Genomic DNA, 57,671 nt, shown 5'->3' with positions numbered 1-57,671 from the left:
TCCTTTATCTTTAAAAATAGTGATTTTAGCTTGAAACGGATCCGATTTTGACTCATTTCCAGTTTGCGGGCCTCTTCTTTCTGTTGACTGTGGACGATAGGATTGTATTAAATAGTATCCTAAAGTGTATCCGTCTTTATCCACCACCGAAAGATCAGCACCTTTGCTTAGTAGATAATTGAAAATTTCTGGTGAACCCGATTTTACGGCTAACGTTAGTGCAGATTCTTTTTTAGCGTTTTGAGCATTAATGTTGTTAGTAGTTATAGAAAATTGTTTTACCACTTCTATGTCATTGCCAGCCGATGCAAGGAGTAGAGGCGTGTTGCCATCATTATCTTTTGCATTCGGATCCACTCCTTTTGCTGTAAAATAATTGATAATTTCTAATTGATTGGATTTGTTAGCTACCAAATGCAACACGTTTTCGTTGGATTTGTTTGTAGCTTTAGGATTGATTTTTAGTTCCTCTACCAAAAATTGATAAGCTGCCAAAGGTGTTGTTTCTCTTCTAGAACCTTGTGCCGCTATTAAAAGGGCCGCTTCAGTAGGTTTTACTCTTTTGCTCAAAAGTGTTTTCAAAAAAGGAATATTTCCAGTTCTTGCAGCATAATCAAACGCTGTAATTCCGTTATTATCCGTGTCGTTTAGTGAAAGACCTTTGGTGCTTAAGTAATCAGCAAGTGTTAAATTTGTATCAGAAGCGATTGCCTTTAAAAGTAGGGTAACGCCATCTTTATATTTTTGTTTAGGATCGATTCCTGCTTTAAAGAAAGCGTCATAAATTTTAGGATTCGTTTGTCCATTTGAAGCAGCAAAAGTCAAAGGTGTTTCGCCTTTACTATCCTCTAAATTAATGTCGGATCCTTTTGAAAGTAGATAGTTTACAATATCAATATTACCTTTATTAGCTGCCCAATGAAGATAAATTCTGCTGTCGTGAGTGAGCTTGGTAACTGGGTTTCCTTTTTGTTCTAATAAAAATTTGACAGTTTCTGTCGGTGCATTTGAATTGATAGCGATAGTGGTCACATCAAAGGCGTTTGCATTACTTGCTACAGGATTATTGCCTTTTTCTATTTCGGCTTTTACCGCTGCAACATCTGGTGCGTTTTTCCAAAAGGACTGATCGAGTAAGCTATTTTTTTGTTGGGCACTGCATAATAAAGTAACAGCAAATGCTAATGGAGTTATAAAGTATTTTTTCATATTTGGAAAAGTAAAACGATAGGGTTAGAGTATTATTTAGAATAAATAAAAATAATAGCAAAAGTAAAAATAAAAAATTAGCTACCAATATTTATTTGTCTTTTATGCACCGTTTTTTATATGCTTGTTTAGATGCAAATAAAGGCAAAAGGTTTAATGGAGTTTCATAATTTAAAGCGAAATATTTGTTTTATTTAGCTTTTTTCTGCCATACCAAATCAGGCAACCTGTAATGGGCAATGTGGCGATTAATAAACTAATCAAAAAAGCAAAAACTTTACCTGCTAATCCCATTATAGCTCCTGTGTGAATATCATAATTCATTCTCAGTAATTGGTCTGATGTATCTGCTTTAGATAATTTTCCGTAGATGTGAGTTACTTCTTTTTCTTCTAATGTATTTTGGTCAAAATAGCGATAATCGGTTTTCCAGTAGGTTCCTTTTTCTAAGTTAGCATTAGTAGCTATAGCGCTTTTTCGGTTTTCAGGTGGATGTACTTCAATATAAGCGGCCTTCGGGTATTGTTCTTGCATGAGCAGAAATACTTTGTCCAAAGGGTTCTCTATTTTTTTTGCTAGTGTTACTTCTTTTGAGACGGGGTCTTCATAGAGTAATGACTTTTCTCCTCCTATTATTTTGTAATAGCCATAAGCAAACCAAGGAAATCCCCAAACGAGTCCTGTTATGGCAAAGATTAGACCGATTGCTGAAACATAAAATCCCGTAATATTATGTAAATCGTAGTTTTTTCGTTTCCATTTTAGACCTTCTTTCCATCGAAACCAAAAACGTTGTTTGGCTGCTTTCTTGTTTTTTGGAAACCATAAAATTAAACCAGATACAAGTAGTACAAGGAAGATAAGAGTAGCAGAAGCAACTACAACTTGTCCAATTTCATGAGGTAACCACAAGTAGAAATGACCATCTAATATAAATCTAAAAAAGCCATCTTCCATATTGGCTACTTTTAGTACTTTGCCCGAGTAGGGGTTCAAGTATACCACATAATGATAGGTAGGTTCATAATTATAAAAGATAGCTTCTATAGCTTGGTCAGGAGTATTGTATTTTAAGGCATGTAAGACTTTGTTAGGCAATTCTTTCTTAGCAATTGGTACTAATTGCGAAGGCAAAAGAAAAGGGACTTTTTGTTTTTCTACAAAGCGGTATTCTTGTGTAATGTTCTGAATTTCTTCCTGAAAAGCATACAAACAACCTGTTACAGCTATGATAAAGACAATAATTCCTGAACCCAAGCCCAGCCAAAGATGCAGTAGTCGAATGCTTTTTTTAAAATTAATTTTTTTCATTTTAAATGATTAAAACTCCTCACCGAAATGAGGAGTTTTGTTAAACAAAAACAATAGCAATTATGAAAACTAAAACTTATACGATAATCCAGCGGTAAGACTTCTTAATCGTTGAGGGGTTACCGTTGACCAACCAGAAAAATACTTCTCATTCAATACGTTATTTAATTTTAAAACAAAATTGAATTTATCGTGATTGTAAGACAAAGCAGTGTTCAACACGGTGTAATCTGGTAAAGCAAAAGTGCCTGTAGTACTTCTGTTTAATGTTTTGTATTCGCTAGCATAATTTCCGCCAAGACCAAAGCCAAAGCCTTCTAATGCGCCAGATGGAATGGTATAATTTGCCCAAAGATTGATTAATGTTTCTGGTCCCGCTTCTTCTGGTCTAAATCCTAAATAACCATCTCCAGGGTTGTCTTTGGTTATTTCACTTTTATTGTTGCTCACGCCAGCGATGATGTTAAGTCCTTTGGTTGGATTTGCTGTAAAACTAATTTCTACTCCTTTGCTATTCACTTCACCGCCCTGAAAAGAATCGTTGATGTTGTTTGGATTGGTCATTAGTTTGTTTTTTACATCAATATTGTAGTAACTAATCGATGCTGATATGATGTCTTTGTACAGATTGGTTTTTAATCCAAATTCATATTGATTGGCGTGTTCGGGGTCGAAAGATTTCATTCTTGGATTACTTCCGTCAACATTGCTAACTTCTTTTGGAGCCACGTTGGTAAATCCATTCATATAATTTCCAAAAACAGAGACTTTGTTTTCAATGATTTGATACACGGCGCCAAATTTTGGAGAAACAGTTGTTTGAGAATTACTTTCATTAGCTGTTGACGATTTGAAATTATCAATACGTAAACTTGCCATAACCGAAAGTTGATCTGTAATATTTAAAACATCAGAGGCATATGCACTCAAGACTTCGGTTTGTGCATCTGTGTTACCTTCGAAAGAACCCACGAGTAACTTATCAACGCCTGCTTGGGTAACATCTCCTGTATCGGTTTGATTCACAAGTGATACTTTACCATTGCCAACCCAACCAGTACTTCCGTTGATGGTATTGATTTTTAAATAATCAGCACCAACGACCAAACGATTTCTTAAGGAGCCAATTTTAAAGTCTCCGATGAAATTTTGTTGCAAGTCCGTGCCTAAGGTTTCACCATTTCTTTTTGAAATGAATCGGGTGAATTCATTTCCATTGGCTGAATCCCACAAATAGGAATAATAACCATTTGTTTTGCTATTATTTCTTGATAATACAGTTTGTGAAGTCCATTTTTCAGAAAGCTTATACAACATTTGTGCTTGTAAGTTGAAACTGTTGTTGTTGATCGTTAACTCATTCGAAGTATATGATTTTTTGTAATTGTCTTCAAAAATAGCTATCGAATTAAATGACAAAGGCGCAAATCGGCTTAAGAAAATCATTGGTGCATTGGCAGAAGTGCGATTGGTAAATTCGGTTGTAATTAAGAAAGACAATTTATCATTTATCTTATAGCTCAACGAAGGTGCTAAGAAAAAGGATTTCGCAAAACCTGCATCTTGAAACGAATTCTCTTTTTGATGAGCCGAAGTCACACGAATTGAAGCGTCTTGGTTTAATGGGATATTTACATCGGCAGTTACTCGATTGAGTCCGTAGGATCCTGAAGTATAGCTTACTTCTCCGCCAAAGTTTTGAAATGGTTTTTTGGTCACTACATTAATCAACCCTCCGTAAGAGATGAGGCTGCTTCCAAATAAAGTTCCAGAAGGTCCTTTTATCACTTCGATATTGTCGATGTTTATAGGGTCTATGGTTCCGTTATTAATCCCTGGCAGACCATTAATCATTGTGGGTTGCACAGCAAATCCTCTCATCGAAAAGTACTCAGCACCATCGCCTCCTCTTCCGGTTGATTCCCACAAACGAGAAATTCCTGTGGCATTTTTTAACGCATCATTAAAGTTGGTAACCAATTGCTCTTTCATCAACTCACCAGTAACGGTGTTGTACACTTGTGGGTTTTCGATATTATTCAGTGGCATTTTAGCAACAGTCGTACTTTTCTCCCTTTTGTATTTGTACTTGTTGCTAATTTCTACTGATTTTAATTTGTTAATGGTATCTTTTTCGGTGATTTGACCATAAAAAGCATTGCTTAATAACAATGCGGTTGTGGCTAGTAGTATTTTATTCATTTTATTTAGATTAATTAAAAATAATATTGCAAATATAAAAGCCTCTTTGATATAATCAAAGTTTATTTAGAATAAATAAAAATAAAAACAAATACAGTCTTCTATCCGTTTCAACAATAGTATTTTACGGATAAAAAAAACCTCGATTTTTTAGAATCGAGGTATGAAAAGAATAGGGATAGTGTTATTTTACCTTTTTCAGAGTATAGGTTTCAGCCGAAGGTTTCCCCGCTTGAATCCCTGATATCTTGGCGATCAAAGTCGAATCTTTTGCTAATTGATATGTTATTTTTTGAGGGTAATCGTGTTTAGGGTTTTCGAATACCAAGTTTTTATCTGTAGCTGAAGTTAACGGAAACGCAATGGTTTGGTCATTGTTTTGACCTTTGATGGTGGCTTTGTAAATAAAATGAGGGCCATTTTGTTGCAACACAATAATTTCGTTGTGCAATGTATCTTTCCCTTTTATAAAATACGAAGTGCCTTCAAAGGTGCTGTCGTTTACAGATTTCCATGTTTCTTCTAAAATTCCTTGTTCAGATTGCTGGGTCCATTTGCCCAACAACCATTGCGAAGCTTTGATTTTTTCATTTTTGTTCGCGTTGTTGTTACAGGACGCAAGTGCTACAAAGACCAATAAAAGTGTCGTTTTTTGAAACATGATGCAAATTTTTTGTTTGGATTGATGGCGCTAATTTATGAAAAAAGTTTGCGTTCTTAACCGCAAAGATCACAAAGTTAGCGCAAGGAACGCAACGCTTAGCGAACTTTGCGTAATTCTTTGTGAACTTTGCGGTTGAATAGAATTAAATGCTTTTCTCTAAAATAGAATATACCAGTTCTTTTGTCGGTTTTTGATCTTTTAGTTTTTCTCTAACCCTTTCAAAAGTAACTTTAAAATCACAACCCAATTTATAATCGCTACAACCGTAAGCCGTTTTTCCTTTTAGCACTGTTCCTTTTTTGCATTTTGGGCAAGTTAAAGTATCAAGTGTCTTTTTTAATTCGGTTTTCTTTGGTTCTAATTTGAGTTTGAAATTTTCTTCAAAACGGATTAAACCCTCAACTGATCCTGCATCGGTTTTAAAGTCTTTTAAATTTACAGTTGATCCTTTTTGAAGCAAGCGCAAATATTGACTTTCAGAAATCTTTTTACCTTCAAAAACATAGGGAAGTACAAAATCGCAACCCGATTTATATTCACTACAACCATAAGCCGATTTTCCTTTAATCAAATTTCCTTTTTGACATTTAGGACATAAGGCTGCCAAAATTCCTGCCGCTTTCTTTTTCACTACAACAGTTTCGATTTTTGGAACATTTGCGGCGTGCGAAATATTGGCACGTCTGGTTTCGCTTCTCACTTCATAGACTAAATTATCCACCATTTGCTTCATATTTTTTATGAAAGCCGAAGCCGTATAGGTGCCCTTTTCAATGTCGCGCAATTGCTTTTCCCAAGTTCCTGTGAGCTCTGCTGATTTTATCAATTCATTCTGAATGGTATCAATCAATTGCACTCCTGTTGGTGTGGGCAAAACTTGTTTTTTATTGCGGACTATGTATTTTCGTCTAAAGAGCGTTTCGATAATATTCGCGCGAGTAGAAGGACGACCAATACCATTTTCTTTCATTAATTCTCGTAAATCCTCGTCGTCTACTTGTTTGCCTGCGGTTTCCATAGCTCTCAACAGTGTAGCCTCGGTAAACTGATTGGGCGCTTTGGTTTCCTTTTCTAAAAAGGAGGGTTGGTGTGGTCCTTTTTCGCCAACCACAAAATTCGGAAGGAGGTCTGCTTCTTTTTCTTTGGCATTTGTACTGAGCGGAGTCGAAGTATCAAAAACAACACGAAATCCTTTCTTTAAGATTTCCTTCCCAGTAGTTTTGAAATGTACCTCGGCTGCTTTACCAATTACGGTAGTGTTAGCCACCAAACAATCGTCATAAAACACAGCGATAAAACGCTTTACAATGCTATCATATACTTGCTGCTGATTGAATTGTAAATGGCTCTGCACGCCAGTAGGAATGATGGCGTGGTGGTCGGTCACTTTTTTATCGTTAAATACCTTGGGCGATTTTTTTATCTTTTTTGCCAACAGCGGTTCAGTCAGTGCAGCATATTGCGTTAAGTTTTGCAAAATAGCGGGTACTTTTGGATAAATGTCGTTGGGCAAGAAAGTAGTATCAACTCTAGGGTAAGTAACTACTTTTTGTTCGTATAAAGTCTGAACAATTTTAAGAGTTTCCTCCGCCGAAAAGCCAAATTTGGTATTGCAATACACCTGTAATCCCGTTAAATCAAAAAGTTTTGGAGCATATTCATTGCCTTTCTTTTTATCGATACTAATAATTTCGAAATCACTTTCTTTAACTTTGTTGGCCAAAACCGCTCCCTCGTCTTTATTCAAAAACCGCCCTTCTTCATAACTAAAAAGCGTTTCTCTGTACAAGGTTTGCAATTCCCAATAGGGCTGAGGTTTAAAATTTTCAATCGCTTTGAAGCGTTCTACAACCATCGCCAGTGTAGGAGTTTGCACCCGTCCAATTGACAATACTTGTTGGTAACCACCGTGTTTTACGGTGTACAAACGCGTGGCATTCATCCCCAACAACCAGTCACCAATGGCTCTAGAGAAACCCGCATAAAACAAATTATCATATTGTGACGCTGGTTTTAGGTTTTGAAAACCTTCTTTAATAGCCTCTGCGGTTAGAGACGAAATCCATAAACGTTGTACTTCGCCTTTGTACTTCGCTTCGTTCATTACCCAACGCTGAATGAGTTCTCCTTCTTGTCCAGCATCACCACAATTAATCACAACTGTAGCTTTGTCAAACAAACTTTTGATGATGTTGAATTGCTTTTGAATTCCCGAATTCTGCACCAATTTAGTTTCAAATTTTTCTGGAAGCATCGGTAAGTTATTCAAATCCCAACTCTTCCAGTGAGGCCAATAATCGTTTGGTTCTTTTAAGGTACACAAATGCCCAAACGTATACGTTACCGCATAACCATTACCTTCAAAATACCCGTCGTGCTTGGTATTCGCGCCCAATATGGTGGCAATTTCTCGAGCAACACTGGGTTTTTCGGCAATACAAACCTTCATTTTTTCTTTATTAATTTTGAAGGCGCAAATTAGGAATTTAGAAATTGAGAAACCATCAAAACAGGCAGGAGTTATGAACGAATCTTTTGGTTGTACTTAGGAGCAGCAACAATAGTTTACCCTCACGAATCCTCCTGCTGTCCGTTATATCTTTCCTGCCGAACCCCGGCAGCAAAGGATGCCACTCCCATCAGGGCTGGACAAGAACGTCTCCTTTTCATAACATAAAAAACAGATTTTTTTTTGTAATAAAGCCTACATGATAGCGAACTGACGAAGTAAATCCCCGCTTTCGGGTTATGTTTATGTGTTGTTTAGTTGTTAAATACTTAAAAAAAACAAATAGTTTGCAAATTGAAAACTTTTGAATACATTTGTTAAATGAAAATCCTTGTAAAGAAAACCGTTTTATTTTACACCGAAAAATATCCCATTTCCAAAATGCCATTATTGATTTGGTACAATGAATTTTCCAAACAAGATTTTCAAAATTTCAATGAGCTCAAAAGAGTTTATGGAAATGCGAGTGTAGTCAATAACGAAAGGGTTGTTTTCAATATAAAAGGGAATGATTTTAGATTAGTGGTTTCGATTAATTTTCTTCAGACCGCTTGTTATGTAATTTGGTTTGGAACGCACAAAGAATACGATAAAATAAATGTTGCAACTGTTGCTTTTGACACAGCAATTTTGAACTATAAAAAGCAATAAAGATGAACTGGAAAGTACTAAAAACCGAGGAAGATTATACAAAAGCATCCATACGATTGATGGAGCTATTTCACGCGAAACCAAATACAGCAGAAGGTGACGAACTCGATTTGCTACTGGTTTTGGTCAAAGATTATGATGAAAAACACCATCAATTACCCGAATTGGATGCATTGGAAGTAATTAAATATAAAATGGAAGAAATGGGAATCAAAGCCAAAGATCTCGAGTCCATCATTGGAAGCAAAGGACACGTTTCAGCCATTCTTTCTGGAAAGCGTGAAATTACCTTGAAAATGGCGCAAAAGCTTAAAATTTTTTTTAGCCTTCCAGCCGAAGTTTTTTTGCATAAAGCTTGAAAATTGATAGGTTTCAATAGCGTTACGGCTATTGGTAACGAGTTTTTATAAATAAAAAAAAGCTGCAGGAATTGTCTCTGGTAGCTTTTTGCTTTTTATGCTTGAAGTTGTAGACAAGGATTGCTCCCAAGCGATAGCGAACTGACGAAGTAAATCCCCGCTATCGGGTGCAAAGTCAGAGACATTCGCGCAGCACACGCAAGAAATTTATTCATAAATTAAGAACAGTTCGGGTACTATTAGTCGTAATGATGTCTACATTTGACAATTTGAATTTCATCATCAATAAACCTGTAGATTAATCTATGTTCATCATCAATTCTTCTTGACCAAAATCCTGCATACTTGTGCTTCAATGCTTCGGGCTTTCCTATTCCTTCAAAAGGATTTCTAGAAATATCTTTGAGTAGGTCATTTATTTTTTTAACTTTCTTCTTGTCTATTTTTTGCCAGTATAAATAATCTTCCCAAGATTCATCAACAAAAACATATTTCATTTTAATCCTCAATTAAGTCTTTAGAAAATGACTTACCACTTTTAAATTTATCAATTGCAGCATCTAACCTACTTTCATTAGTTCTGTTTGATAATTCATGATTTGTTGCAATCAGTGAATTGTATTCTTCAAGTGAAATAACAACAATCCCTGAATCTTTTCCACGATTTATAATTAGAGTTTCAAAGTTTAATGCTACTCTATCAAAGTAAGATTTAATATCTTTTCTGAAATCTGAAATATTTGCTACCAACATAATTATTGTAATTTGTACAAATGTATGTACAATATTTGATTTTACACAATATTTGTCAAATTATTGCCGCCAACGTAAGTCTGTGAAAAAACTTCGTTTATTGATTTAGAAAAAACGTAGTCAAAAATGTTTAGGGGTTTGGCACGTAAATCATTCTAAAGCTATTCCCTTAAAAAGTCAGGAGACTTTTATCATATTTACGGTTTACAACACGATGTAAAACGGCCCGAAGTCAGAGACGTTCGCGCAGCACACGCAAGAAATTTATTTATACACAAGAACACTTGGGACAGCGGATGGTAGGCATGGATTGCAAATCCGCGCTATCGGGTTTGTCTTGTTTTGTTTCAAACTACAAGAGATAAATATAAGCAACAATAAATAAAATGTTTTTTTCATAATTATTAAGGTTTACTTTTTCTAATCATTTTTATTTTATAAGGATTTAAGGCATTATCAATTGCATAATTCGTCATTGAATAGCTTTGGCAAGTCTCCAAATACAAAACCAATTTTAAATTAAGCCTAAAAACCAAATTGCTTGTAGCGTGTGTTAGGAGCAGTTTATATTGTGAACTCAAAATCGTGAGGAATTGTCTTTTCATTAAATTCAATTTCTTTGTCGATGCTTGTTAGGGATTTATTTATTTTTAGTTTACAAATAAATCTTTTGTCATCTTCGATTTCCAATGATTCTACTTGGATTATCTGACTAAATAATTTGTAATCAATTTTGGCATTTGTTTTTAGTCCTTCTATTTCTGTTATATCTCCTTTTGAAATTGCTCTTTGTACGGTTTGAATCCATTCAACAACTTGATATTTTAGATGCTTACTTAAATTAACTTTTATTTGAGGAACAGAAGCTTTCAATATAGGAATAAGCTCGTGATAATTTTCTTCAAGTTCAATATTGTCATTACTTGTTAGAATATATTCTCTTTCTGTGTGGAAAGATGAATTTTTATCTTTGTCTGAGAAATTTAAATAATCAAGAGAAGTTTGGGTATAATAATTTTCTATTTCTCCTTTTGGGAAAATAAAAATGTTAGCTGACTTTAATGCCTCTAATAATTGATAAAAACGAGGTATTATAAAATTAATTTTTGCTTTTTGTTGTTCAGAAACAACAAAAATAATTTTCTCTTTAAATTTTAGTAATCCGATTAGCAGTGCAGTAATAACTGTGTGTCTTTTATCCGATATTTGAGATATAGGTTTTAGAAAATCAATCAAGTGGATTATGTCATTATCTGTCGAATTTTTAGCTATTAAATCATCTGCAATTTCTTTTAATTTTCGTTCTAAGTCTCCAATAAGATTTGCTAAATCTGTACCTAATCCTTCATTTTGAACATAAGTTTTGCATTCTAAGCTTTCTTGTGCAATCTCCCTTAATTTTCCTTTGAATAAAGCATCTAAGTCAGCAATTATTCTCGCTTTTATTTGAAGTTTATTACAAAGCCTAAAAAATACTGCTAATTCATCTTTTCCACCTACATCAATTATGCTAGAACCAGAAGCACTAATGTTGTAATTTAATTTGTCAAACAATAAAGTTATTATTTGTTGGTCTGTATATCCTTCAACAAATACGGGGTTTGTAGAAAAGAAAAATTGCTTGTGATGCGTATTAAATCTTGGCAAAAACTTTTTTAAGATATATTCATCTTGTTCTTCTAGTGCTTCCACAAAATTCGGTGGTTGATTGTAGTGGCATACAAGTATACTTTTTAGATCATCAATAGTTCGTAAATCTAGAAAATATGGAGAATGAGTTATAATAAAGAAAAGTTTTTTACTTGGGTCACTTTTGGGGTCGCCAGCAAACTTTCTAATCTCGCTTAAAAAAAATGATTGAAACTGTGGATGAAGATGTAACTCGGGTTCATCAAGAACTAGACAATTTTTACTTTCATCATATAAGAAAGTTAAAAGAGTCACTAACTCTTTTAGTCCGTGGCATTCACTTTCTTTTAATCCGTATTCAGCTCCTCCAATATTATTCTGAATTTTAGGCTTTAGAAAACCGCCTTCTTCAACTAAACGTATTGTTTTATTGAAAATATCAGATAATAAAGCTTCAATTTTTATTCTAACATCTAAACGTTCCTTTAAAATTACAAATGCGGAAGCGGATAGCCCATAATTTTCTCCTTGTTTTTTTAAGTCATCAGTTTTGGATAAATCAAATCCTTTTGTTAATGGTAAGCCTAATCCATTTGAAGTAAAACTAGAATAAGCTTGCTTTTCTAATCCACTTAGTCTTTCAGCATTTAAAAGTCTTGTTTTGTAGCCATTAGTATCTAATTGTTTTTTTAGTTGATCAGCAAATAAGGATTTTCCTGTACCATTTGGTCCGACAATTAAATTGATTTCTCCCCATTCATTTTTTGAAAAAGTTTTTGTTGTCCATAGTTCAGTAAGGTTAATCGTAATTGGAATGCTTATCATTTAGTTTTATGTTAAATTGCTGTTAAATTGCCTACAGGTCTGACAAAATCATTCTAAGCAATCCAATTTTGCGTAGATAGGTATGATAAGTCTCATAGCGCATTAGCTTTTCAAATATATACAATTTTCATTACAAAATTTATTGTCTTTGTTTTGTTTTTGAAGTTTGGGATAAAAAACACACACCCCCAGCCCCTCTCAAGAGGGGAGTTATGACTGCAAGGATTTGGGTTTTCCATATTAATAGTACTTTGGGTTTCGTTATGGATAGTTTTCCATCAACATAACTTCTAATCTCTAACTTCTTATTTCTAATTTCTAACGTTTCTAGCCCTGATGGGAGCGGCATCCTGTGGCTCTGGGGTTCAGAGCCACAGATATAGCGGAGAGCAGGATTAAGCTCCTAAAAAAATCTGAAAAGGGGTTTCTGTAAATTGCTTTCTTTTTTGTATTTTTGCCGTCCAAAATATAAGGACAAGAATATGTTAGATAGACTTCAATATGTAAAACAGCGTTTCGACGAGATTTCGGATTTGATTATTCAGCCCGATGTTATCGCGGATCAAAAACGTTATGTACTGCTTAATCAGGAATACAAGAGCATTAAAGCCTTGGTTGAAAAAAGAGAAGAATACATTATTGTCTTAGCCAATATTGATGAGGCTAACGAAATTATTGCTGATGGTAGTGATGCCGATATGGTGGAAATGGCCAAAATGCAATTGGATGAAGCAAAAGAGCGTTTACCACAATTGGAAGACGAAATCAAATTTATGTTGATTCCGAAAGACCCTGAAGACGCGAAAAACGTGATGGTGGAGATTCGTGCGGGTACGGGTGGTGATGAAGCGAGTATTTTTGCAGGAGATTTGTTCCGTATGTACACTAAATATTGTGAAAGTCAAGGTTGGAGAACCTCAGTGGTGGATATGAACGAGGGAACTTCGGGTGGTTTCAAAGAGGTGATTTTTGAGGTTACAGGAGAGGATGTGTACGGAACTTTGAAGTTTGAAGCGGGTGTTCACCGTGTGCAACGTGTACCACAAACAGAAACACAAGGACGTGTGCATACTTCGGCAGCCACAGTTATGGTGCTTCCAGAAGCAGAGGAATTTGATGTACAAATTGATATGAACGATGTTCGTGTGGACTTTTTCTGTTCGTCAGGACCTGGTGGACAGTCGGTAAATACGACCAAATCTGCCGTTCGTTTGACGCACATTCCAACTGGTTTGGTGGCGCAATGTCAGGATCAAAAATCACAACATAAGAATAAAGACAAAGCGTTGAACGTATTGCGTTCTCGTTTGTACGAAATGGAATTGGCCAAAAAACAAGCCGAAGATGCTTCAAAACGTACGTCGCAAGTGAGTTCAGGTGACCGTTCTGCTAAAATTCGTACTTATAATTACGCTCAAGGTCGTGTAACCGATCACCGAATTGGTTTGACCTTATATGATTTGGGTAACATTATGAACGGTGATATTCAGAAAATTGTAGCCGAATTACAATTGGTGAACAATATGGAAAAACTCAAAGAAGCTAGCGAGGTTTTTTAATAAAGAGCTGCTCAAAAAAAAGATTAACATTTACTTAATTTCATTTAAGTAAATGTTTTTTTTGTGCCTATTATATTTAGATAATCTAAATCTTATTAAATATTACATAATTTAAATTTTAATCAATTCAAAACCAATTCAATGAAAAAAAAATTACTTTTTTTTATCTTATTGTTAGCTGTATCGTCTGCTAATGCGCAATCTTATGTAGGATATTCTTCGGATAATTATACTGGAATTCATGGAGTGCTTTTTAACCCAGCTTCCATAGTGGATTCACGTTTCAAAACGGATATTAATTTGTTTTCCATTAGTACTGCTGTAGGAAATGATTTGTATGGGGTGAAAATCACCGATATCTACAAAGAAAATTATGATTTTGACCGTCAATCAAAATTTACTCCTTCATTCAAAAACAATGCGGTTATCAATGTTGACTTTTTAGGGCCTTCGTTTATGTTTAACATTGCGCCAAAGCATGCTATTGCTGTTTTTACTAGAGTTAGATCCTTTACCAATGTAGTCAATGCAAATGGTAATTTGATTAATGAAGTTAAGGAAGGGCTTGACTCTTCGAATGATTTTGCTTATTCTGTTGGGAGTTTAAACACTGTTTCAAATACTTGGGGAGAAGTTGGTTTGTCTTACGCAGGTGTCATTTTGAATAAAAGACAAAACTTCTTGAAAGGTGGTTTTACGATTAAATATTTACAAGGTGGTGTAAACGGTTACGCCAATACTAAAGATTTATCAGCTGCTTTTGTTAAAAATTCGACCAATCCAGATTTAAGTGTTTTGGCCACAAACGGTTTAGTAACTATTGGGGGTAGTCAGGATTTTGAAAACAATTCGGAGGTAGAATTCGATACCAACTCAAGTGGTTTAGGATTTGATTTAGGATTTCAATATGAATGGAGACCTAATTATGATCAATATGACGTAAGTAAAGCTAAAGCTGTAGATAATAAATTCAAGACGTTGAACAAATATAAATTACGTTTTGGTTTTTCTATTACAGATATTGGATCCATAAATTATTCGAAAGCGAAACAAGATACGTACAATGTTACGGGGGCAGTTACTCAAAAGATGATCGATGATATTGGGGATGTGTATGAGTTTTTAAATGCTAATTATACTAAAGTTTCTTCTACAACGGGAATCAAAACCAATTTGCCAACTGCTTTACATGCAAATGTTGATTGGCATATTCATAACAAATTCTATTTGAACTTGAATAGTGATATTAGTTTGGTGAATAAAACGGCTGTGAATACAAACAGTATTGCAAATGCGGTGGTTTTAACGCCTCGTTTCGAGACTAGATGGTTTACCTATGCTATTCCAGTTAGTTATATGCAATACACAGGGACACAAGTAGGATCTTCTTTGAGATTTGGACCTCTTTTTGTAGGTTCTAGTTCTGTTTTGACCAATTTAGTTTCTAGTAATTCAAAAGGGTTGGATTTTTATTTAGGTTTTAAATATCCTGTATTTCAAAAGAAATTTAAAGATAGAGACGGAGATGATGTTTTAGATAAATTGGATAAGTGTCCAAAAGTTGCGGGACCAATTGAAAACAAAGGCTGTCCATGGCCTGATACCGACGGAGATTTAGTAGTAGATAAAGATGATAAATGTCCAACCGAAGTGGGTCCTGTAGAAAACAACGGTTGTCCATGGGGTGATGCGGATAAGGATACGCTTTTGGATAATGTTGATGCTTGTCCAACAGTAGCAGGACCAGTTGAAAATAAAGGATGTCCTTGGCCTGATACCGATGGTGATTCAGTTCTTGATAAAGACGACAAATGTCCAAACGAAGCAGGATTAGTCGAAAATGCAGGATGCCCAATTTACGATGCGGATAAAGATGGAATAAATGACAAAGAGGATGAATGCCCTACTGTGGCTGGACCAGCAAGTAATAAAGGTTGTCCAGAAGTTACCAAAGAGGTATTGAAAGAACTAAAAGTTCAGGCAAGAGCAGTGTTTTTTGTGACCGGAAAAGCGGTGTTACAAAATACAGATAATGGCGCTACCGACGGACGTTTGGATGCTATCAAAGAAATCATTAAAAATTATCCAAATGCAAAATTCTCTATTGAAGGGCATACGGATAATGTAGGTAATCCAAAATCCAATCAGAAACTTTCTGAGGCAAGAGCCAAAGTGGTGATGGATGCTTTGGTAGCCAAAGGAGTAAATCCAGCAAATTTAACTTATGTAGGTTATGGTGCGACTAAACCTGTTGCCAGTAACAAAACAGCAAAAGGTAGAGCCGAAAATAGAAGAACCGAAGTGATTCACGTAGGAACTATCTACGAAGGAAAATTATAATTTTTGTAATTCTAAATAAAAAGCCATTCTTAATTGAATGGCTTTTTTTATTTTTGCACCACTTCTCAAAAAGTACCATTGTTCTTCAATTAACGCGCTTAAAATAAAATAGAAATGACAACATCACAACTACTAGAACAAATCAAAATCAAAAAATCATTTCTATGCGTAGGCTTAGATGTTGACTTGAATAAAATTCCACCACATTTATTAGCAACAGAAGATCCAATCTTCGAATTCAATAAAGCCATTATTGATGCGACTCACGATTTATGTGTGGCCTACAAACCCAATACGGCTTTTTTTGAAGCGTATGGCATAAAAGGTTGGCAGTCGTTGCAAAGAACCATTGAATACATCAATGCGAATTATCCTGAACTCTTTACGATTGCGGATGCAAAACGTGGCGATATTGGGAATACGTCTTCAATGTATGCCAAAGCCTTTTTTGAGGATTTGAATTTTGATAGTGTCACGGTGGCACCGTATATGGGAAAAGATTCGGTAGAGCCATTTTTAGCTTTCGAAAACAAACACACCATAATGTTGGCCTTGACGTCTAACGAAGGCGCTTTTGATTTTCAAACCTTATCGGTAAATGGTATAGAATTGTACAAACAGGTTTTAGAAACCTCAAAATCGTGGAAAAACAGTCATAACTTGATGTATGTGGTTGGCGCGACCAAAGCTGAATACTTTACTGAAATTCGTAAAATTGTACCTGATAGCTTCTTGTTGGTTCCTGGTGTTGGCGCACAAGGCGGCAGTCTGTCTGAGGTTTGCAAATACGGATTGAATAGTCAAGTTGGTTTGTTAATCAACTCGTCTCGTGCTATTATTTATGCTTCGAATAAAGAAGATTTTGCCGAAGTTGCAAGAGCAGAAGCTTTGAAAATGCAACAGGAAATGGAGGAGATTCTTAGGTTAAATGTTTAAAGTTTAAGGTTTAAAAGTTTAAAGGTTTAATATTGTTTGTTTAAACCTTTGCGTGCTTTGCGGTTATTTTTTTAAACATATAAGGCATATATGGTCATTGAAGTTTTTTCTTTGCGACCCTTGCGTAAATCTTTGCGTCCTTTGCGGTTAAATTTTTCAAACCATTTAAGGCATTTAAGGTCATTTAAGTTTTTTTGTGAACCTTGTGTAAGTCTATGTGCTCTTTGTGGTTAAGTTTATCAAACCATTTTAAGGCATTTAAGGTCATTGAAGTTTTTTTGCGACCCTTGCGTAAACCTTTGCGACCTTTGCGGTTAAGTTTTTTAAACCATTTAAGGCATTTAAGGTCATTGAAGTTTTTTCTTTGTGAACCTTGTGTAAGTCTTTGTGCTCTTTGGGGTTAAGTTTTTTACCACGAAGAAACACTAAGAACTCACGAAGCAGCACAAAGCTATTATTTTAAACTTTGCGGCCCTTGCATAAATCCTTGCGTCCTTTGCGGTTAAATTCAATCAGTATGAAACAACTAACAGATCAAATCGGTACTTCTCATTTTTTGGAATCTACACCTCGTCGAATTGTATCGTTGGTTCCCTCACAAACGGAGTTGTTGTTTGATTTAGGATTGGAAGACCAAATCGTTGGAATCACCAAGTTTTGTGTGCATCCAAAACAATTGCTTACAACCAAGAAAATAGTTGGCGGTACTAAACAAGTTCATTTTGATAAAATAAAAGCCTTACAACCTGATATCATTATCTGTAACAAAGAAGAAAACACGCTGGAAATGGTGCAAGAACTTTCAGCAATTGCGCTAGTTTGGGTGACGAATGTGGTTACGATTGCAGATAATTTTCAAATGATTACGGATTTTGGATTGCTTTTCGATACAACTGCTGAAGCCAAAATTTTGAATGAAAGTATTCATTTGGAGTTGGCTGATTTTACAACTTTTATAGCAACTATTCCTACTCAAAACGCAGTCTATTTTATTTGGAAAAAGCCTTATATGATAGCAGGTTCAGGTACTTTTATCAACGAGTTGTTACAATTGAATCGATTTGATAATTTTTTTGGAACACAATCCCGTTATCCCGAAATAGCTGTTGATGCGTCAACTCGATATGATGCTGTTGATTTGGTGTTGCTTTCTTCGGAACCTTATCCTTTTAAGAATGAAGATGTAGCCGAATTCACTTCATTTTTCCCTAATGCCAAAATACGTTTAGTCGATGGTGAATATTTTTCTTGGCACGGCAGTCGATTGTTGAAGGCGATCTCTTATTTTAAACTATTTCATCAAACGATCTTAACGGAGTAAGAATTCTTGGCGTAAACCTTATGTTTTACCGAGTTTTGCAGTGTTTATTAGCGTTATGCATCGTGATGGGTTTTGTGTTTTATGGTGTATTGTGATGTTGGGATTGGTTTATGAAAATATTATTCTATTTTTACCAAAAAAAGATATATGCTTAACTACACGCTATACAAGAACGATACAACTACGCAATGGGTAACTTTTGTTCATGGAGCGGGAGGTAGTTCTTCGATATGGTTTAAGCAAATTCGAGATTTTCAAAAGCATTACAATGTTTTACTTTTGGATTTACGTGGTCATGGGGAATCTAAACCCACACTTAAAGCGGCTTTTAAACAGAAATATACTTTTTCGGCTTTGGCGAATGATATCGTGGAGGTTTTGGAGCATTTAAAAATTGAACGTTCTCATTTTGTAGGCATTTCATTAGGAACGATTTTGATCCGTCAGTTGGCCGAAATGTATCCTGAAAAAGTACAAAGTATGATTTTGGGTGGTGCCATTTTGAAAATGAATTTCCGCTCACAAATTTTGATGCGTTTGGGTAATGCTTTTAAGTATGTATTGCCTTATTTGGTCTTGTATCGTTTTTTTGCCTTTGTCATTATGCCTAAAAAAAGTCATAAACAATCTCGTATTATGTTTATCAACGAGGCGAAAAAATTATACCAAAAAGAGTTTATAAAATGGTTTAAATTGACTGCCGAAATCAATCCAGTTTTGAAATGGTTCAGACAAGTTGAACTAAATATTCCAACACTTTACGTTATGGGAGAAGAAGATTATATGTTTTTGCCTTCTGTTCGAAAAGTTGTCGAAAATCACTATCGCTCTTCAAAGCTTTTTGTGATAGAAAAATGTGGTCACGTGGTGAATGTTGAGCAACCTGTAGTATTCAACTCGGCAGTCCTATCTTTTTTAACTTCAGCGCAATAAAAAATGCCGACATCCAAGGACGTCGACATTTTTATAACTAACCAAAACCAAATAATAAATAACCAGTTTATTACTCTGCAAAGGTCGACATAAAGTCGAGGTGATGTTGTTAATTTTTTGTTATTACTTTGTTGTCAATAAGTTAACCTTTAAAACGGGTTTTTTTTTAAGGTATTTTTTCTTATTATAAAATGTTAATCTTGTAATGAAAACACCTTTATTAATAGAGGTGAAGTCCTTGATTTTAAGTTAGTTCTGATGTTTTTTTCCTCTACAGCAATCATTTTGAATACTCCTTCTAAGGTTTTGTTGGTAACATAGTCATTTAAGTCAGGATTCACTTTTGAAACCAAGGGAACCGTATTGTATTTTTGAACGATTCCATTCCAAATTTTATCGGCACCAACCTTTCCGATGGATTGTTGTACTACAGGAAGGAATTTAGCATATAATTCTTTGTTGGTAGATTGCTGTAAATAGGTTGTTGCTGCATTTTCATTGCCCATCAAAATGGTTTTGGCATCTGCAATTTTGATGTTTTTTATAGCAGCTACAAATACGGGAGTTGCTTCTTTTACGGCATCTTCAGCGGCTCTATTTAGGGCTTTAATTCCGTCATCTGCAAGCGAACCCATTCCTAGTTTACGTAATGTTTTGTCGACTTTGGTTAACTCTTCTGGCATTACGATTTTGACCAATTCATTTTTGTAGAAACCGTCTACTTGCGTCAATTTCGATACCTGTTCGGTGATTCCTTTGTTTAAAGCTTCTTTTAGTCCAGCAGCAATATCTACAGTTCCTTTTTTGTTTAAAAGGCCAGTTGCCGTTTCGGATGATTGTTTTAGAATATTTTTGAGTTGAGCATTACTAATAACAGGGAATAAAATAAGTAGGAATAAAAATTTCTTCATTAGGATTTTTTGGGGTTTTTTAATTGAAAAGGCTACAAAAATACTACAGTTTTGTTGTTATACACCATAGTTTTTCGTTCTGCATGCAATTTAATGGCTCTTGCCAAAACCATTCGTTCTAAATCACGTCCTTTCATAATAAAATCTTCTATAGAGTGGCTGTGGGTTACACGAGCAATATCTTGTTCGATGATTGGGCCTTCGTCCAAACCTTCGGTTACATAATGACTAGTAGCGCCAATGATTTTTACGCCGCGTTTAAATGCTGAATGATAAGGTTTAGCCCCAGGAAAAGCGGGTAAGAAAGAATGATGGATATTGATAATGTTGTTTTGGTACTTTTCAATCAGTTTAGGGGTAATGATTTGCATATAGCGCGCCAATACAATGAAGTCGATATTGTATTGAGCTAATAATTCTAATTGTCCTTTTTCGCCTATTGCTTTAATTTCTTTGGTGAAAGGAACGCAATAAAAAGGAATAGCAAATTGTTCGGCTACTTTTCTTAAATCTTCGTGATTGCTAATGATTACAGGGATTTCAAGTGGTAATTCACCAGCACTATAACGTCCCAAAATATCGTATAAGCAATGATCGTATTTAGAAACAAATAGAGCCATTCTCGGTTTTTGCTGTTGCGGATAAATTTTCCAATCCATATCAAATGGAAGGGCTAGATTGGTTTCAAAATCAGCTTTTATGGCGTCGATAGGCCATTTTTCCGACTCTAATTCACATTCCAATCGCATAAAAAAAACATTTTCATCGGCATCCACGTGTTGGTCCAAATAAATAATGTTTCCTTCTATCGAGGCGATATAGTTGGTAACTGAGGCTATAATTGACTTTTGATCTTTACAATGTATGAGGATGGTAATTTTTTGCATTTTTTCTTTTAATTGTGCTTTATTGCTAGGTTTTAAAATGTTTTTATCATTAAACGTACTGAATGACTATTTTTTTGTTTATTTGAGGACAAAATCTTGTTTGTTTTAGAATCAAAAGAAAACGTTTTCTTTTGATTCTATTGCGATTAGTTATCCTTTTTTACCAAAACTAACTTATTTTTTTTAAGAAATAGCAGCATTTAGTTGTTTTATAGTAATTCAATAAAATGCTAATTTTTATTTTAAAAAATGTGTAATTTGGCGCTATTAATTATCATATTCATAAAATGGAACCACAAAAACCTTATATTCCTGTTAATAAAGTAAGAATTGTTACCGCAGCCTCACTCTTTGACGGTCATGATGCCGCTATAAATATTATGCGTCGTATTATTCAGTCAACTGGAGTGGAGGTAATTCATTTAGGTCACGATCGAAGCGTAGAAGAAGTGGTGAATACCGCCATTCAAGAGGATGCTAATGCGATTGCAATGACTTCTTATCAAGGTGGACACAATGAGTATTTTAAATATATGTATGATTTGCTTCAGGAAAAAGGAGCAGGACATATCAAGATTTTTGGTGGAGGCGGAGGCGTTATTTTGCCTTCAGAAATTGAAGAATTACATCAGTACGGTATCACCAGAATTTATTCTCCAGATGATGGTCGCGCAATGGGTTTGCAAGGCATGATTAATGATTTGGTGGAACGTTCTGATTTTGCTATTGGCAATCAATTAACCAATGAATTAGAATTAATTGAAGATAAAACACCAACTGCTATTGCGAGATTAATTTCGGCGGCTGAGAATTTTCCAGAAATTGCAAAACCAGTTTTTGATACAATTCATACTAAAAATGAAACTTCTAAAATTCCCGTTCTAGGAATCACAGGAACTGGTGGTGCAGGAAAATCCTCTTTGGTAGATGAATTGGTTCGTCGTTTTTTAATTGATTTTCCAGAGAAAACCATTGGATTAATCTCTGTAGATCCATCAAAACGTAAAACAGGTGGCGCCTTGTTAGGCGATAGAATTCGTATGAATGCAATCAATAATCCTCGAGTTTATATGCGTTCGTTGGCGACACGTCAATCTAATTTGGCTTTATCTAAATATGTAGCCGAAGCAATTCAGGTGCTTAAGGCGGCGAAATACGATATTATTATTTTAGAAACTTCAGGAATCGGACAATCGGATACTGAAATTATGGATCATTCAGATGTTTCTTTATACGTAATGACACCTGAGTTTGGTGCAGCTACGCAATTGGAAAAAATTGACATGCTTGATTTTGCCGATTTAGTGGCCTTGAATAAATTCGACAAGCGTGGTGCTTTGGATGCGCTTAGAGATGTGAAAAAACAATACCAACGCAATCATAATTTATGGGATGTAAATCCAGATGAAATGCCGGTTTTTGGAACGATTGCTTCTCAGTTTAACGATCCAGGAATGAACACGCTCTACAAATCGATTATGGATAAAATTGTAGCCAAAACGAGTTCGGACTTAAAATCGACTTTCGAGATTACTCGTGAAATGAGTGAGAAAATTTTTGTCATTCCACCACATCGTACTCGTTATTTATCTGAAATAGCAGAGAACAACCGTAAATATGATGAAACCGCTTTGAGTCAAGAGCAAGTGGCTCAAAAGTTATACGGAATTTATAAAACAATCGAAACGGTTTCTAATAAGAAGCCAGAACTCAATAAAGCTGGAATTGATGAAACCCTTTCAGAGTTTGAAACTCTGAAAGGGTTAGATGAAAACCGCATCTTTTTGAATTTACTTTTGAATCAATTCGACAAAGTAAAAATGGATTTAGATCCTTACAATTGGGAAATGATTCTGACTTGGAATGAAAAAGTAAATAAGTATAAAAATCCAGTCTATACCTTTAAAGTTAGAGATCGTGAAATCAAAATGGCGACGCATACCGAGAGTTTGTCGCATTCACAAATACCCAAAGTTGCTTTGCCAAAGTATAAAGCTTGGGGTGATATTTTGCGTTGGTGTTTACAAGAAAATGTTCCAGGAGAATTTCCATTTACTGCAGGATTGTATCCTTTCAAACGCGAAGGGGAGGATCCTTCCCGAATGTTTGCAGGTGAAGGTGGACCAGAGCGAACGAATAAACGTTTTCATTATGTAAGTGCAGGTTTACCAGCGAAAAGATTATCTACTGCTTTTGATAGTGTGACTTTGTACGGAAACGATCCACACATTCGTCCTGATATTTATGGTAAAATCGGAAATGCAGGAGTTTCTATTTGTTGCTTGGATGATGCTAAAAAACTGTATTCTGGTTTTGATTTGGTGCACGCTATGACTTCGGTGAGTATGACCATCAATGGACCAGCGCCAATGTTGCTTGGATTCTTTATGAATGCTGCTATCGATCAACAATGTGAGATGTATATCAAGCAGAATGATTTGGTGGATGAAGTGGAAGCTAAGATAAAAGCGATTTACCAAGAAAAAGGAGTAGAGCGTCCAAAATATCAAGGTGATTTACCAGAAGGTAATAGTGGTCTAGGATTACTACTTTTGGGAGTAACAGGGGATCAAGTGTTGCCATTGGAAATTTATAATGAAATAAAAGCCAAAACATTAGCGCAAGTTCGTGGTACCGTTCAAGCGGATATTTTAAAAGAAGACCAAGCACAAAACACTTGTATTTTCTCTACGGAGTTTGCGTTGCGACTAATGGGTGACGTTCAGGAATATTTCATTGCGAAAAATGTCCGAAACTTTTATTCGGTTTCAATTTCAGGCTATCATATTGCCGAGGCTGGAGCTAATCCTATTACGCAATTGGCTTTTACTTTGGCCAATGGTTTTACTTATGTAGAATATTACTTGAGTAGAGGAATGAACATCAATGATTTTGGACCAAATTTATCGTTCTTTTTCTCGAATGGTGTAGATCCAGAATATGCAGTTATCGGACGTGTTGCCAGAAGAATTTGGGCGAAAGCTTTGAAAAATAAATATGGTGCCAACGAAAGAGCTCAGATGTTGAAATACCATATTCAAACTTCAGGGCGTTCTTTGCATGCTCAAGAAATTGATTTCAATGATATTCGTACGACTTTACAGGCTTTGTATGCGATTTATGATAACTGTAACTCTTTGCATACCAATGCGTATGACGAAGCTATTACAACGCCAACTGAAGAATCGGTGCGTAGAGCTATGGCTATTCAGTTGATTATTAATAAAGAGTTAGGTTTGGCTAAAAATGAGAATCCAATTCAAGGTGCTTTTATCATCGAAGAATTAACTGATTTGGTGGAAGCAGCCGTTTTACAAGAATTTGATAGAATTACAGAGCGTGGTGGAGTGCTTGGAGCTATGGAAACCATGTACCAACGTTCTAAAATTCAAGAAGAAAGTTTGTATTACGAAACATTGAAACATACAGGTGAGTTTCCAATTATTGGGGTAAACACATTTTTAAGTTCTAAAGGATCTCCAACGGTAATTCCAGCGGAAGTGATTCGAGCTACCGAAGAAGAAAAGCAATACCAAATCACCATGTTGAATAATTTGCAAAAAGCCAATGCAGATTTGGTTGCCCAACATTTGAAAACCTTACAGGAAGCAGCTATTAAGAATGAAAATATCTTCGATCATTTGATGGAAGCAACAAAAGTATGTTCTTTAGGGCAAATTACGGCTTCTTTGTTTGAAGTAGGTGGACAGTACAGAAGAAATATGTAATCCTATTTATTGAAATACAAAAAGAAAGGCTGTCAATACTGACAGCCTTTCTTTTTGTATTTTAAATAGATTTTAAAATCTAATACTAGTATACATGCTCTTTTTGGAACAGAGTCTGTTTTTAATGTGTGAAAATTAATTGTAATTCTAGTCAATACCTTATTGAATCATTGTTTTTTATTAAAATTTAATTTAGTTGTGTTTTGAATTTTAACTACGCATCAATATAATTATGTCTAAAATTGGTTTGTGATTTTTTTGAGTATAATGTGGTATATGTCGTTGAGATTAAGTGGACTAAAATATGATGTTTGATGAAGTCTGTGTGTTAAAATCAAACTAATTAATTATATTTGCTTTATCGTTAAATTTTAACATAAATTTCGTTAAATTTATTTCAATTTACTAAAAAAAAACAAAACTTTTAATGTTTTGTTAGTCAAGGTGTTGTGTAATTTTTTTTGAATTATCTTTTATTATGAAAAAAACTTTATTGCTAATGTTTTTGGTTTCTCAGTGTATCTGGTCACAAAAACATGATCCACGTCAGGATATGATGAATTTTACTCCGGGAAAGATCATCGTAAAATTAAAAGACAATGTTAATGCGAAAATTTCCTATACAAGTAAAGGTGTAGGAGCTACTAGTGAAAACATAGGTAAGCTTCTAGGGATTGAAAATAAAGTAGCTACAACAACTGTTATGTTTAACCAGCAGTCTGTTGAAAAAAGCACGATGCGAAAACAAGCGGGTTTTAAAGACAGTAGATTAAAGGAAGTACATTCTTTAAAAAATACTTTTGTACTCGATTTAAAAGACAAACAAGAGAATGTTTTAGCGCTTGCGGAAAATCTTAAAGCAAATCCAAATGTAGAGTATGCCGAACCGGATTATAACTATAGTGTAAATGACTTTACAGTTGATTCGAAAATCTATACTGAAGCCGATTTAAAAAATACAAAAGCAACAACTACACTTGTCACTCCAAACGACCCTTTGTTTAGCCAACAATCGAACATTGCTGCAATACACCTTAACGAAGTTTGGGATACCTATGGTACAGGTAATGGTTCCCAAACTATTGCCATTTTGGACACAGGAGTCGATTACAACCACCCTGATTTGGAACCTAATATCTGGATAAATACCAAAGAGTTGAATGGTATTGCTGGATTTGACGATGACGGCAATGGGTTTATAGACGATATACGAGGCTGGGATTTTATCAATAATGATAATGCGCCACTTGATGATAATATGCATGGGACGCACGTGGCAGGAATAGCTGGTGCAGTAGGTGGCAACAATCTTGGAGTGGCCGGTGCTGCATGGAATGTCAAACTGATGCCTCTAAAAGTTTTTCAAAGTAATGGTGAGGGAAATGCAAGCACCATTGCTTTAGCTGTGCAATATGCTAGTATTAATGGTGCAACTATCATTAACATGAGTTTTGGTTCTTTTGCTGAATCGATAACCTTACGTAATGCCTTAGAAAATGCCTATGCCACTAGTGTATTGGTTGGGGCAGCAGGGAATAATGCAAGTTGCATAGGTCCTGGTCTATGCCCAGATAAGTTACCAGGAGTTCCATTTTACCCTGGGGCGTACTCTTTTGTTTTGGGAACGCAAGACATCGCTCAATATTCAAACTATGATCAAGATGGATCCATCTTTTCGAGCTATCCTAATTTGTTAAATTATGAAGTTAAGGCTCCGGGCTCTGGGATCATGAGTACGGTACCCAATGGAGGATATCGTTCTTTGACAGGTACTTCTATGGCCGCTCCTTTGGTTTCTGGTGGTATTGCATTATACTTGCAACAAAAACCGAACGATAGTAAAGAATTGTTGTTTGGTAATTTAATAAATACATCGGCTTCGTTTGTGAACTTCAAAGCAGCTATGGAGGTTACTCCAACGCCCGAATTGAAAGTTTTGTCTGCTATCAACAAGGACAATAGCAATGGGCAAAATGGAAATGGCTTCTTGGAACCGAATGAAATTGTGGATGTTTTTCCACTCATTAAAAACTACTGGGGTCCTACTAATGATGTGAGAGTAGGGATTGAATTTGCTGAATTTGAAGACCAATCCAAAGCCACTATTCTAGTACCCGAAATCGCTATTGGCTCCATAACGGCCTATGCAAGCCTGCAAGACTTAACAAAAGCCTTGAAAATACAAATTGCTTCCAATGTAGCCAATAATGTCAATATCAAATTTGCTCTAAAAGTGTGGTCGGGCCCAAATAAAGAGTTTCTAACTTCTACGGAATATGTGATTACTGTAAAGAATTCTATTCTTTTATTTGGGATTATCAATAAAGATATGACTTTGTACGCCAATAAGGAATACTTGGTGTCCGACAATGTCATTTTTTCAGAAAATGCGACAATAACTATTGAACCCGGGACTACTATTCTAATTTCCGACAACAAGAAAATTTCTTTATTTGATAGTTCTCGCATCGTTGCTTTAGGCAATAGAGAAGGAGTAATTACTTTTCAAAATGAGGCAAATTTCTGGTCTGGATTTGAATTTTTGAGTGATAATCCAAATGCCTCAATATTAGATTTTGTTACATTTAAAGGTGTATCTTCAAGTTCTCTTTTTGGGAGTAATTCAAGAAATATAAACGCTTCCAATTTATTAGTTGCATCAAGTTTTTTCCAATTTTTAATTTATAGTTATAATACCATTTTTTCCAAAAGTAATTTTTATTATAATAAGACTTTGCGTTTGGGATATAACCTATCAGTTAGAGGTAGTAATTTAAATATAATAAAGAACAATCCAGATTATGCAGGAATTCTTTTTAATCAAGATTATAATTATTTTAGTGAATTAAATATATTTGACAATGTACTTTCTTTTGATATTAATTCTGATAGAACCACAAAGCCAATTTCTGCTTATTTGGGCACATCAGACCCATCTAAGTATAGAAGAGAGGTAAGAGATGTACTGAACTATTCAAGTTATTCTGGTCTAATGAATATGAGTACTATTTCCAAAATCCCTTATGAAGAAAACCATGGTATAGTTTGGAAGGTGCTAGTAAATGGAAAAGATGCCCAAGATGAGTATGAGCAAATAGATCCAGTAGGAATAGGTACGCATCAATTTGACATCTATTTTAACAGAGCAATGGATACTAATTATCCGCCCCAAATAAGTTATGGAGTAAGAGAACCATACAACCAAAAAATTATTGCAGAAAAAGGCACATGGTCACCTGATGGTAAAATTTACAGCGTGACACACGAAGTGAAAATTGGTGCTGCTGATGGAATCAATAGGATACGAGTAGAAGGTGCCAGAGATTTGGATTATTTTGATATTCCTGTTGAGGATTACAGGTTCAATATGTTGGTGCAAAGTGCTGGTTCAGCTTCTGTAGGTTTTGAAGCTACTCCGGGATTGGGGAAGGTTGCCTTAGATTGGGAAGCGCCAACCGATACTGTACTCGAAGATGTTTTGGGGTACAATATGTATCGTTATAAAGCCAATACAGATGGCTCTTTTACAGATCCAGTAAAAATTAACCAAAACCTTATTCCAACCGCAACCTATACTGACTTTGATGTGGTAGAAGGGCAAAACTATTACTACCAATATAAAATTCTTAGAACCAATTTAGAAGAAACCGATTATTCGAAGGTGGTGGCTTCTAGTCCACTGACCTCTAAGCTCGGAGACGGTAATGGTGATTTCGATGTGAATGTAATGGATTTAGTGCAGTCTGTGGATTATATTTTGGGGAACAACCCTACTCCTTTTATCTTCAAAGCAGCCGATGTCAATGCAGACCAATCCATTAATGTTTTAGACATTGTAGGAACAGTTGATATCATTTTAAAACCTAAAACAGGAAAAACAGCGTCTGCCAAAAACAACATCACCTTTTACTCTAAAGAAGCGATTGGTGAGGCATTGTTTTATTGGGAAGGAAATGATTTGTATGTGGAATCAAAAAAAGCAATAGGAGGTGTCCAACTTGCGTTCAATGCTGATTTCGATTATACAAAATCAGCTGCCGTTTCTGGTTTTGAATCGATTGCTTATCCACAAGACAATCAAAAAGTTATTATGATCTATAGTTTTAATGGTACTACGATTCCGGCTGGAAAAACCAAGCTTTTAACCAAAAATGCGGCTGTAGGAGGAGATTTAGATATTAGCAAAGCAGTGGTAGGAACACCAAATGGTAGCAAACTAAATGCACTATACAATAAAAACGCAATACCTGACATTAACGCACCTTTGCAAACTAATTTTTCTGTTATCACTAGTCTGTCTCCTAATCCAACCAAAGGAACAGTGAACATAGAATACTACTTGCCAGAAAAGATGGATGCCGTTTCATTCAGTGTTTTTGATTTATTAGGTCAAAAAGTATGGAATCAAGGTAATTTTAAAAACACCTCTGGTTATGGCACGGCCAATCTAGAATTGAACAATCTTAGCAGCAATGTGTATATTTTGGTCATGGATGTGGAGAGGAATGGAGAGCTAAAAGATAGAATTGTTAAAAAAATAATTGTTAAAAAATAACAATGAAATGTAAACTATTTTTCTTACTGGTCTTCGTCAATTTAGTGCCATCAACATTATTTGCTCAAAATACGCTTTCCTTTCAAGCTGTTGAAGTGGGAACTGGTTCTGATTTTGAGATAAGCATTTCATTGCAAAATCAAGATAATATTGCTGCTTTGCAATTTGACCTGAATTACAATGCAACTGCAATTGAATTATTGAGCGGTCATGTTTTAACTAGTATGGCCCCTAACCATTCCCTTTCCGTAAGCAAACCGTCGCCTGGAATAATACGAGTTATCATTTATTCGGCATCCAACGCAGTCTTAAATCAGAGCTTAGGTCAATTGGTGCATCTTAAAATGAAATCCAAAACGGTAGCGGGTACTTTTAATTGTAGTTTCAGTAATGTAATTGGGTCCTCTCCACTAGGGGCTGGGATTCCTATCACAGGTAGCAATCAAAATGTTGTAGTAAAAGGCCCGATGCTCAGCCTTTTGAGCAACAGTATAGATTTTGGTAAAACTCCAATTGGGAGTACTCCAACACGCCAAATTTCGATTCAAAACACCGGCAATCTCCCTTTGGTACTTAGCGGAAATTCCTCGATTGCACCTTTTGCTGTTCTTGATACGTATCCTGTTAGCATAAGTCCAAACGAAACCAAAAAATTAACAGTTGGGTTAAATACCGCTACCAAAATAAATACCACGTTGCATCTTGGGTTTCAAAATAATGACCCAGATCCGATCAGAAACATACAAACTATTGCCTTAAGTTCAACAGTTTATGCTGTTAATGAAATTCATATTGGTAACGGCAGTGGCACTATTAATACCGAAATTGAGATTCCTGTTTATGTCAATAATATGGAAGCTTTTAATGGTTTTCAATTAGACGTCTTGCTTCCCGCTGATATCGCCTATGTGAATAATTCTGTTATACAATCCTCACGGTTTAATGGTCATAGTATTAGTGCTTCTGTTGTAAATGGGAATACCTTGCGGTTTATCGCATTTTCAAGTTCAAACAAAGAGTTCAATGGAAACAATGGCGAATTGTTTCGATTCAAATTAAAACCCGCGGTATCGTCTGGGATTTATAATTTGAGTATTTCCAACCCGATACTTTCCAGTACCACATTGGGTAATATTGTGTCGGATGCATTCAATGGTTCTATACAAATTAGCGCATCAAATCTAAGTTTAAGCACTAATTCCATCTCTTACGGAAACATTCCTATTACAGAATCAAGAACAACTGATGTGACTTTATATAATACAGGTTCTTCGCTTCTGATTATAGATTCGATCGTAACCTCTTCTAGCCAAATGGTCATTAGCACGCCTTTGCCAATTGAGATTTTACCCGGTGCAAGTAAAATGGTGGAGCTCAAATATAAGCCAACGAATAATGGTTCTTTTTCTGAAACAATTTCTTTTAGATATAACGGTCCCGATTTACAAAAAATAGTAAATGTTCAGGCTTCTGTTTTTTCTCCTAATTATGTAATGATTCAAAACCAAGTGGGGATTAAAAATCAATTGAATAATTTTTCAATCCTACTCAAGAATAATGATGCCGTAAGAGCTGTACAGTTTGACGTTGAACTTCCTTCTGGTTTTATCTTACAATCCTCAAATCTCACAACTACAGCGAGGTCAGCAGGTTTTAATGTGTCGGCTTCATTATTAAGTGGAAATAAATATAGGATTTTGTTATATAGTTTCTCTAGTGCATCTATAAGTGCAGGTAGTGAATCAATATTAAACTTCCCTGTGTTTTTAAATGCTAATCTCAGTTCCAGGAATTATTTTTTTGTTTATTCCAACGTTATTTTAAGTAACACTTCAAATCAAAATATCGCTAGTATAGCATTAGAGGAAGGGAAAATAACACTCAATGACGCGCCAATAGCGGTTGCCGATCAAATCGCAGTTGCCGAAGCAGGCACAGTAACTACTCTTGTTGGAGGTGCAACTAGTGTGTTGACCAATGATACCGATGCCGAAAACAATCTACTTAGTGCGGTCTTGGTATCAGGTGTAAGCAACGGTACTTTGACTTTGAACAGCAACGGTACATTCAATTATGTACACAATGGTTCTGAAACAACTTCAGACAGTTTTACTTATCAAGTAAATGATGGAAATTTAAATAGCAACACAGTTACAGTTAGCATAACAGTTAGTCCAGTGAATGATGTTCCAATAGCAATTGCCGATCAAATCACAGTAGCCGAAGCAGGTGCAGCAACTACTCTAGTTGGAGGTGCAGCTAGTGTGTTGACCAACGATACCGATGCAGAAAACAATCCACTTAGTGCGGTCTTGGTATCTGGTGTAAGCAATGGAACTTTGACTTTGAACAGTAACGGAACATTCAGTTATGTTCACAACGGTTCTGAAACAACTTCGGATAGTTTTACTTATCAAACAAATGATGGAAAATTAAATAGCAACACAATTACAGTTACTATTACAGTTAGCCCAGCGAATGATGCTCCAATAGCGGTTGCCGATCAAATCACAGTGGTTGAAGCAGGCACAGCAACTACTCTTGTTGGAGGTGCAATTAGTGTTTTGGCCAACGATACCGAGGCCGAAAACAATCCACTTGGTGCGGTCTTGGTATCTGGTGTAAGCAATGGAACTTTGACTTTGAACAGTAACGGAACTTTTACTTATGTTCACAACGGTTCTGAAACAACTTCGGATAGTTTTACTTATCAAGCAAATGATGGATACAGGAATAGTAATGTTGTGATAGTGTCAATTTCAATTACAAAAAATCTATCAACAGATTCCTATGAAAAAACAATCGAAGTCGTAGCGCATCCAAATCCAACAAGAGATATTGTTGAAATCGCAATACCTGAAGAATTGGTTTTGGAAAAAATTGAATTGTATAATAGTTCAGGGGAATTGGTAGGGCGATATAGTACAAATGTAATTCCGTTTCAAAGTTTTGCTGCTGGAAATTATTTTTTAAGAATATTTACATCGAAAGGGAGTATTTCAAAAAAAATAATTAAGATATAACTATTGTCGTTTTCTGAAAGTAGTTAAATAAATAGTGACAATGCCAAAAGTAATTCGAGCTACCGAAGAAGAAAAGCAATACCAAATCACCATGTTGAATAATTTGCAAAAAGCCAATGCAGATTTGGTTGCCAAACATTTGAAAACCTTACAGGAAGCAGCTATTAAGAATGAAAACATCTTCGATCATTTGATGGAAGCAACAAAAGTATGTTCTTTAGGGCAAATTACCGCTTCCTTGTTTGAAGTAGGTGGACAGTACAGAAGAAATATGTAATCCTACACTTTTAAAATTGATATAAAGACTGTCTTTCGTTAGGCAGTCTTTTTTTTGTTTTGTAGCAAAAGTTATATTTTAATTAAATTCCAGAATTTTTTGTAACCTTTATAAAAAGTAATCGTATAATTGTTAAACTAACTTAACAATTATGGATTTTCTAGAAAATTATGAACCACTTCTTAAGGCTTTCTGGTATATTGCTTTACCGGTAAGCATTTTTTTTCTATTACAAACTATTACCACCTTTGTGGGATTAAGCGGTGCTGAAGCCGATGCTGATACCGAAGGCATAGATGGTGATATGCCATTTGAGGTATTTACACTTCGAAACTTGATCAATTTTTTATTAGGATTCAGTTGGACAGGAATTTCCTTTTATCAAAGTATCAGCAACAAAATGATCTTAATTGGAATTGCTGTTGTTGTGGGTGTGCTTTTTGTGGGGCTGTTCTTTTTGTTGATCAAGCAAATTTTAAAACTTTCGGAGGATAATAGTTTTAAACTTGAAAACACCCTTCATAAAACTGCCGAAGTGTATTTAACCATTCCTGAAGCTAAATCAGGTAAGGGCAAAATTCAAGTGAGTGTCAATGGTGCGTTTCATGAATTGGATGCTATTACCTTTTCTACAGAAAAACTGCCCTCTGGTAGTACCGTAAAAGTAGTCGGTGTAGAAGACCATTTAGTTGTTGTCGAAAAAATCTAATTTCTTATTTATATGTCACAAATCATTATTATTGTTGTAGCCGCTATCGTGCTATTTGTAACTTTTGTTGCTTTGATTTCTCGCTACAAAAGATGTCCTTCGGACAAAATTTTAGTTATTTATGGAAAAACTGGTGGGACTTCTGCCAAGTGCGTGCACGGTGGAGGAGCCTTTATTTGGCCTGTTATTCAGGATTATTCGTTCTTAGATTTAAAGCCTATTTCTATCGAAGCCAATTTGACCAATGCCCTTTCGAGACAAAACATTAGAGTCGATGTGCCTTGTCGTTTTACCATTGCCATTTCTACAGAAGCCGATAGTATGAATACGGCTGCCGAGCGTTTATTAGGTTTGGCACCAGAACAAATTCAAGAATTGGCTAAAGACATCTTATTCGGACAATTGCGTTTGGTTATTGCCACCATGACCATTGAAGAAATCAACTCAGATCGTGATAAATTTTTGGATAACATCTCTAAAAATGTGGACTCTGAATTAAAGAAAATTGGTTTAAAACTGATTAACGTTAACGTAACCGATATCAAAGATGAGTCTGGTTATATTGAAGCTTTAGGAAAAGAAGCAGCAGCCAAAGCGATTAACGAAGCTAAGATTTCTGTAGCAGAGCAAGAAAAGATTGGAGAAACAGGTAAAGCAATGGCTGATCGTGAAAAAGACGTTCAAATTGCAGAAACTCATAGAGATCGTGATGTGAAAATTGCGATTACTAATAAAGATCGTGAGGTAAGTATTGCGGCTGCTTTTAAAGACGAAAGTATTGGTAAGGCAGAAGCGCTAAGAGATACTCGTGTAGCTACTTCAGAAGCAAATGCTATTGCGATTCAAGGGGAAAATGAGGCTAAAATTGCTATCGCTCAATCTGAAGCCGCTAGAAGAGAGAAAGAAGCAGAAGCGCTTCGTATTGCATTGGCATCCGAAAAAGTACAACAAGCCAAAGCGCTCGAAGAATCTTACGTAGCCGAACAAAAAGCAGAGACAGCACGTGCGGAAAGAGAACGTTCTACTCAAAATGCCAACGTGGTGATTCCAGCTGAAATTGCTAAGCAAAAAGCAGTGATTGATGCACAAGCAGAAGCTGAAAAAACCAGGGAATTGGCCAAAGGGGAGGCTGATGCTATTTTTGCAAAAATGGAAGCAGAGGCTAAAGGTCTTTATGAAATTTTGACTAAGCAAGCCGAAGGATATCGTGAAGTGGTAAGTGCTGCAGGTGGCGATCCAACCAAAGCATTCCAATTGCTATTAATTGAGAAATTACCAGAATTGGTAAAAACACAAGTGGAAGCCGTTAAAAATATTAAAATTGATAAAATCACCGTTTGGGATTCTGGAAACAATGCTGATGGCAATGGGTCTACTGCCAATTTTGTATCAGGAATGATGAAAACCGTTCCGCCATTGAATGATTTATTCAATATGGCAGGATTGAATTTACCTACCTATTTAAAAGGTGAAAACGACCCGAAAGAGTCAGTACATACGATCGATTCTTCAACAGAAAAAGAAGTATAATTCATCTTATCCAAGAATTTAATTGAATAAAATGTTCTCAATGTAGGTTCGAAAACTGGATTTCAAACAAAAAGGCAGCTTTCAAAATTTAAGAAAGCTACCTTTTTTGTAGGTATTATTATTTGGAATGATTACGCCTCTTTCTTGGCCTTAATCACAAAAAACAAACCAACAACAATAAACGGAATACTCAACCATTGTCCTGTTGATAATATGTTGCCTAGATTACTTTCAAAACCGCCTTGACTTTCCTTAACCGATTCTACAATAATACGAACGGTAAATAAAAGTATTAGAAACAAGCCAAATAAAAACCCCGGTTTTTTACTAGCATCTGTTTTCCAATACAAGAAAAACAAAATGGCAAAAACGAAGATGTAACCAAAAGCTTCATACAATTGTGTAGGGTGTTTTGCTGGTACTTGTGCTAGTATATCCGCAAATCTTGGGTCGGTAGCAATAGCAGTATACGCTTCATTTGGATTCGGAATACCTGTAGCATTTACTACCTCTCTTGGGCTAAATTGATCTCTCAAAAAACGAATACCAAAAGAAGACGTAGTTTCTTGACCAATGATTTCTGAGTTGAAAAAGTTACCCAAACGCACAAAAATTGCTCCACTTGCTACAGGAACCACCACACGATCCAAAATCCATAACTGTGGACGTTTCAAAATATTTTTGCTGTAAAAATACATAGCGATCACAATCGAAATTGCAGCACCATGACTCGCTAAACCTGTAAAACCAGTAAATTCCCATCCATTAATCGTTTCACGAATGGGAAGGGCAATTTCTACCAAATGATTGCGATAATATTCCCAATCATAAAAGAACACATGGCCCAATCGCGCCCCAGCTAAAGTAGCCAATACGGTCCATATAAAAAGCGAATCCAATTTTTCGATCGATTCTCCTTCACGTTCAAAAATATGTTTCATCAGGTACCAACCCAATCCAAAAGCCACTACAAACATGAGGCTGTAGTAACGAATCATGAAAAAGCCCAAATCAATTCCTTCAGTTGGATTCCAAACAAGGTGCAAAGCGTGTGTCATTATGTTTTTTGTTTTTCGTAAAAATAAAGATTTAATGTAATAAAAATATCAAATATTTATTACTATTTGTGTTCGCATTTTTTTTCGGGTACCGGATCATATCCCTTTCCGCCCCAAGGATGGCAATTCAAAATTCGTTTGATACCTAAGTAACCGCCATAAAGAAAACCATGAGTCTGCAAGGCCTCAATCATATAGCTTGAGCAAGTCGGCTCGTAACGACAGGCCGCAGGTGTAAAAGGTGAAATCGCACCTTGATAAAACCGAACCAAAACAATCAGCGGATAAGTAAGTATTCGATTCAACATACATTCAGATTCAAAAAAATTAGAAAATAAGCAGTTTTAGGAGCAGCAAACAAAGGGAATTTCAGTAAGCATGGGTCCCGCTGTCCGTTATATCTTTGCCTTTTTAAAGAAAAAAGGCAAAGGATGCCACTCCCATCGGGGCTAAGGACTAAGATGTTTTTTGTTCACGCAGCATTCAAATTGCTAACACCACACCTCTCACTTTTCACTTTTCACTTTTCACTTTTCACCTCTCACTTTTCACCTCTCACTTTTCACCTCTCACTTTTGCATTATAAACTAAAAGTAGTTCCTTCTTTTCCGTCTTTTAACTGAATGCCTAGCGCCAATAATTGGTCTCTAATTTGGTCCGAAAGCGCAAAGTTTTTGTTTTCTCTGGCTTGCTTTCTCATGTCAATCAATAACTGAATGGTGCCTTCTAATTTATCGTTACTGCTATCTGAAATTTTTTCATTTTCAAGACCTAAAACCTCAAATACAAAAGCTTCTACAGCGGTTGTAAATGAAGCCAAATCTTCTGCTGTTATGGTTTCCTTGCCGTCTTTGATGACATTAATATAACGAACACCTTCAAATAAATGCGCAATCAAAATTGGTGTATTGAAATCATCATTCATCGCGTCATAACACAATTGTTTCCAATCTCCGATTGCAATAGACGACTGAGCGCTTGTAGGCAAGTCTTTCAATAACGAAAGAGCTTCCATTAATCGTTTGTATCCTTTTTCGGCAGCCACAATAGCATCATCCGAAAAATCAAGAATACTTCTATAATGTGCCTGTAACATAAAGAAACGCGTCACTGAAGCAGAAAACGGTTTGCTCAAAATAGTATTGTCTCCGGTCAAAATCTCTCCTGGCAAAATATTATTTCCAGTCGATTTTGCCATTTTTTTACCATTCAAAGTAAGCATGTTGGCATGCATCCAATAATTCACAGGTGTGTGTCCAGTGCACGCTTCATTTTGAGCGATTTCACATTCGTGATGTGGGAATTTCAAATCCATTCCACCACCGTGAATGTCAAAATGATTGCCCAAGTATTTTGTACTCATTGCAGTACATTCTAGGTGCCAACCTGGGAATCCATCACTCCAAGGCGAAGGCCAACGCATAATATGTTGTGGTTCCGCTTTTTTCCATAAAGCAAAATCTTGAGGATTTCGTTTGTCGGATTGACCGTCTAAATCTCGAGTATTAGCCAACATATCTTCAATGTTTCTACCACTCAAAATTCCGTAATGATGGTCTTCATTAAATTTTACCACATCAAAATAGATAGAGCCATTGGCTTCATAAGCGAATCCATTGTCTATTATTTTTTTGATAATTTCAATTTGCTCAATAATGTGTCCAGTAGCTGTAGGTTCAATACTCGGAGGTAAAAAATTAAAAGCACTCAAAATACGATGGAAATCAACAGTATAACGTTGGACGACTTCCATCGGTTCCAATTGTTCTAATCTCGCTTTTTTAGCAATTTTATCTTCTCCTTCATCTACATCATCTACAATATGACCTACATCGGTAATGTTACGCACATAGCGAACTTTGTATTCCAAATGCAATAAATAACGGAAAATCACATCAAATGACATAAAAGTTCTCACGTTCCCTAAATGCACATTGCTATACACCGTTGGACCACAAACATACATTCCTACATTTCCTTCGTGAACGGGTACAAATGGTTCTTTTTCTCCAGATAGAGAATTGTATATTTTGAGGGGTTGATTACTATATAAAGGCATTTTTGTTTATTGTTTATTGTTTATTGTTTATTGTTTGTTGTGTAGATTGAATTATTTGAATTTGAGACCTTTCATCTCACAATTATTTAAATAGTTCATCATTGCACCGATTTTGTTTTTTTCTAATTCAACTATTTCATTCAATTTGAAATGCTGTTCTTTCGTGATTAGATTTTTGTCAAAAGCTCTGTAGGATTGTGATTTTACTTCCCCAGCAGAACCTTTTGCAATACTTAAAAATTGAATAAACTCTCGATTGCCGTTTCGCTCAAAACCTTCGGCAATATTGTCCATTATTGGCCCTGAACTTCTATCGATTTGGTTTCTCAGTGAATAATTAGTTTTTAAGTTGGTGTTTTGAATGAGAAATTCAACAAGCTGGCAAATTTCTCGTGCCAAACTCCAAATTTCTAAATCTTCAAATTTTTGAATTTTTCCCATCAGAACTATGAACTAAGAACAACAAACCATAAACTCTTAGAATTTCGTTTCTAGTTTAATGTAATCCAAGAATTCTCTTCTGGTTTGAGCTTCTTTGAATTTTCCACCAAATTCTGAGGTTACCGTACTACTTTCGATATCTTTTATTCCTCTAGAATTTACGCAAAGATGTTTAGCATCAATCACGCAAGCTACGTCTTCGGTTCCCAAAGCATTTTGTAATTCTTGTACAATTTGCATAGTCAAACGCTCTTGTACTTGAGGTCTTTTTGCATAATATTCAACAATTCTATTCATTTTAGACAAACCAATTACAGTACCATTAGAAATATAAGCCACGTGTGCTCTTCCTATTATTGGTAACAAATGATGTTCGCAGGTAGAATACAAGGTGATGTTTTTTTCTACTAACATCTCACCATACTTGTAGTTGTTGTCAAACGTTGAAGCTTTTGGTTTTTTATTTGGATTTAAACCGCCAAAAATTTCTTTCACAAACATTTTTGCTACACGATTTGGGGTACCTTTTAAGCTGTCGTCTGTTAAATCCATGCCTAAGGTAAGTAACATGTTTTCGACGTCTTTTTTGATACGTTCTATTTTTTCTTCATCCGAAATGGAAAAGGCATCGTCTCTTACTGGGTTTTTTGCACTAGTGCTAATATGGTTGTTTCCAATCTCGTCGTGGAATTCTTCGTTATTTATCATTAAAAAGTACTATTTATAGGTCTATTTTTTTTAGAGGGTAAAGATAAATAATAAATAACAACAAATTCAATCAGAATATCGAATTAATTGATTTGTTTATTACGCTATTTTATTGGCTTTAATATGATAATGTACGTACAAAATAGCGTAATAAATTTTAATCTTAGGCTGTAATTTCTTGGTATTGCTGCAAGCCTTCTTTTAAGATGTGAATGGCTTTTGTTAAATCCTTTTTGTTCAAAACGTAAGCAATACGTATTTGGTTGAGTCCCATGCCTGGTGTGGAATAAAAACCTGCAGCTGGAGCAACCATTACCGTTTCGCCATTCAATTGATAGCTTTCTAATAGCCATTGTGCAAAATGATCGGTATTGGCAATGGGTAATTGTGCAATGCAATAAAAAGCGCCTTTTGGTGCTGTGACTTGTATGCCTTCTATTTTTTGTAGTTCTTCAATGACTGTATTACGTCTTTCTCTGTATTCATTAATAACCTCTTCAAAGTAAGCTAAAGGGACATCGATGGCGGCTTCACAGGCAATTTGCTCCACGGTTGGTGGACTCAATCGTGCTTGTGCAAACTTCATCGAAGCGGCAATTACTTCTTTGTTTTTCGTTACCATACATCCAATTCGAGCGCCGCACATGCTGTATCTTTTAGAAACCGAATCGATCATGATAACATTCTGTTCTAAACCTTTGAGATTCATCACCGAGTAATGGGTGTCACCATCATAAATGAATTCACGGTACACTTCGTCAGCAATCAAGAATAAATCGTGTTTTTTGACTAAAGCGCCTAACTGCTCGATTTCTTCTTTTGAATACAGATATCCAGTTGGGTTATTGGGATTACAAATTAAGATCGCTTTGGTTTTATCCGAAATTAATTTTTCGAATTCAGAAATAGGAGGTAAAGCAAAACCTGTTTCGATGGTTGAATTTACAGGAACGACTTTAGCGTCAGAAGCCGCTGAAAACGCACTGTAATTAGCATAGAAAGGTTCTGGGATAATTACTTCATCATCTGGATCCATAATACTGCCCAAGGCAAATAGCAAAGCTTCTGAACCTCCTGTGGTAACAATTATATCTTCGTAATCTACTGCAACATTTTGGTTGGTGTAAAAAGTAACTAGTTTTTTTCTATAACTTTCATAGCCTGCTGATGGGCTGTATTCTAATAAATCTAAATCAATATTTTTTATAGCATCAATGGCAATTTGTGGACTCTTAATGTCTGGTTGTCCAATGTTTAGATGGTATACTTTTAGTCCTTTTTTCTTAGCGGATTCGGAATAGGGAGCCAATTTTCGAATTGGTGACTCTGGCATTTGTCTGCCTCTGTTGGATATATTTGGCATTTTGTAATGATTGAGGTGCAAATTTGCAATTTTTTTCTAAAATAAATGATTTAAATCACTCAATTATATATCAAAATCCAAAAAATATGTTGCATTTTTTGTAATATTACACAAACCCATTTCAAATGAAAGTTAAATTCTTCTTAGTCTTTTTTTTAATTCAGTATGTTCCTTTTCAGGCTCAAGAAGGTTTTCGTTTTCTCTCCAATCAAACTAAAACGGAAGTCCCATTTCAATTGATCAATAATCTTATTTTTATTACTATGGAGGTCAATGGTATTCCCTTAAATTTTTTATTAGATAGCGGGGTTGAAGAAACTATTTTGTTTAGTCTTGATGAAAAAAAAGAATTGAATTTATACAATGTTGAAAAAGTTTTACTTCGAGGGTTGGGCAGTGAGGAATCTGTAGAGGGTTTGAAATCTACCAATAATAATTTGTTTGTTAATGGTTTGGTAGCAAATAAACAGTTGTTTTATATTATTTTAGATCAAAAATTCAATTTATCCTCTCATATCGGTATTCCAGTTAACGGTATTATCGGTGCTCCATTTTTTAGGAATAATTTAGTTGAAATTAACTACATTAAGAAGAAATTAGTAATTACTAAACCTTCCGCTAAATACCTACAAAAACTAGAGAAAAAATTCACTAAAATTCCTATTACTATTGAAAATGCTAAACCTTACTTGACCGCAAAATTAAAAATCGATAGTATTGTTAAGGAAGCAAAAATGCTAATTGATATTGGTAATAGTGATGCGATTTGGGTTTTTCAAAATCCGACTGTAGGAATAAAAGTGCCAACGAAGCATTTTGACGATTTTTTGGGTAAAGGATTTAGTGGTGATATAGAAGGCAAACGAGCTAAAATTAATGAGGTTCAATTGGCCGATTTTAATTTCAAAACACCTGTTGTAGCTTTTCCCGACTCAAGTTCGTTAAAGCATGTACGAATGGTTCCGAATAGAGTGGGATCTGTAGGGGCCGAAATTTTTAGAAGGTTCAAAGTAGTTTTTGACTATCAAAATCAAAACATGTATTTGAAAAAAAATCACACTTTTAAATCGCATTTTAAATACAATAGAAGTGGAATCGAAATTGAACAAAATGGTTTGCGATGGGTGCAAGAATACATAAAGCTTGAAAACAATCAGCTCGTGTCGTATGCCAATAGCGGACAGCAAATAGCTAAAAGTTTCAATGATTTTCAGTATAAATTTGAATTAAAACCCAATTATTTTATTTCAAATATTCGAAAAAAATCGGCAGCAGAAAAGAAAGGATTACTAGTGGGTGACGAGATTCTTTCAATTGATGACGTATCGGTTTACAAATATACATTGCAAAAAGTGTTAAGTCTCTTTATGGTAGAGGAAGATAAGCAAATCACGATTGTTGTGCTGCGAGAAGGAAAAGAGTTAAAGTTCACTTTTAAACTTGAAAATGAACTTTAACCTTTTTTACTTATGATTTTTAGATGACTTCGCCTTTTATTTTCAAGGCTACTCGTCCATTTTCTTGATTTACGGCATTAGTTTCAACAGTGATGGTTTTTCTAATTGGACCTACAGCCATGTTGTATTTTACTTGAATTTCACCAAACTGTCCTGGTTGAATTGCAGCGTTAGGTTTACTCAAAATATTGCATTCTTTTGTAGAAAAGATATTGATGATTTCTAGTGGAGCATCGCCTGTATTTTTAAATTCAAAAGTACGAATACCGTTATCTGCGTTTTTATTGACTTTACCGTAATCGATAGTATTATCTGGTGCGGAAAATTCTATTTTAGGACTATTTTGTCCAAAGCTTGTCATTGAAATAAACAAGATCGCTATGATGGTAAGGAGATTTTTCATGTTGTTTACTTTAGTTGGGCAGAGTAAATATAGTTTCTTTTAATTAAGACACAAATTATTAAATCGTTTTTTATACTCTACTTTATTAATTACTTTTGTCCACAATATACAACAAACATTGAACCAGAAATTAATTTGTAATTTGTAAGTATCTTATAGCTTGTAAATCAAGGACTAAGAAGTTTTGCAAACGTTAATAAAAAAATAGATCCCTTTAAAATGAATATTCCTGCACAATTTGACGCTAAAACTATTGAAACGAAATGGTACGACTATTGGATGAAAAACAAGTATTTTCATTCAAAACCAGATCACAGAACGCCTTATTCTATTGTAATCCCACCTCCAAATGTTACGGGAGTTTTACATATGGGGCATATGTTGAATAATACGATTCAAGATGTTTTAATTCGAAGAGCTCGTTTGAAAGGGTTTAACGCTTGTTGGGTGCCAGGTACGGACCACGCATCGATTGCTACTGAAGCAAAAGTAGTAGCTAAATTAAAATCAGAAGGCATTAATAAAGCCGATTTGACGCGTGAAGAATTTTTGAAACACGCCTACGATTGGACAGATAAATATGGTGGAACCATTTTAGAACAATTGAAACAATTAGGTTGCTCTTGTGATTGGGATAGAACCAAATTCACAATGGATCCAGATATGTCGGCTTCTGTTATCAAATCTTTTGTGGATTTGTATAACAAAGGAATGATTTACCGCGGCTACCGAATGGTAAATTGGGATCCTGAGGCTAAAACTACATTATCTGATGAAGAAGTAATTTACGAAGAACAACAAGGAAAGTTATTTTTTCTAAAGTATAGCCCCCCAACCCCCGAAGGGGGAGCTTCAACTAATTCTGAAGGAGTTATTGTTGCTACAACTAGACCAGAAACAATCTTTGGCGATACCGCAATTTGTGTCAATCCAAACGATGAAAGATATTCACATTTGATAGGTAAAACTGTTGTAGTGCCTATTTGTGGTAGAGAAATTCCTGTTATAGCCGATGAGTACGTAGACATGGAGTTTGGAACAGGTTGCTTGAAAGTGACACCAGCACACGACATGAATGATAAGACGCTAGGAGAGAAACATAATTTAGAGATTGTTGATATATTCAATGAAGATGCGACTTTAAATAGTTTTGGTTTACATTACCAAGGCAAAGATCGTTTTGTAGTTCGTACCGAAATTGCTCAGGAATTAGAGTCAATTGGTGCTTTGGCTAAAACCGAGATTCATTTAAATAAAGTAGGAACCTCTGAAAGAACTAAGGCCGTAATCGAACCAAGATTGTCTGACCAATGGTTCTTAAAAATGGATGATTTAGTAAAACCAGCGATTAAATCGGTTTTAGAAGATGGCGATATTAAATTGCATCCTTCTCGTTTTAACAACACCTATGCGCATTGGTTGAACAACATTCGCGATTGGAATATTTCCCGTCAATTGTGGTGGGGACAACAAATTCCTGCCTATTTCTATGGTGATGGTAAAGAAGATTTTGTAGTAGCTGAAAATATTGAAGAGGCTTTAGCCTTAGCCAAAGAAAAAACTTCTAACTCCTCACTTCTAACCTCTGACCTTCGTCAGGATCCAGATGCTCTTGATACTTGGTTTTCTTCTTGGTTATGGCCAATGTCTGTTTTTGGTGGCATAATGGATCCAGAAAACGAAGATTTTAAATACTATTATCCTACCAATGATTTGGTTACTGGACCAGATATTTTATTTTTCTGGGTTGCCAGAATGATTATTGCGGGATATGAATATGCTGGTGAAAAACCATTTACGAATGTGTATTTAACAGGATTGGTTCGTGATAAACAACGTCGCAAAATGTCGAAGTCTTTGGGGAATTCTCCTGATCCTTTGGATTTAATTGAAAAGTTTGGTGCCGATGGTGTTCGTGTAGGTTTACTTTTGAGTGCTTCTGCTGGAAACGATATAATGTTTGACGAAGAGTTATGTAATCAAGGAAAAGGTTTTTCTAATAAAATTTGGAATGCTTTCAAATTAATCAAAGGTTGGGAAGTTTCTGAAACGATTCCACAACCCGAATCTTCAAAAGTTGCTATTGAATGGTACGAAGCGAAGTTGCAACAAGCCTTGGCTGAGATTGAAGACAATTTTGAAAAATATAGAATTTCAGATGCTTTGATGGGAATTTACAAATTGGTTTGGGATGATTTCTGTTCTTGGTTCTTGGAAATGATCAAACCTGCTTATCAACAACCAATTGATAAAGCTACGTTTGATAAAGCCATCGAAATGTTAGAAAACAATATGAAATTGTTGCACCCTTTTATGCCTTTCCTAACAGAAGAGATTTGGCATTTAATCGCGGATAGAACCAAAGAGGAGGCTTTAATTGTTTCAACTTGGCCAGAAATTAAACCATTTAATTCGGCATTGATAGCTGATTTTGAAAATACAATCGAAGTAATTTCTGGAATTAGAACCATTCGTAAAGATAAGAACATTCCGTTTAAAGATACTATCGAATTGAAAGTGGTGAACAATGATAAAGCTTCTACTTATTTCGATGCAATAGTAACTAAATTGGGGAATATAAATTCATTAGCATACGTTTCAGAAAAAGTGGATGGCGCTTTGTCTTTCCGTGTAAAATCCAACGAATATTTTATTCCGATTACTGGAAATATTGATGTAGCAGCAGAAATTGCTAAATTGACCGAGGAATTAAACTATACCAAAGGCTTTTTGAAATCGGTTCAAGGAAAATTAGCGAATGAAAAATTTGTGGCTGGTGCACCTGAGAAAGTAATTGAAATGGAACGTAAAAAAGAAGCCGATGCCTTAGCCAAAATTGCCACTATTGAGCAAAGTTTGGCGGGATTAAAATAATCTTTGGTTTTTAGTCATACAACAAAAATCCCATCTCAGTATTTTGAGATGGGATTTTTGTTGTATATACGAATGTGTCAGACTTTACTTTTGTAAAGAGTGATTTTTGACTGAAAGGGAGTTAATTATTGCTTTCCGTAAAAATATTTCTGAAAATAGTATTGATTAATATCTCAAAAAAGTATCCCCAGATTTTAATCCTAAAGCCAATTCTTCTAAGGTGGTAGTTTCTAACATTTCACTCAATCCGTTGCGAATGGCTTTGAATTTGTCATGAATAGGGCAGGGGTGCTCTTCGGAACAATCGGATAAACCTAATCCGCATCCGGTAAAAACACGATCACCTTCTAGTGCATTCACAAGCTGGGATATCTTTATTTTCGAAATACGATCCAGAGGAATTTCAAATCCTCCTCCAACGCCTTTATTGGAATCGATTAATTTATTTTTGGTTAGAATTTGCATGATTTTAGCCGTAAACGCCTCGGGAGAATCAATTTTTTTTGCTACTTCTTTTAATCCTACTCTTTTATTTTGATAAGATTCGGAAGCAATAAAAATTGCCGCTCGAATGCCGTATTCACAGGTTTTTGAAAACATACTAATAATTTTAGTGGCACTGAGTCAATGCCATAATATGGTAGATTTTTAGAAAAAAACACACATTTAGTCAGCTAGTGAAAATCGTGCTGTATTATGTGTACATAATAGTTATGCTTCTGCAAATTTATTCAAATTAATCTAGATTGTTTTGAGCTTTTATCGCAAAATAGATTATTATTTTATTGATAATTATTGCTGGCTACGTAAAAAAATAATACAAACTGAAAAACAAAAGTTTATAGAAAACACAAAACCCTAAATGCAAAAAAATGTATTCATCGCATTTAGGGTATTTTTAAAATAATTCAACTAGGCTACAAATTTTTTCTCAAGTTCAGCAGCTGCTGGAAATAAAATATTGTTTTCAAGGTGGATGTGTTTGTGAAGATCTTGTTCAAATTCCTGAAGCATGGCAAAGGTTACTTTAAAAGTATTGCAAGCATAGGAAGGAGGCGTATAATTGTTGGTCAATTCAGCAATTTTTCTAAAGCGATCGCCTTCGTTTTCATGCTCATGCATCATCATGGCAATAGGATTTTCCACGGTTCCAAAATGGGGTTGTTCTAATAATTGATCAGTTAAAGTAGCATTGACCATTTTCTTGATGAAAGGAAATAAAACCAATTCTTCTTTTTTCATATGTTGTGCCATATCTGCAGCGCAACCCAAGAATAGGGTATTAATTTCTAATAATTCAGGATGACTAGGTCCATGAACTTTACATAATTTATCTAAAAAAGGAAGCAATACATTGGTCTTTTCAACTACAAAACGGTGATGCGTCTTTTCAATATAATCGGCTAATAAATCCAAAGGCCAAGATTTGAAATCAATTGTCGTATCGGTTGTGTTGGCTAGAACAGCTTCGATTTCATTAATTATAGTTTGGCTATCAGCCCCTTTTTTTTCGCTGGCTTCTGCTATAGTTCTGTTGCCTTTACAGCAAAAATCGATTCCGTATTTAGAGAATACTGCAGCGGTCCTAAAATCTTTTGCTACAAATTCTCCTATGGTAGTAGTGTTTGTTGTGTTCATACTATTTGAATTAAAATTGGGTACAAAGGTACTTATTTTTCAATAAAAGACAAATTTATCTTTAATTGAAATTCTCAAGTGTTAATTAATTACAAATAGCTACTAAATTTTTATTAAAATGATAATTATCATAAAAAGACAAAAATGTCTTTAATATTTTTGTTTATAATAAAGTAATAATTAGAATTCAAACGACTAACAAAAATGAAAGCACGATGGATTAGAAGAATGTATCCGCCACCAGAATGGCGCCCTGCAGTATTGTTGCTAATAGGGATTATTCTTGGTTTGGGATTGTACATGCTAAAAATTGGTAACGTGGCGTCCTATGCCTCTGATGATCCAAAGGCTTGTATTAATTGTCATGTTATGAATACAGAATATGCTACTTGGATGGTGTCTTCTCATGCCAAAAAAGCAACTTGTAATGATTGTCATGTACCGCACGACAATGTTTTTAATAAATATTTCTTTAAAGCGAAAGATGGTTTGTATCATGCCTTTGTGTTCACCACCCGAACGGAACCCGAAGCCATAATCATGCACGAACCCGGTCAAAAAGTAGTAAAAGAAAATTGTATTCGTTGTCACGATAGACAATTAAAAAATCCAAAACAATCTAGCCTAATGGCAGATTATGATGTACATAGAACCGACAGAAAATGTTGGGATTGTCATAGAGAAATGCCTCACGGTAGAACCAAAAGTTTGTCAACCTCCTCCATGCTCGGAAAAAAAACAACCGAAGAGGATGATAAAATGCCAGAATGGTTAGCAAAACAATTAGAAGAGAAAAATAAAAAATAAATAAATAGCACTTAAAATGGATCCAATCAAAAAAAGAAACATAAGAAATTGGTCGTTTCTTATCGGTACAATCCTAATCGTATTTGTATTAGGAATTTTAGCCTCATCAATCATCGAACGAAAATATGAATCTCGATTTGCAGGCTTAGAAAAAAAGGATATCCACGAAAATGACCCTCGTAATGCAGTGTGGGGTGAACAATTTCCGCAGCAATACGAAACCTATATGGCTACACAAGACACTTCATTTAGAAGTATGTATAACGGTAGTGCCATGATTGATGAATTGGCCGAAAACCCAAAATTAGTGATTTTATGGGCGGGTTATGCTTTCGCAAAAGATTATACACAAGGTCGTGGTCATGCCTATGCGATCAAAGATATTCGAAATACGCTACGTACCGGCAATTTGTATCCAAACGATACGACCAAAGGGATGCCAGGAACTTGTTGGACCTGTAAAAGTCCTGATGTGCCTCGTATTATGGCCGAAAGAGGAGTAGCTGAATTCTATAAAACTTCTTTTGAAAAATTGGGACCAGAAATTGTAAATCCAATTGGTTGTGCGGATTGTCATGATGCGAAAACAATGAATTTGACCATTACTCGTCCTGCTTTGATCGAAGCGTATGCCAAACAAGGAAAAGACATTAAAAAAGCTACGCATAACGAAATGAGATCGTTGGTTTGTGCGCAATGCCACGTTGAATACTACTTTGATAAAAAAACAGTAGAGAATCCAAAAGTTCCTTATCTGACTTTCCCATGGGAAAAAGGAATGACGGCAGAAGCGATTGAAAAATATTTTGATGAAAAAGGCTTTGAAGACTGGGTACACCCAATAAGTAAAGCCAAAATGATTAAAGCGCAACACCCTGATTACGAAACCTTCACCACGGGGATTCATGCCAAAAAAGGGGTTTCTTGTGCCGATTGTCACATGCCTTATAAAACAGAAGGAGGAACCAAATTTACCGATCACCACTTACAATCTCCTTTAAACAATGTTCAAAATTCTTGTCAGGTTTGTCATAGAGACGATGCCAATTCTTTGATTGACGATGTGTACACCCGTCAAAAAAGTATTAAGGAAAATGTAACTTCTTTGGAAGAAAATTTAGTAAAAGCACATATTGAAGCAGGTCAAGCATGGAAATTAGGAGCTAAAGAGGCTCAAATGAAAGATATCTTGATGGATATTCGTCACGCACAATGGCGTTGGGATTATGCTACAGCTGGTCACGGTGCATCTTTTCATGCTCCAGTTGAAATTGGTCGAACTGTTTCCTCTGGTTTAGCTATAGCCATCGATGCTCGTGTAAAATTAGCGAGAGTTTTGGCTGCTTTAGGTCAAAAAACGCCAGTACCAATGCCTGATATTTCTACAAAAGCTAAAGCTCAAGAATACTTAGGGTTGAACATGAAAAAATTGCATGCCGACAAAGAAAAATGGAAAAAAGAAGTATTGCCAACTTGGGATGCTAAGGCAAAGGAAAGAGAAAGTAAGTATGGAAAATAAAACTAGAAATGAGACATCATGGGGGTATAGAGAGTCCATCATTGTGGGTGTTACGCTATTCCTTTTGGGGGTTGTTTTGCAAATAGTACTCGGCAACAGTCTTGAGTTACGTTTGGAATGGCCTTTTAACATGATCTCTTTTGTGATTCATATCGTGTTTTGCACCATGAGTTTTGTTCTTTTTAAAAGTTCAAAACTCATCAGGTGGATCACTCGTGTGCCCGCTTCAATGGTAGCTATTGTGATGGTATTGCTATTGACAATGCTAATAGGAACTGTACCTCAAATTCCTGAAAACGAGCCAAGTTTTGTTACCCTTTTGGGATTAAATAAAATCACACAAACTTGGTATTTCTTACTTTTAGTTTTCTTTTTTTCTACCGCTTTGTTAATGGTTAGTATCAAAAGAATCAGTTTGGGAATTCGTTCTAATTTAGGTTTTTTGGCCAATCATTTGGGGCTGTATATAGCTTTAAATGCTGGAATTTTTGGTTCGAGCGATTTGATTCGTTATACCATGGAGCTCAAAGAGGGTAAGATCTCTTGGGTGGCTAATGACGAGAATAATAAAGCTGTTGTCATGCCGATTGCTGTGGTTTTGGAAGATTTTGTAATGGAAGAATTTGCACCCAAATTAGCTCTGATCAACCAAAAGGGAGAACTGATCAAAGAGAAAGGTAAAAATTTGATTTTAGTCAAAAAAGGTGTCAAGGCCCAACTAGAAAATAATTATGAAGTTGAAGTTGTCGACTATATTCCTGATGCCGTCCGCTTTGAATCTATGTACCGTTCCGTAAATCAAGAAGGAGCTACTCCAGCGGTTTATGTTAAAGTGGTTAATAAAAGTAGCGGTTTTAAAAGTGAGGGTTGGTTAGCCTCGGGGTCTTTTTTGTACGATCAACAATCTTTGAATTTAGATCAACATCAATATTTGGTTTTAACGAAACCGGAGCCTAAAAAATTCAGTTCAAAAATAAAAGTGTTCACCGTTGACAAGGAAGAATATTCGGCTGTGGTAGAAGTAAACAAGCCTTTTGAGGTCATGGGTTGGAAAATGTATCAATTGAGTTATGATGATCGATTTGGAAAATACTCAACCACATCAACTATTGAGTTGGTAAAAGACCCTTGGTTGCCTGTAGTATACACAGGAGTCTTTATGATGATTGCTGGAGCAATTTATCTCTTTTTTATTGGCAATGTAAAATCTAAAAAAAATGATTGATTATAATTCATTTTATTATGTCAGTGGAGTATTATGGTTGTTGTCCATAGTGTTCTTACTGTTGTCGTTTAAAAACTCGAATACTTTTTTAAAAGTAGGTTTGGTTTTTAATGCCATGGCAATACTAGTTATTATTGGTTTTGTAGTTTATTTATGGCAGATGTTAGACCGTCCACCCATGAGAACTTTGGGTGAAACCCGATTGTGGTACGCTTTATTTTTGCCCATTATCGGAACCGTTTTTTATCTGAGATGGAAATACATTTGGATATTGTTTTACACTATTCTTATGGCATTTTTGTTTCTTACTTTAAACTATTTTAATCCTGATATGTACTCCCAAACGTTAATGCCAGCGTTGCAGAGTCCTTGGTTTGTACCTCATGTTATTGTGTATTTGTTTTCGTATGCTGCGCTTGGTGTTTCTTGTCTTGTTGCTATTAAAGAAATTCTAAAACCATCTAGTAATAGCCTTCAAATGGCTGATAATTTGGTGTACATAGGCACGGCATTCTTAACTTTAGGATTGTTATTTGGGGCATTATGGGCCAAAGAAGCTTGGGGGCATTATTGGACTTGGGATCCAAAAGAAACTTGGGCCTTTTTAACCTGGATCGGTTATATTCTTTACATCCATTATCGATTCTACCATCCAAGAGAAGATAAAAAAGCCATGTATTTATTGGCATCTGCCTTTTTGATCTTGTTAATCTGTTGGTTTGGAGTGAATTATTTACCTACTGCACAGAATAGTGTGCATACTTACACTAATTCTTAAATTAAGCCTGTTTTTGATTTAATTATTAAAAACTTACAAAGCTTATAAATATTTTTAATAAATTTAACATAAAATGATTTTTATCATAATAAAAGATAAATATGTCTTTTATTTTTGAACAGTAAATTAAATACATTTAAAATGAATACTCTAAAAAAGTTTTTCCTTGTCGCGATAATCGGTTGTAGTCATCATGTTTTTTCGCAAGAGTTTGATGTTGATCTTCAGTTACGACCTCGATTTGAATTCAGAAATGGTTTTAAAAGTCCTCTTTTAGATTCGGAAGATGCCACTTCGTTTATCTCGCAACGCTCTCGTGTCAATTTCTCTTTTCATCAAGATAAATTAACAACCAAGTTAAGCGTTCAAGACATTCGTACTTGGGGAGATGCTGCCACAACTGCCACTGCTGGTAAAAACGGTTTGGCTGTTTTTGAAGCTTGGGCAAAATATAATTTTAATGACAATTGGTCAACACGATTAGGACGACAAGTACTTTCGTATGACAATGAAAGAATTATGGGAGGTATTGATTGGTTGCAACAAGGACAAAGTCATGATGCGGCATTAATCAGTTACAAAAAAGGTAAAAGCCAACTCGATTTAGGGTTTGCTTTAAATGCTAATGCGGAGAATTTGGTGGAACCTAAAAATCCTTATACCACCAATTACAAATCGATGCAATATGCATGGTTTCATAATAACTGGTCAAAAATCAACATGAGTTTGTTGTTTTTAAATACAGGGTATGAATTTCAAAAAAATACAAACGAATTAGAAGTAGATTACAAGCAAACCTTTGGGACCTATCTTACTTATAAAGAAAACAAGTGGGATGCTAATTTAGGATTGTACGCGCAAACAGGACAAAGTGCAGGCAAACAATTGAGCGCTTGGTATGCTTCAGGTTTTGTAAATTATGCTATTGTGGATGGTTTTTCAGCAGGATTAGGGTATGAATATCTTTCAGGAAAAGATCAAAATGATACCGATGCTAAGCTGAAATCATTTACACCATTGTTCGGTACCAACCATGCCTTTAATGGTTTGATGGATTATTTTTATGTAGGGAATCACCAAAATAATGTGGGTTTACAAGATGCTTATTTAAAATTGAATTACAAAAATAAGCAGTGGCAATTTACTTTAGTGCCTCATATTTTTAATGCACCTAGTAAAGTATTTGATGCTCAAGGCAAAAAAATGGATAGCTATTTAGGGACAGAAATTGACTTTACCGCCTCTTATGCCTTGCAAAAAGACATCGTTTTAAGTGGTGGTTTTTCACAAATATTTACCTCTTCTACTTTAGAGCGAGTTAAAAATGTTACCAATGCTGCCGATGGCAACAACTGGGCTTGGGTAATGGTTTCTTTCAGTCCAAAATTATTTAGCACAAATAACAAATAGGCCTAAAGTGTTGATGTTTAGGTTTTTTTAATTAAATTAGGGGATTTTAATCCCCTTTTTTGTTTGAAAATAATATGTTTCTTGTAACAATTGATATAAAAACAATTTATGAATAATTTAGTACAATCTCATAAAATCCTTTTTCTAAATACCTTGGCTTTTACCATTTGCTTTGCTTGTTGGACACTCAATGGTGTATTGGTTACTTTTTTGGTAGATCGTGGTATTTTCAACTGGAGTGTGGTACAAGTGGGATGGTTGCTTGGAATTCCTATTTTATCAGGATCGATTTTCAGACTACCAATAGGTATTTTGACCGATAAGTTTGGAGGTAAAATAGTTTTTTCTATGTTATTGTTACTTTGTGCGGTTCCTCTTTTTTTATTGCCCCTAGCAACTAGTTTTTGGAGTTTCGCTGTTTTGAGTTTTCTTTTCGGAATGGTTGGGACTAGTTTTGCCGTTGGTATTGGGTATACCTCTGTTTGGTATCCGCAACATTGGCAGGGAAGAGCGTTGGGTATCTTTGGGATGGGAAATGCAGGTGCTGCTATCACTACTTTTGTAGCGCCCACTTTGTTGACCAATTTTTCTCAAGATAATCCTTCCGAAGGTTGGAAAATGTTACCCATTACTTATGGCGTTGTTTTAATAATTATGGGTTTATTTTTTATCTTTTTTGCTAAAAATAAGAAATCAGCTGTAGAAGGTAAGGAGATTAAAAATCTTTTAAAACCTCTTAAATCCGTTCGTGTTTGGCGTTTTGGAGCATACTATTTTCTAGTTTTTGGTTGTTTTGTAGCCTATTCTCAATGGTTATTACCCAATTTTATGAATGTTTACCAAACTTCATTAGTCATGGGAGGTATGTTTGCTACACTATTTAGCTTGCCTTCTGGAGTAATTAGAGCCTTTGGCGGTTATCTATCTGATAAATTTGGGGCACGAAAAGTAATGTATTGGGTGTTGGGTTCTTCAATCGTAATCAGTTTTTTGTTGATGTTTCCCAAAATGGAGATTTTCACTGCTGGACCAGGAGTTTTAGCCACTGATAGTGGTGTGGTTACCCAAATCACTTCCAATGAAATAAAAATTGATGATAAAGTTCACACTATCAACAGCAAAAAAAATGTTGAAACTGAAAAAGCAGCTATTTTTCCAGAAAAAACTTCTTGGCAGGAAATACTAGTGAAACAAAATCAGGCGGTCAAAAAGAAGGAACTTATTGCTAAAGGAATTACCCAAATTAAGTTTGAAGCCAATATGTGGGTATACCTAGTTTTAGTCATTTTGATTGGGATTTCATGGGGAATTGGTAAGGCGGCGGTATACAAACACATACCAGAGTACTTTCCTAATGAAGTGGGTGTAGTAGGAGGAATGGTTGGGTTAATCGGAGGTTTAGGTGGTTTTTTGGGGCCTATCATTTTTGGGTATTTGCTCAGTACAACCGGTTTGTGGACGAGTTCTTGGATCTTCATTTTTGCTATTTCAACGATTTGTTTACTATGGATGCACAAAACCATCATCAAAGCTATCCGAGTACAAATTCCTCAGTTTTCTAAACATATAGAACATGAATAATAGGTGTTTTATTTGCAAAAACATCGAAAATTTATAGATAATCATTTTTTAAAAGTATTGCTAACATAAAAAAAAATCACACATGAAAACATGGCTAGATAAATGGGAACCAGAAGATAACGAATTTTGGAAAAATACAGGTAGCGCAATTGCTTGGAAAACGCTAACAATAACTACACTTTCATTAATATTGTCCTTTGCCTCATGGTTTATGATGAGTGTAATTGCGGTAAAATTACCAGGCTTAGGATTTTCTTTTTCAAAAGATCAACTTTTTTGGTTGGTGGCTATTCCAGGATTAGCTGCAGGTTTTTTAAGGATAGTACACACCTTTATTTTACCAATTTTTGGAACAAGACACGTGGTAGCTTGGGCGACCATTATAAAATTAATTCCTGTTGTTGGAATTGGTTTTGCGGTTATGGACAACAGTACTCCTTTTTGGGTATTTGCGGTTTTGGCTTTTACGTGTGGTTTTGGTGGAGGTGATTTTTCGTCATACATGCCAAGTACGAGTTTGTTTTTTCCAAAAAGACTCAAAGGAACTGCGTTAGGGATACAAGCGGGTATTGGTAACTTTGGTGTGTCTTTGGCTCAGTTTGTAACACCTCTTATTTTAAGTGTAAGTCTTTATGGTGCAGGTTCTATTTTTACAAGTATTGATGCCAAAGAAGCTTTAAATGTTTTTAAAACTGTAGACGTTGCCAAACAAAAAGAGGTTTTTGGTACACTAGAAGTTGAAGTGCAGAACGCCTTATTATCTTCTATAAAACCTACTGTTTTAGATTCTGTGAAGGCTACTATTGCTTCAGCTGACACTGCTACACTTTTATCAGCCTTACCTGCCAAAGCCAAAGCCAAAGCTATAGCTAATGCAAATCCAAAACTAGCGGAAAAAATCTTAAATAATTTAAGTTCAGATAATAAAGCGGTTGTGAATAAGCAAATTTTTATTCAATCTGCAGCCTTCTGGTATGTTCCTTTTTTGGTGCTTCTTGCGATTATAAGCTGGTTGTATTTGAAAAGTATTCCCATGCATTCTTCTATAAAAGAGCAAATGGATATTTTTGGTAACAAACATACTTGGTATTGTACTATTACTTATGTGATGACTTTTGGAACTTTTGCTGGACTATCAGCTGCATTTCCATTAATGATTAAGTTCTTATATGGCGATTTTCCTAATGCTCCGGATCCTTTAGTATATGCTTTTTATGGCCCATTAATTGGTTCTGCGAGCCGTGTAGCCTTTGGTTTTGTAGCCGATAGAGTGGGTGGTGCTATTTTGACTACGCTTACAGGGGTTGGTATTATTGGTGGCTCAATTATTTTGATTGTTCAAGGTCTTGTCGCTCCTACTAGTTTAGATCAGTTTCCGATGTTTGTTGGGGTAATATTAGTGATGTTCTTTTTTACAGGTGTTGGTAACGCTGGTACCTTTAGACAATATCCTATTATTTTTTCACACGATCCGCGTCAAGCTGCCGGTGTTATTGGGTGGACTGCTGCTATAGCTGCTTTTGGGCCTTTTATTTTCTCAAAATTAATTGGAAATAATTTATCTTCTAATGGTACTGTAAATCAATTCTTTATTGGTTTGATTTTATTTAGTATCTTAGCTACAATCATTAATTGGTGGTTTTATAATAGAAAAGGTTGTGAAAAACCAAGTTAATTGAAAGTCTTGAGTATTTAATTTGTTATAAAATATAATGAAAAATAAAAATCTTAATACCAAAGCATTACTAATTGCAACAGGGCTTTCTATAGTTATGATTGTGTTGGTGTTTTTTGGTTCCAGAAATTTGCAAAATTTTGATGCGGCTTTAATTACCTATTTATTTGGAACCGTTTTTGCTTTTTTCGGAATTGTCTATCGTTATTCGGTGTGGTTACAACGCCCGCCGACATGGATTTATTTCAAAAGGGGAATTACTTATTTGGTAACCGGTAAAGTGTTTTCTCATTTTTGGTTTGCCACGAAGGAATCAGTTGAAAATATTGCTTTTCAAAAATTTATTTATCCAAGAGGGAAATACCGTTGGTTAGCACATTTTATGATTGCCGTGGGCTGTACCTCTGCTTTTTTGATTACCATTCCACTCACCTTTGGTTGGATTCATTTCGCAATGGCGCCCAATACTATTTCTACCTATGAGGCCTATTTCTTTGGTTTTAAAGTAATGGATTTTGAACTCGATTCTATTATGGCTTTTCTAACTTTTCATGCTTTGAATTGGTCCTCGTACTTGGTGATTTTTGGGTCTTTATATTATTTAAGAAGACGTTTAACCAATCCAGGTTTAATTGCTACCCAAACTTTTGAAGGTGATTTATTGCCATTGATTTTGTTAATTGCTATTTCAGTAACGGGTTTAGGTTTGACCTATTCTTATCAATTCATGAAAGGTTTTGCCTTTGATTTCTTAGCAGTTTTACATGCTGTTACGGTGATACTATTTTTGATTTGGATTCCCTTTGGAAAGTTTTTCCACATCATTCAAAGACCCGCTCAAATTGGGGCACATATCTATAAAAAACAAGGTATGAAGATGGGTATGGCGGTTTGTCCTCATACTGGGGAAGAATTTGCTACCAAATTGCACATTCAAGATTTGAAAACAGTAACAGAGGAGTTAGGTTTTGATTTTTCTCATGAAGACGGTACCTCTCACTTGGACTTGAGTCCTGAAGGAAAGAGATCTCGATTGGCACAAGCTCATTTGAAAGCAAGACAAGCTGGAGGGAATTTGTTTGGATAAAGCCCCCCAACCCTCAAAGTGGGAATTGTTGAAGATAAAATAAGGAATTTAAGAAAATAAAAAAATCCCAATCACTAATTCCCCCTTTGGGGGTTAGGGGGCTAATAATATATAAAATGGCAAAATTACCTACAGCAGAAGAAAATATCATTGCCAAGTTTGGGCCACATTTGAATTATGCTCCCAAGGATGGTTACGACGGTAAAGACGAACCTGACAAAAATGTAAAAACCCATTGTTGCTTTTGTGGTATGCAGTGTGGCATTGAGTTATTGGTCAAAGACAATAAAGTGGTTGGTTTTGAACCTTGGATGGAATTTCCATTTAACGAAGGAAGATTGTGTCCCAAAGGAGTACAACGCTATTTGCAAAACAATCATCCAGACCGATTACTTTCTCCACTTAAAAGGATTGAGGGTAAAGGATTTGTACCTACTTCTTGGGACGAGGCTTTAGGTACAACCGTTTCAGAAATACAACGTATTCAGGAAAAATATGGTAAAGATGCTTTTTCGATGCTTTCAGGTGTTTCATTGACCAACGAAAAAAGTTATTTGGTTGGAAAATTTGCTAGGGTAGCCTTAAAAACCAAAAACTTAGATTATAACGGTCGTTTGTGCATGGTGAGTGCAGGAGCGGGTAATAAAAAAGCCTTTGGTTTGGACAGAGCTTCAAATAACTATTCTGATTTAGAATATGCCGAAGTCATTATTGTGGCTGGGGCCAATATTAGTGAAACGTTTCCTACGCTAACCCATTGGATTTGG

Annotated in this window: 42 protein-coding genes and 1 pseudogene (2 of these 43 only partly in view); 24 read left to right on the top strand and 19 right to left on the bottom strand. The window is 35.4% G+C overall.

Going from position 1 to position 57,671, the window contains the following annotated elements:
- The 5 genes from AO58_RS0102530 to AO58_RS0102510 form a co-directional block, all read right to left on the bottom strand.
- A protein-coding gene (locus AO58_RS0102530; RefSeq protein WP_024980198.1) for an ankyrin repeat domain-containing protein crosses the window boundary here: on the bottom strand, window positions 1-1,209 show its 5' portion. It extends 306 nt beyond the left edge of the window; 1,209 of the gene's 1,515 nt are visible here — the first part of the coding sequence; it begins with the start codon at window positions 1,207-1,209; its stop codon lies beyond the left edge, outside the window.
- Between the two features lie 171 nt (window positions 1,210-1,380).
- Window positions 1,381-2,520: a PepSY-associated TM helix domain-containing protein gene (locus tag AO58_RS0102525; protein ID WP_035717252.1), complete on the bottom strand. Its 1,140-nt coding sequence runs from the start codon at window positions 2,518-2,520 to the stop codon at window positions 1,381-1,383.
- 69 nt (window positions 2,521-2,589) lie between these two features.
- Entirely contained in the window at window positions 2,590-4,722 is a 2,133-nt protein-coding gene (locus AO58_RS0102520; protein ID WP_024980196.1) for a TonB-dependent siderophore receptor, read from the bottom strand.
- 184 nt (window positions 4,723-4,906) lie between these two features.
- Window positions 4,907-5,383, bottom strand: coding sequence for a DUF6265 family protein (locus tag AO58_RS0102515; protein ID WP_024980195.1), 477 nt, complete (start codon window positions 5,381-5,383; stop codon window positions 4,907-4,909).
- 145 nt (window positions 5,384-5,528) lie between these two features.
- Window positions 5,529-7,835 (bottom strand): DNA topoisomerase 3, encoded by a 2,307-nt coding sequence (locus AO58_RS0102510; RefSeq protein ID WP_024980194.1) that lies wholly within the window; start codon window positions 7,833-7,835, stop codon window positions 5,529-5,531.
- Between the two features lie 381 nt (window positions 7,836-8,216).
- Here AO58_RS0102510 and AO58_RS0102505 point away from each other — a divergent pair, with 381 nt between their 5' ends.
- Both AO58_RS0102505 and AO58_RS0102500 read left to right on the top strand, forming a co-directional pair.
- Complete coding sequence (locus AO58_RS0102505) at window positions 8,217-8,546, top strand: type II toxin-antitoxin system HigB family toxin (RefSeq protein ID WP_024980193.1); 330 nt, start codon at window positions 8,217-8,219, stop codon at window positions 8,544-8,546.
- A 2-nt stretch (window positions 8,547-8,548) separates the two neighbouring features.
- Window positions 8,549-8,905 carry a helix-turn-helix domain-containing protein gene (locus tag AO58_RS0102500; protein WP_024980192.1) on the top strand — a complete coding sequence of 119 codons (357 nt, stop codon included), beginning with the start codon at window positions 8,549-8,551 and terminating at the stop codon, window positions 8,903-8,905.
- Between the two features lie 239 nt (window positions 8,906-9,144).
- Here AO58_RS0102500 and AO58_RS0102495 read toward each other — a convergent pair whose 3' ends face one another.
- The 3 genes from AO58_RS0102495 to AO58_RS0102485 form a co-directional block, all read right to left on the bottom strand.
- Window positions 9,145-9,402 (bottom strand): Txe/YoeB family addiction module toxin, encoded by a 258-nt coding sequence (locus tag AO58_RS0102495; RefSeq protein WP_024980191.1) that lies wholly within the window; start codon window positions 9,400-9,402, stop codon window positions 9,145-9,147.
- Between the two features lies 1 nt (window position 9,403).
- A complete protein-coding gene (locus AO58_RS0102490; RefSeq protein WP_024980190.1) occupies window positions 9,404-9,658 on the bottom strand; it encodes a type II toxin-antitoxin system Phd/YefM family antitoxin in 255 nt (84 codons plus the stop codon).
- Between the two features lie 564 nt (window positions 9,659-10,222).
- Window positions 10,223-12,112 carry an ATP-dependent nuclease gene (locus AO58_RS0102485; RefSeq protein ID WP_024980189.1) on the bottom strand — a complete coding sequence of 630 codons (1,890 nt, stop codon included), beginning with the start codon at window positions 12,110-12,112 and terminating at the stop codon, window positions 10,223-10,225.
- Window positions 12,113-12,594: 482 nt separating this feature from the next.
- Here AO58_RS0102485 and prfA point away from each other — a divergent pair, with 482 nt between their 5' ends.
- The 5 genes from prfA (at window position 12,595) to AO58_RS0102450 (ending at window position 19,201) form a co-directional block, all read left to right on the top strand.
- Entirely contained in the window at window positions 12,595-13,671 is a 1,077-nt protein-coding gene (gene prfA, locus AO58_RS0102475; protein ID WP_024980187.1) for a peptide chain release factor 1, read from the top strand.
- Window positions 13,672-13,812: 141 nt separating this feature from the next.
- Entirely contained in the window at window positions 13,813-16,011 is a 2,199-nt protein-coding gene (locus AO58_RS0102470) for a DUF5723 family protein (RefSeq protein WP_024980186.1), read from the top strand.
- Window positions 16,012-16,125: 114 nt separating this feature from the next.
- Window positions 16,126-16,947, top strand: coding sequence for an orotidine-5'-phosphate decarboxylase (pyrF, locus tag AO58_RS0102465; RefSeq protein ID WP_024980185.1), 822 nt, complete (start codon window positions 16,126-16,128; stop codon window positions 16,945-16,947).
- 517 nt (window positions 16,948-17,464) lie between these two features.
- Window positions 17,465-18,268 (top strand): ABC transporter substrate-binding protein, encoded by an 804-nt coding sequence (locus AO58_RS0102455; RefSeq protein ID WP_024980184.1) that lies wholly within the window; start codon window positions 17,465-17,467, stop codon window positions 18,266-18,268.
- 147 nt (window positions 18,269-18,415) lie between these two features.
- Complete coding sequence (locus AO58_RS0102450) at window positions 18,416-19,201, top strand: alpha/beta fold hydrolase (RefSeq protein ID WP_024980183.1); 786 nt, start codon at window positions 18,416-18,418, stop codon at window positions 19,199-19,201.
- Window positions 19,202-19,395: 194 nt separating this feature from the next.
- Here the strand turns inward: AO58_RS0102450 and AO58_RS0102445 are convergent, their stop codons facing one another.
- Complete coding sequence (locus tag AO58_RS0102445; RefSeq protein ID WP_024980182.1) at window positions 19,396-20,112, bottom strand: DUF4197 domain-containing protein; 717 nt, start codon at window positions 20,110-20,112, stop codon at window positions 19,396-19,398.
- 32 nt (window positions 20,113-20,144) lie between these two features.
- On the bottom strand, window positions 20,145-20,999 hold the full coding sequence (purU, locus tag AO58_RS0102440; protein ID WP_024980181.1) for a formyltetrahydrofolate deformylase: 855 nt from the start codon (window positions 20,997-20,999) through the stop codon (window positions 20,145-20,147).
- A 287-nt stretch (window positions 21,000-21,286) separates the two neighbouring features.
- Between purU and AO58_RS0102435 the strand changes: the two genes are divergently transcribed.
- The 6 genes and pseudogenes from AO58_RS0102435 to AO58_RS0102410 all read left to right on the top strand — a co-directional run bounded on the left by AO58_RS0102435 (window position 21,287) and on the right by AO58_RS0102410 (window position 34,821).
- Window positions 21,287-24,727 carry a methylmalonyl-CoA mutase family protein gene (locus AO58_RS0102435; RefSeq protein ID WP_024980180.1) on the top strand — a complete coding sequence of 1,147 codons (3,441 nt, stop codon included), beginning with the start codon at window positions 21,287-21,289 and terminating at the stop codon, window positions 24,725-24,727.
- 478 nt (window positions 24,728-25,205) lie between these two features.
- Entirely contained in the window at window positions 25,206-29,282 is a 4,077-nt protein-coding gene (locus tag AO58_RS17515; RefSeq protein WP_024980179.1) for a S8 family serine peptidase, read from the top strand.
- Between the two features lie 2 nt (window positions 29,283-29,284).
- Entirely contained in the window at window positions 29,285-32,305 is a 3,021-nt protein-coding gene (locus AO58_RS0102425; RefSeq protein ID WP_074917578.1) for a cadherin-like domain-containing protein, read from the top strand.
- Between the two features lie 46 nt (window positions 32,306-32,351).
- Window positions 32,352-32,582 (top strand): annotated as a pseudogene (locus AO58_RS0102420) (hypothetical protein); the annotation flags it as partial.
- Window positions 32,583-32,733: 151 nt separating this feature from the next.
- Window positions 32,734-33,291: an NfeD family protein gene (locus tag AO58_RS0102415; protein ID WP_024980176.1), complete on the top strand. Its 558-nt coding sequence runs from the start codon at window positions 32,734-32,736 to the stop codon at window positions 33,289-33,291.
- Window positions 33,292-33,303: 12 nt separating this feature from the next.
- Entirely contained in the window at window positions 33,304-34,821 is a 1,518-nt protein-coding gene (locus AO58_RS0102410; RefSeq protein ID WP_024980175.1) for a flotillin family protein, read from the top strand.
- Window positions 34,822-34,952: 131 nt separating this feature from the next.
- Here AO58_RS0102410 and lgt read toward each other — a convergent pair whose 3' ends face one another.
- The 6 genes from lgt to AO58_RS0102380 form a co-directional block, all read right to left on the bottom strand.
- Window positions 34,953-35,879: a prolipoprotein diacylglyceryl transferase gene (lgt, locus tag AO58_RS0102405; RefSeq protein WP_024980174.1), complete on the bottom strand. Its 927-nt coding sequence runs from the start codon at window positions 35,877-35,879 to the stop codon at window positions 34,953-34,955.
- A gap of 62 nt (window positions 35,880-35,941) precedes the next feature.
- On the bottom strand, window positions 35,942-36,187 hold the full coding sequence (gene yidD / locus AO58_RS0102400) for a membrane protein insertion efficiency factor YidD (protein ID WP_024980173.1): 246 nt from the start codon (window positions 36,185-36,187) through the stop codon (window positions 35,942-35,944).
- A gap of 272 nt (window positions 36,188-36,459) precedes the next feature.
- Window positions 36,460-37,938, bottom strand: a complete 1,479-nt coding sequence (cysS, locus tag AO58_RS0102395) for a cysteine--tRNA ligase (protein WP_024980172.1) — start codon at window positions 37,936-37,938, stop codon at window positions 36,460-36,462.
- Between the two features lie 51 nt (window positions 37,939-37,989).
- Window positions 37,990-38,379 (bottom strand): four helix bundle protein, encoded by a 390-nt coding sequence (locus AO58_RS0102390; RefSeq protein ID WP_024980171.1) that lies wholly within the window; start codon window positions 38,377-38,379, stop codon window positions 37,990-37,992.
- Window positions 38,380-38,415: 36 nt separating this feature from the next.
- On the bottom strand, window positions 38,416-39,087 hold the full coding sequence (folE, locus tag AO58_RS0102385; RefSeq protein ID WP_024980170.1) for a GTP cyclohydrolase I FolE: 672 nt from the start codon (window positions 39,085-39,087) through the stop codon (window positions 38,416-38,418).
- Window positions 39,088-39,250: 163 nt separating this feature from the next.
- Window positions 39,251-40,450 carry a pyridoxal phosphate-dependent aminotransferase gene (locus tag AO58_RS0102380; protein WP_024980169.1) on the bottom strand — a complete coding sequence of 400 codons (1,200 nt, stop codon included), beginning with the start codon at window positions 40,448-40,450 and terminating at the stop codon, window positions 39,251-39,253.
- A 125-nt stretch (window positions 40,451-40,575) separates the two neighbouring features.
- Between AO58_RS0102380 and AO58_RS0102375 the strand changes: the two genes are divergently transcribed.
- Window positions 40,576-41,907 (top strand): retropepsin-like aspartic protease, encoded by a 1,332-nt coding sequence (locus AO58_RS0102375; protein ID WP_024980168.1) that lies wholly within the window; start codon window positions 40,576-40,578, stop codon window positions 41,905-41,907.
- Between the two features lie 19 nt (window positions 41,908-41,926).
- Here the strand turns inward: AO58_RS0102375 and AO58_RS0102370 are convergent, their stop codons facing one another.
- Window positions 41,927-42,310 carry a DUF1573 domain-containing protein gene (locus tag AO58_RS0102370; protein WP_024980167.1) on the bottom strand — a complete coding sequence of 128 codons (384 nt, stop codon included), beginning with the start codon at window positions 42,308-42,310 and terminating at the stop codon, window positions 41,927-41,929.
- A 219-nt stretch (window positions 42,311-42,529) separates the two neighbouring features.
- Here AO58_RS0102370 and AO58_RS0102365 point away from each other — a divergent pair, with 219 nt between their 5' ends.
- Window positions 42,530-45,184 carry a valine--tRNA ligase gene (locus tag AO58_RS0102365; RefSeq protein ID WP_024980166.1) on the top strand — a complete coding sequence of 885 codons (2,655 nt, stop codon included), beginning with the start codon at window positions 42,530-42,532 and terminating at the stop codon, window positions 45,182-45,184.
- 165 nt (window positions 45,185-45,349) lie between these two features.
- Here AO58_RS0102365 and AO58_RS0102360 read toward each other — a convergent pair whose 3' ends face one another.
- A complete protein-coding gene (locus tag AO58_RS0102360) occupies window positions 45,350-45,784 on the bottom strand; it encodes an RrF2 family transcriptional regulator (RefSeq protein ID WP_024980165.1) in 435 nt (144 codons plus the stop codon).
- 312 nt (window positions 45,785-46,096) lie between these two features.
- Window positions 46,097-46,822, bottom strand: a complete 726-nt coding sequence (gene ric / locus AO58_RS0102355) for an iron-sulfur cluster repair di-iron protein (RefSeq protein ID WP_024980164.1) — start codon at window positions 46,820-46,822, stop codon at window positions 46,097-46,099.
- Window positions 46,823-47,026: 204 nt separating this feature from the next.
- On the opposite strand from ric, the gene nrfH reads away from it, so the two are divergent.
- The 9 genes from nrfH to AO58_RS0102310 all read left to right on the top strand — a co-directional run.
- Window positions 47,027-47,629, top strand: coding sequence for a cytochrome c nitrite reductase small subunit (gene nrfH, locus AO58_RS0102350; protein WP_024980163.1), 603 nt, complete (start codon window positions 47,027-47,029; stop codon window positions 47,627-47,629).
- 16 nt (window positions 47,630-47,645) lie between these two features.
- The gene (gene nrfA, locus AO58_RS16855) at window positions 47,646-49,148 is read left to right on the top strand and encodes an ammonia-forming cytochrome c nitrite reductase (protein WP_139225536.1); all 1,503 of its coding nucleotides are present in this window, start codon (window positions 47,646-47,648) and stop codon (window positions 49,146-49,148) included.
- The gene (locus AO58_RS0102340) at window positions 49,138-50,373 is read left to right on the top strand and encodes a cytochrome c biogenesis ResB family protein (protein ID WP_024980162.1); all 1,236 of its coding nucleotides are present in this window, start codon (window positions 49,138-49,140) and stop codon (window positions 50,371-50,373) included. Before nrfA ends, AO58_RS0102340 begins: the two co-directional genes overlap by 11 nt.
- Window positions 50,366-51,151 carry a cytochrome c biogenesis protein CcsA gene (ccsA, locus tag AO58_RS0102335; RefSeq protein ID WP_024980161.1) on the top strand — a complete coding sequence of 262 codons (786 nt, stop codon included), beginning with the start codon at window positions 50,366-50,368 and terminating at the stop codon, window positions 51,149-51,151. The genes AO58_RS0102340 and ccsA overlap by 8 nt, the downstream gene beginning before the upstream one ends.
- A 141-nt stretch (window positions 51,152-51,292) precedes the next feature.
- Complete coding sequence (locus AO58_RS0102330; protein WP_024980160.1) at window positions 51,293-52,561, top strand: alginate export family protein; 1,269 nt, start codon at window positions 51,293-51,295, stop codon at window positions 52,559-52,561.
- 108 nt (window positions 52,562-52,669) lie between these two features.
- The gene (locus AO58_RS0102325; RefSeq protein WP_024980159.1) at window positions 52,670-54,142 is read left to right on the top strand and encodes an MFS transporter; all 1,473 of its coding nucleotides are present in this window, start codon (window positions 52,670-52,672) and stop codon (window positions 54,140-54,142) included.
- Window positions 54,143-54,224: 82 nt separating this feature from the next.
- Window positions 54,225-55,817 carry a magnesium transporter MgtE N-terminal domain-containing protein gene (locus AO58_RS0102320; RefSeq protein WP_024980158.1) on the top strand — a complete coding sequence of 531 codons (1,593 nt, stop codon included), beginning with the start codon at window positions 54,225-54,227 and terminating at the stop codon, window positions 55,815-55,817.
- 37 nt (window positions 55,818-55,854) lie between these two features.
- Window positions 55,855-56,904, top strand: a complete 1,050-nt coding sequence (locus AO58_RS0102315) for a hypothetical protein (RefSeq protein ID WP_024980157.1) — start codon at window positions 55,855-55,857, stop codon at window positions 56,902-56,904.
- Window positions 56,905-57,020: 116 nt separating this feature from the next.
- On the top strand, window positions 57,021-57,671 hold the beginning of the coding sequence (locus AO58_RS0102310) for a molybdopterin oxidoreductase family protein (RefSeq protein ID WP_024980156.1). Its footprint extends 1,566 nt past the window's final position; the window shows 651 of its 2,217 coding nt (coding positions 1-651); it begins with the start codon at window positions 57,021-57,023; the stop codon falls past the right edge of the window.

The organism is Flavobacterium succinicans LMG 10402, from assembly GCF_000611675.1.
GTDB lineage: Bacteria > Bacteroidota > Bacteroidia > Flavobacteriales > Flavobacteriaceae > Flavobacterium > Flavobacterium succinicans.
This window is presented reverse-complemented; position numbering and strand designations above follow the sequence as displayed.

Excerpts from the sequence above, each read along its gene's own strand:
- AO58_RS0102525 (WP_035717252.1), bottom strand. The coding sequence starts at position 2,520 with ATGAAAAAAATTAATTTTAAAAAAAGCATTCGACTACTGCATCTTTGG.
- AO58_RS0102520 (WP_024980196.1), bottom strand. The coding sequence starts at position 4,722 with ATGAATAAAATACTACTAGCCACAACCGCATTGTTATTAAGCAATGCT.
- AO58_RS0102515 (WP_024980195.1), bottom strand. The coding sequence starts at position 5,383 with ATGTTTCAAAAAACGACACTTTTATTGGTCTTTGTAGCACTTGCGTCC.
- AO58_RS0102510 (WP_024980194.1), bottom strand. The coding sequence starts at position 7,835 with ATGAAGGTTTGTATTGCCGAAAAACCCAGTGTTGCTCGAGAAATTGCC.
- AO58_RS0102505 (WP_024980193.1), top strand. The coding sequence starts at position 8,217 with ATGAAAATCCTTGTAAAGAAAACCGTTTTATTTTACACCGAAAAATAT.
- AO58_RS0102500 (WP_024980192.1), top strand. The coding sequence starts at position 8,549 with ATGAACTGGAAAGTACTAAAAACCGAGGAAGATTATACAAAAGCATCC.
- AO58_RS0102495 (WP_024980191.1), bottom strand. The coding sequence starts at position 9,402 with ATGAAATATGTTTTTGTTGATGAATCTTGGGAAGATTATTTATACTGG.
- AO58_RS0102490 (WP_024980190.1), bottom strand. The coding sequence starts at position 9,658 with ATGTTGGTAGCAAATATTTCAGATTTCAGAAAAGATATTAAATCTTAC.
- AO58_RS0102485 (WP_024980189.1), bottom strand. The coding sequence starts at position 12,112 with ATGATAAGCATTCCAATTACGATTAACCTTACTGAACTATGGACAACA.
- prfA (WP_024980187.1), top strand. The coding sequence starts at position 12,595 with ATGTTAGATAGACTTCAATATGTAAAACAGCGTTTCGACGAGATTTCG.
- AO58_RS0102470 (WP_024980186.1), top strand. The coding sequence starts at position 13,813 with ATGAAAAAAAAATTACTTTTTTTTATCTTATTGTTAGCTGTATCGTCT.
- pyrF (WP_024980185.1), top strand. The coding sequence starts at position 16,126 with ATGACAACATCACAACTACTAGAACAAATCAAAATCAAAAAATCATTT.
- AO58_RS0102455 (WP_024980184.1), top strand. The coding sequence starts at position 17,465 with ATGAAACAACTAACAGATCAAATCGGTACTTCTCATTTTTTGGAATCT.
- AO58_RS0102450 (WP_024980183.1), top strand. The coding sequence starts at position 18,416 with ATGCTTAACTACACGCTATACAAGAACGATACAACTACGCAATGGGTA.
- AO58_RS0102445 (WP_024980182.1), bottom strand. The coding sequence starts at position 20,112 with ATGAAGAAATTTTTATTCCTACTTATTTTATTCCCTGTTATTAGTAAT.
- purU (WP_024980181.1), bottom strand. The coding sequence starts at position 20,999 with ATGCAAAAAATTACCATCCTCATACATTGTAAAGATCAAAAGTCAATT.
- AO58_RS0102435 (WP_024980180.1), top strand. The coding sequence starts at position 21,287 with ATGGAACCACAAAAACCTTATATTCCTGTTAATAAAGTAAGAATTGTT.
- AO58_RS17515 (WP_024980179.1), top strand. The coding sequence starts at position 25,206 with ATGAAAAAAACTTTATTGCTAATGTTTTTGGTTTCTCAGTGTATCTGG.
- AO58_RS0102425 (WP_074917578.1), top strand. The coding sequence starts at position 29,285 with ATGAAATGTAAACTATTTTTCTTACTGGTCTTCGTCAATTTAGTGCCA.
- AO58_RS0102415 (WP_024980176.1), top strand. The coding sequence starts at position 32,734 with ATGGATTTTCTAGAAAATTATGAACCACTTCTTAAGGCTTTCTGGTAT.
- AO58_RS0102410 (WP_024980175.1), top strand. The coding sequence starts at position 33,304 with ATGTCACAAATCATTATTATTGTTGTAGCCGCTATCGTGCTATTTGTA.
- lgt (WP_024980174.1), bottom strand. The coding sequence starts at position 35,879 with ATGACACACGCTTTGCACCTTGTTTGGAATCCAACTGAAGGAATTGAT.
- yidD (WP_024980173.1), bottom strand. The coding sequence starts at position 36,187 with ATGTTGAATCGAATACTTACTTATCCGCTGATTGTTTTGGTTCGGTTT.
- cysS (WP_024980172.1), bottom strand. The coding sequence starts at position 37,938 with ATGCCTTTATATAGTAATCAACCCCTCAAAATATACAATTCTCTATCT.
- AO58_RS0102390 (WP_024980171.1), bottom strand. The coding sequence starts at position 38,379 with ATGGGAAAAATTCAAAAATTTGAAGATTTAGAAATTTGGAGTTTGGCA.
- folE (WP_024980170.1), bottom strand. The coding sequence starts at position 39,087 with ATGATAAATAACGAAGAATTCCACGACGAGATTGGAAACAACCATATT.
- AO58_RS0102380 (WP_024980169.1), bottom strand. The coding sequence starts at position 40,450 with ATGCCAAATATATCCAACAGAGGCAGACAAATGCCAGAGTCACCAATT.
- AO58_RS0102375 (WP_024980168.1), top strand. The coding sequence starts at position 40,576 with ATGAAAGTTAAATTCTTCTTAGTCTTTTTTTTAATTCAGTATGTTCCT.
- AO58_RS0102370 (WP_024980167.1), bottom strand. The coding sequence starts at position 42,310 with ATGAAAAATCTCCTTACCATCATAGCGATCTTGTTTATTTCAATGACA.
- AO58_RS0102365 (WP_024980166.1), top strand. The coding sequence starts at position 42,530 with ATGAATATTCCTGCACAATTTGACGCTAAAACTATTGAAACGAAATGG.
- AO58_RS0102360 (WP_024980165.1), bottom strand. The coding sequence starts at position 45,784 with ATGTTTTCAAAAACCTGTGAATACGGCATTCGAGCGGCAATTTTTATT.
- ric (WP_024980164.1), bottom strand. The coding sequence starts at position 46,822 with ATGAACACAACAAACACTACTACCATAGGAGAATTTGTAGCAAAAGAT.
- nrfH (WP_024980163.1), top strand. The coding sequence starts at position 47,027 with ATGAAAGCACGATGGATTAGAAGAATGTATCCGCCACCAGAATGGCGC.
- nrfA (WP_139225536.1), top strand. The coding sequence starts at position 47,646 with ATGGATCCAATCAAAAAAAGAAACATAAGAAATTGGTCGTTTCTTATC.
- AO58_RS0102340 (WP_024980162.1), top strand. The coding sequence starts at position 49,138 with ATGGAAAATAAAACTAGAAATGAGACATCATGGGGGTATAGAGAGTCC.
- ccsA (WP_024980161.1), top strand. The coding sequence starts at position 50,366 with ATGATTGATTATAATTCATTTTATTATGTCAGTGGAGTATTATGGTTG.
- AO58_RS0102330 (WP_024980160.1), top strand. The coding sequence starts at position 51,293 with ATGAATACTCTAAAAAAGTTTTTCCTTGTCGCGATAATCGGTTGTAGT.
- AO58_RS0102325 (WP_024980159.1), top strand. The coding sequence starts at position 52,670 with ATGAATAATTTAGTACAATCTCATAAAATCCTTTTTCTAAATACCTTG.
- AO58_RS0102320 (WP_024980158.1), top strand. The coding sequence starts at position 54,225 with ATGAAAACATGGCTAGATAAATGGGAACCAGAAGATAACGAATTTTGG.
- AO58_RS0102315 (WP_024980157.1), top strand. The coding sequence starts at position 55,855 with ATGAAAAATAAAAATCTTAATACCAAAGCATTACTAATTGCAACAGGG.